Below are 57,079 nucleotides of genomic sequence, written 5' to 3'. Positions count from 1 at the left end.
GATGTACGTCTGGTATCTGCGCAACACGTATCTCGAGAACAAGCTGCGCGTGCCGGGTGCGCTGACCACCTGCGGCGAGCCGATCGATCTGTCGAAGATCGACGTGCCGACCTTCATTTACGGTTCGCGCGAAGACCATATCGTGCCGTGGCAAACCGCGTATGCATCGGCGCCGCTGCTCACCGGGCCGCTGAAGTTCGTGCTCGGCGCGTCGGGCCATATCGCCGGCGTGATCAATCCGCCCGCGAAGAAGAAGCGCAGCTTCTGGAAGCTCGAGACCGACGCGAAGACGCTGCCCGCGAGCGCGGACGAATGGTTCGACGCGGCGACCGAAGTGCCCGGCAGCTGGTGGCCCGAATGGACGGAGTGGCTCGATCAGTACGGCGGCAAGAAAGTGAAGCCGCACGCCACGCAGGGCTCCGACGAATTCCCGGTCATCGAGCCGGCGCCGGGTCGCTACGTGCGGCAACGGGAGTAGGTTTCACGCGCGGGCTCGACGCGCGCGTCCGACCTTGCTGTCGGCGTCGGCATGGTGCGCGGTCGGCCGGTGCATAGGTGTTTGGCAGGAGAATGAGCGTCTGGTTGATGAAGGCGTGAGAGCAACGCAAGTTGCAACGCGATTTTTAACGTAACGGGCTGCGGCGCAATTAGGCCGGGATGCCCGGAGGATATGGAAATGACTGATGTTGTGATCGTATCGGCCGCTCGTACTGCAGTGGGCAAGTTTGGTGGGTCGCTGGCCAAGATTGCCGCGCCTGAACTCGGCGCGGTCGCGCTGCGCGCCGTACTCGAACGGGCTGGCGTGAAGCCGGAACAGGTGAGCGAAGTTATTCTGGGCCAGGTGCTGACGGCGGGCTCCGGTCAGAACCCTGCGCGTCAGGCGCTGATCAAGGCGGGTTTGCCGTCGGCCGTGCCAGGCATGACGATCAACAAGGTCTGCGGCTCCGGTCTGAAGGCCGTGATGCTCGCGGCCAACGCGATCATCGCCGGTGACGCGGACATCGTCGTGGCAGGCGGCCAGGAAAACATGAGCGCCGCCCCGCACGTGCTGCCGGGTTCGCGCGACGGTTTCCGCATGGGCGACGCAAAGCTGATCGACTCGATGATCGTCGACGGCCTGTGGGACGTCTACAACCAGTACCACATGGGCGTGACGGCAGAGAACGTCGCGAAGGAATACGGCATCACGCGCGAACAGCAGGACGCGTTCGCGGCGCTGTCGCAGAACAAGGCCGAAGCCGCGCAGAAGGCGGGACGCTTCAACGACGAAATCGTGCCGGTCGAGATTCCGCAACGCAAGGGCGAGCCGCTGCGCTTCGCCACCGACGAATTCGTGCGTCACGGCGTAACGGCCGAATCGCTCGCGGGCCTGAAGCCGGCGTTTTCGAAGGAAGGCTCGGTGACGGCGGCGAACGCATCGGGTCTGAACGACGGCGCGGCCGCGGTGCTGGTGATGTCGCTGAAAAAAGCGGAAGCGCTAGGCCTTACGCCGCTCGCGCGCATCAAGGCGTACGCGAACGCGGGTGTCGATCCGAAGGTGATGGGCATGGGCCCGGTGCCGGCTTCGCGCCGCTGCCTCGAGCGCGCGGGCTGGACCCCGGCCGACCTCGACCTGATGGAAATCAACGAAGCGTTTGCCGCGCAGGCGCTCGCCGTGCATAAACAGATGGGCTGGGACACGTCGAAGATCAACGTGAACGGCGGCGCGATTGCGATCGGCCACCCGATCGGCGCATCCGGCTGCCGGATTCTCGTCACGCTGCTGCACGAAATGCAGAAGCGCGATGCGAAGAAGGGTCTCGCCTCGCTGTGTATCGGCGGCGGCATGGGTGTCGCGCTCGCGGTCGAGCGCATTTAAAGTACGCTGGATACGCCGCGCGCCTTCGCGACCGTTCGCGCGCGGCCTTCGCCGGTACAGGCATCTGGCCGCACTGCACGCCAACTGGCGGTGCGGCGCGCGGCAACAAATGACTCGTGCCGGCAGTACGCGTTGCCAGACGGTCGCCCGGCGGCAACGTGAACCCAGCATCAGGCGAGGCACGAGGCCGCCGGCAGGCGCCTCGACAACGATAACGGAGTGTGATTTATGACACAGCGAATTGCGTACGTAACGGGCGGCATGGGCGGTATCGGCACAAGCATCTGCCAGCGTCTGCACAAGGAAGGCTACAAGGTGATCGCGGGCTGCGGCCCGAATTCGCCGCGCCGTGCGAAGTGGCTCGACGAGCAGAAGGCACTCGGCTACGACTTCGTCGCCTCCGAGGGCAACGTCGGCGACTGGGAATCGACCAAGGCCGCATTCGACAAGGTCAAGGCCGAAGTCGGCGAGATCGACATTCTGGTCAACAATGCGGGCATCACGCGCGACGTCGTGTTCCGCAAGATGACGCACGAAGACTGGACGGCGGTGATCGACACCAACCTCACCAGCCTGTTCAACGTCACCAAGCAGGTGATCGACGGCATGGTCGAGCGTGGCTTTGGCCGCGTGATCAACATTTCGTCGGTGAACGGCCAGAAGGGCCAGTTCGGCCAGACCAATTACTCGACCGCGAAGGCCGGTATTCACGGCTTCACGATGTCGCTCGCGCAGGAAGTCGCGACCAAGGGCGTGACGGTCAACACCGTGTCGCCGGGTTACATCGGCACCGACATGGTCAAGGCGATCCGCCCGGACGTGCTGGAAAAAATCGTCGCGACGATTCCGGTGCGCCGCCTCGGTCAGCCGGACGAAATCGGCTCGATCGTCGCGTGGCTCGCGTCGGAAGAATCGGGCTTCGCCACCGGCGCCGATTTTTCGCTGAATGGCGGCTTGCATATGGGCTGAGCCATCGGCGCGCCGGACCGGAAGGCGGCGCGCTTCGGCTCAGATGGTTTCGCCGGCGTCCCGGCTGCGCAATGAATCCTATTGCACAGCCCGGACGCCGTTTCCGCGTTTGCTTAACTCGAGCTTAAAGGCGTTACATGACTACTACTACAAAGAAAACGGCCGAACGACTGATCAAGAAATATCCGAATCGTCGGCTCTACGACACCGAGACGAGTACCTACATCACGCTCACCGATGTGAAGCAGCTCGTGCTCGATCAGGAAGACTTCAAGGTGATCGATGCCAAAAGCAACGAGGACCTGACGCGCTCGATCCTGCTGCAGATCATTCTCGAAGAGGAGAGCGGCGGGCTGCCGATGTTCTCGTCGTCGATGCTGTCGCAGATCATCCGGTTCTACGGTCATGCGATGCAGGGCATGATGGGCACGTACCTGGAAAAGAACATCCAGGCCTTCATCGACATTCAGGCGAAGCTCGCCGATCAGTCGAAGAATCTCTATGAAGGCAAGGCGATGAACCCCGAAGTCTGGTCGCAGTTCATGAACATGCAGGCGCCGATGATGCAGGGCATGATGACCAGCTATATCGAGCAATCGAAGAACATGTTCGTGCAAATGCAGGAGCAGATGCAGAACCAGGCGAAGACGATGTTCGCCACGTTCCCGTTCACGCCGGGCGGCGCGGTCAACGCGAGCAACGCGACCAATGCACCGGCTACGCCGCAGGGGAATCCGGAGCCGGAGAAGAAGTGAGCGAATGAGTGACGGCGAGGTCTGCTCGGGTTGACGAGGGCTTTCGGGGTAGCCAGCGAACGCGAAGCCGACCTTCATCGTTGTAGCGTGACCACGCGATTCGCGTACTGGCTGAGCCGGGGACTGGTCGTCGGCATATCGTTGACATTCAGCACCGTTGCCAATCCCCCCGCATCGCTCGCGGGAGTGCGCAGCCGCCGACGCGCTACAATGGCGGCCCGCGCGTGCGGGACGCTTTCCCTCGGAACCGGATTCCGGCTGCGGCTCAATGCCCGTTGCGTCCACCGCCGGCACATCGCCGCTTGCGCCGTTACCGCGCCGTTACCGTTTTCCTTCCGCTGGACCCGCCCTATGTTTCAAACCGTCTCCCTGATCGCGTCGGTGTCTTCCGTTTCGAAGACCGTACGGATCGTTCGTCGCTGATCCGCCGTTCACCCACATCTCCATGAGCCGGCTGTTTCTCGCCCCAATGGAAGGGCTTGCGGACTACGTGCTGCGCGACGTGCTGACGAGCCCGGGCGCTTTCGACGGCTGCGTATCCGAGTTCATCCGCATCACGGGCTCGCTGCTGCCGACGCGCGTCTACGAGCGCGAGGCGCCCGAAATCCTGCACGCGAGCGTGACCGCCGGCGGCACGCCGATGGTGATCCAGCTGCTCGGCAGCGATCCCGAATGGATGGCGCGCAATGCCGCGCATGCGGCTACGCTGTCGCCGTACGGTATCGACCTCAACTTCGGCTGTCCCGCCAAAGTCGTCAATCAGCATGGCGGCGGCGCGATGCTGCTGGCGAACCCGAAGTTGCTGAACCAGATCGTGTCGGCCGTGCGCGCCGCGGTGCCGGCCGATATCGCGGTCACGGCAAAAATGCGCCTCGGCGTATCCGACACATCGCGGGCGATCGAATGCGCGCAGGCGCTCGCGGACGGCGGCGCGGCCTCGCTCGTCGTGCATGCGCGCACCCGCGACGACCGCTACCGGCCGCCGGCCCACTGGGAGTGGATCGCGCGCATCGACGACGCAGTCGACGTGCCGGTCATCGCGAACGGCGAAGTCTGGACGGTGGCGGACTGGCAGCGCTGCCGGTCGATCAGCGGTTGCGCGGACGTGATGATCGGGCGCGGCGCAGTATCGGACCCGTTCCTCGCGCAGCGAATCCGCGGGTTCATCGACCCGTGTCCGTCGCCCGACGAATGGCAGCACGTGCTCGGTTCGATCGTCGGCTACATGCACAAGCTGCGGTCACACGGCTCGCTGACCCACGAGCATGGCCGGGTGAAGAAGTGGCTCAGCTATCTGCAACGGACCTGGCCGCAAGCGGCAGAGCTGCATGCGGCGATCCGGCGAGTGCAGGATTCTGACGAAATTCTTACGGTAATCGGCGAGGCGCTCGCGGCCGGAGGCGCGCCGATGCCGGCGCCGTTGCCGAACAACGACGACCTTTTCAGCGCCGAAAACCGTGCGCTGGCTCAACCCGAGCGGGCCGAACTCATCCCCGTTTGAAGACTAGAATTCAAAGACTTACGAGCGGTGGCGGTGGCGAACCGCTACAATTCAGGGTTTAACGTCTTCAAGCGGTTCCCCATGTCTTCCACCCCCTCGAACGTTCCGGCCGCGCCGGGCGCCACGCCGAAAGTCGGCTTCGTTTCCCTCGGCTGCCCCAAGGCCCTCGTCGATTCCGAGCAGATCATCACCCAGCTGCGCGCCGAAGGCTACGAAATCTCCGGCACCTATGACGGTGCGGACCTCGTGGTCGTCAACACCTGCGGCTTCATCGACGAAGCCGTGCAGGAAAGCCTCGACGCGATCGGCGAAGCGCTCAACGAAAACGGCAAGGTGATCGTTACCGGCTGCCTCGGCGCGAAGAAGAGCGCGAGCGGTTCGGGGCTGATCGAGGAAGTGCATCCGAAGGTGCTCGCCGTGACCGGCCCGCACGCGGTCGGCGAGGTGATGCAGGCGGTGCACAGCCATCTGCCGAAGCCGCACGATCCGTTCGTCGATCTGGTGCCCGCCGCGGGCGTCAAGCTCACGCCGCGCCACTACGCGTACCTGAAGATCTCCGAAGGCTGCAATCACCGCTGCACGTTCTGCATCATCCCGTCGATGCGCGGCGACCTCGTGTCGCGCCCGGTCGCCGAGGTGATGCTCGAAGCGGAGAACCTGTTCAAGTCGGGCGTGAAGGAACTGCTGGTGATTTCGCAGGACACCAGCGCCTACGGCGTCGACGTCAAATACCGTACCGGTTTCTGGAACGGCAAGCCGATCAAGACGCGCATGACCGATCTGGTCGCCGCGCTCGGTGAGCTTGCCGCGCAATACGGCGCGTGGGTGCGTCTGCATTACGTGTATCCGTATCCGAGCGTCGACGAAGTGATTCCGATGATGGCCGAGGGTCCGTTCAAGGGCCACGTGCTGCCGTATCTCGACGTGCCGTTCCAGCACGCGCATCCGGAAGTGCTCAAGCGCATGAAGCGCCCGGCCAACGCCGAGAAGGTGATGGAGCGCGTGAAGGCATGGCGCGAAATCTGCCCGGATCTGACCATTCGCAGCACGTTCATCGCCGGCTTCCCGGGCGAGACCGAAGAGCAGTTCGAAACGCTGCTCGATTTCATCCGCGAGGCGGAGCTCGATCGCGTCGGCTGCTTTGCGTATTCGCCGGTCGAAGGAGCGAGCGCGAACGAGCTCGACGGCGCGCTGCCCGACGAAGTGCGTGAGGAGCGTCGCGCGCGCTTCATGGAAGTGGCCGAGCAGGTGTCGGCGAAGCGCATCGCGAAGAAGGTCGGCAAGACGCTGAAAGTACTGGTCGACGAAATCAACGCGGACGGCGGCATCGGCCGCACCGCCGCGGATGCGCCGGAGATCGACGGCGTCGTCTACATCGCGCCGTCCACCAAGGCGTCCAAGCGCTACAAGGTCGGCGATTTCGTGTCGGTCAGGATCACCGGTGCCGATGGCCACGATCTGTGGGGCGAGGTCTAGGCAATGACGCTCAGCGCGGCCGCACGGCCTGAAGCTCAAACACCGGAGATCCTCGCGCTCGGCGAGGCGATGATCGAATTCAACCAGTCGGCGAAGGATCAGCCGAACTACCTGCAAGGCTTCGGCGGCGACACGTCGAACTTCTGCATCGCGGCCTCGCGGCAAGGCGCGAAGACCGGCTTCGTGTCGGCGGTCGGCGCCGATCATTTCGGCCGCCTGCTCGTCGATCTGTGGGAGCGCGAGCAGGTGGATACATCGTTCGTGCGGGTCGATGCGCAAGCACCGACCGGCGTCTATTTCGTGTCCCACGGCCCCAACGGCCACGCGTTCGACTATCTGCGCGCGGGCTCGGCGGCGAGCCGCTACGCGCCGGCCGATCTGCCGCGCGACGCGCTCGCGGCGGCGCAGGTCATCCATCTGTCGGGCATCAGTCTCGCGATCAGCGTCAGCGCCTGCGACGCCGCGCTCGAAGCGATCGCGCATGCGCGCGCGAATGGCGTGCGCGTGAGCTTCGACACCAATCTGCGTCTGAAGCTGTGGCCGCTCGCGCGGGCGCGCGCGGTGATGCTCGAGGCGATCCGCCAGACCGACATCTGCCTGCCCAGCTGGGACGACGTCACCGAACTGACCGGGCTGACCGGCCGCGACGAGATCGTCGATTTTCTGCTGGCGCATGGGCCGAGCGTGGTCGCGCTGAAGCTCGGCAAGGACGGCTCGTATATCGCGACACCGAACGAGCGGCGCGTCGTACCCGGCCACGTCGTCAATGCGGTCGATGCGACCGGCGCCGGCGACTGCTTCGGCGGCGCATTCATCGCGCGCATCGTCGCGGGCGACGATCCATTTGCCGCCGCGCGCTACGCGAACGTCGCAGCCGCGTTGTCGACGCAAGGCTATGGCGCGGTCGCGCCGATTCCGTCGCGCGAGAGCGTCGAGCGGCTGCTGGCGGGCTAACCATTACTTGAGCCGCGCGCGGCGCAGCATGGCGCGCGTTGGCGCCATCATCCAGACAAACTGGAGAGACAACAGGAGGGGCAAGCGATGCAACGGGACGTAGTGGTGGTAAGCGGCGTACGCACGGCAATCGGCACCTTCGGCGGCAGCCTGAAGGATTTCGCACCGACCGATCTCGGCGCGCGTGTGGTGCGCGAAGTGCTCGAGCGCGCGAGCGTGTCGGGCGACGAAGTCGGGCACGTCGTGTTCGGCAACGTGGTGCACACCGAGCCGAAAGACATGTATCTCGCGCGCGTCGCGGCGATCAACGGCGGGGTCGCGCAGCATACGCCCGCGCTGACGGTGAACCGGCTGTGCGGCTCGGGCTTGCAGGCCATCGTGTCGGCCGCGCAAAGCGTGCTGCTCGGCGACGCCGATATCGCGATCGGCGGCGGCGCGGAAAACATGAGCCGCGCGCCGTACTCGATGCCGGCCGCGCGCTTCGGTCAGCGCATGGGCGACGCGCGTCTGGTCGACATGATGGTCGGCGCGCTCAACGATCCGTTCCAGTCGATCCACATGGGCGTGACCGCAGAGAACGTCGCGCGCAAGTACGACATCTCACGCGACGCGCAGGACGCGCTCGCGCTCGAGTCGCATCGCCGCGCGGCCCACGCAATCACGAGCGGCTACTTCAAGGAACAGATTCTGCCGATCACGATCCCGTCGAAGAAGGGCGACGTCGTATTCGACACCGACGAGCACGCGCGGCTGAACGCGACGGCGGAAGACTTCGCGAAGCTGAAGCCGGTGTTCGCGAAGGAGAACGGCACGGTGACGGCGGGCAACGCGTCGGGCATCAACGACGCGGCCGCGGCCGTCGTGCTGATGGAGCGCAGCGTCGCCGAGCGGCGCGGCGTGAAGCCGTTGGCGCGGCTCGTGTCGTACGCGCATGCGGGCGTCGATCCGGCGTACATGGGCATCGGACCGGTGCCGGCGAGCCGCAAGGCGCTCGAACGCGCGGGTCTGACGGTCGCCGATCTCGACGTGATCGAGGCCAACGAGGCATTCGCCGCGCAGGCCTGCGCGGTCAGCAAGGAGCTCGGCTTCGATCCGGCCAAGGTCAATCCGAATGGCTCGGGCATTTCACTCGGCCATCCGATCGGCGCGACCGGCGCGCTGATCACCGTGAAGGCGCTGTACGAGCTGCAGCGCATCGGCGGGCGCTATGCGCTCGTCACGATGTGCATCGGCGGCGGCCAGGGCATCGCGGCGGTTTTCGAGCGTCTGTGAGCGCACGGCAGACCGGCGCGGCATAGGCAGCAAGCAGGAACCAGCAACAAGGACGGACAGGATGCAGGAAGCGAAAGTGACGAAGGGCTCGGCAATGCGCGCGTTGCGACGGCATGCCGGCGTAGCGGCGAGCGCCGCCGCGCTGTTGTGCGCCGGCACGGTTCTGTGGATGCCGTCGCAGGCCTGGGCGGAAAGCGATGCGGTCAAGGAGCTGGCCGCGCCGCCGCCGATCCAGCTGCCGCTGAAACCGAGCCCCGAGTTCGCGAAGTTTCCGCGCTACGTGGGCACACTCGGCACGCGGCCGATCGTGCTGCGGCTTGGGCCCAAGACCGACGATCCATCCGGCGTGCACGGCGAGTATCAGTACACCGATAGCGGCGAGGTGATCCTGATCGCCGGCGATCGCGACGGCGATACGCTCGAAGTCGAGGAATCGAACGACGGCACGCATATCACCGGCAACTGGGTCGGCAAGTTCGCGGCGGACGGCTCGCTCGAAGGCGACCGCATGAACGTCGACGATTCGAACCCGCAGCAGTTCAACCTGAAGCCGCTGGCGGCGGGGCAGGCGGTGCCGGCGGCCGGTTCGGCCGGTGCCGCCGCGGCGGCGAAGGCTGCAACCCCAACGCCGCAACCGGCCGCGACCAACGGCGCAACGCCGGCACCCGCTGCCGGCGGACACCCGGTGGGCGGCGTCAGCAACCTGCAAACGGGCGACTGATGCGCACGCACGCCGCGCATCGGCAATCGCGCGGCGCGATCGTCGCTTCAGGCCCGCTTCACTGAGATTTTCATCGAACCTCACATGACTGAATCCAAATTCAAACACGGCCTGCAAACCCGTATCGTGCGTGCCGAGGACGACATCACGCCGGGCTTCGAATCGTTCTCGACACCGGTCACGCGTGCGTCGACGGTGGTGTTCCCCGACCTCGCCGCGATGCGCGCGCTCGACTGGAAGAACGACGCGCAATGGCGCTACGGCCTGCATGCGACGCCGACGCAGATCGCGCTCGCGCAGCGCCTCGCCGCGATCGAGGGCGGCAACCATGCGCTGCTGCAGCCGTCGGGGCTGTCGTCGATCTCGAACGTCTACTTCGGTCTCGTGAAGGCCGGCGACGACGTGCTGATTCCCGACAACGTCTATTCACCCAACCGCGACCACGGCGACTGGCTCGCGCGCGACTTCGGCGTCACGGCGCGCTACTACGATCCGCTGATCGGCGCGGGCATCGCCGATCTGATCCAGCCGAACACGCGCCTCATCTGGATCGAGGCGCCCGGCTCGGTGACGATGGAAGTGCCCGACGTGCCGGCCATCACGGCGGCGGCGCGCGCGCGCAAGGTCGTTACCGCGATCGACAACACGTGGTCCGCGGGCCTCGCGTTCCGGCCGTTCGACCACGGCGTCGACATCTCGGTGCAGGCGCTGACCAAATACCAGTCGGGCGGCGGCGACGTGCTGATGGGGGCGACGATCACGGTCGACCGCGACGTGCATGTGAAGCTAAAGGCGGCGCGCATGCGCATGGGCATCGGGGTGTCCTCGGACGACTGCTCGTTGATCCTGCGCAGCCTGCCGAGCATGCAGCTGCGTTTCGCGCAGCACGATCGCGCGGCGCTGTCGCTCGCGGCGTGGTTGAAGCGCCGGCCGGAAATCGTCGCGGTGCTGCATCCGGCGTTCGCCGACTGTCCGGGACACGAAGTGTACAAGCGCGATTTCAGCGGCGCGGGCGGACTGTTCTCGGTCGTGTTCGACGAGCGATACAGCGCGGCGCAGATCGACACGTTCTGCGAATCGCTCGAACTGTTTTCGCTCGGCTGGAGCTGGGGCGGCGCGCATAGCCTCGCGATGCCGTACGACATCGCGTCGATGCGCACCGCGGCGCAATGGCCGCACCGGGGCACGCTGGTGCGGTTCTATATCGGTCTCGAGGACGAGGCGGATCTGCGCGCGGATATCGAGCAGAGCCTGGCGACGCTCGCTTAACGCGCGTAAGCCCTGTTCGATTCGGTGGTTCGAGAAGCCCGCCGGGATGCGTTCCCGGCGGGCTTTTTCTTTGCCCGAAGTATCAAGCAAACCTGACCGTTTGGCCGAATGTTCGATGCCGCTTCGCGACGCTACGATCGTGTCATTGCCGAATAACGTTGCCGCGCTTTTGGAGGGGCCTGGATGAATCTTTTCTTCTGGCTGTTGCTGAATCTGACGGTGCCGATTGCCGGGCCGATCTTGACGCTTGCGCTCGTCGCGCCCGCGTATGGCTGGCGCGTTGCTAGGGCGATGATCGCGGCGTCGGTGCAAGACGGCCAACTGTTCTGGTGTGCGATCGGAGTGTGCGCCGCCGCGATCTACGAGGCAGTGACGGCATTGGAGCAGGGCAGCGAGGCGACGTCGATGCTTGTGCTGGGGATCGTTGTGTTTTGCGGGTTGGCATTCACCTGTTCCATCGCAGTGATGGTGTGCTTGCTCAACGCGCGGCAAGACAGCTTCGCCACCGCTATTGATGCCAGGCAGACCGAACCCATGGTTGGCGCGATATCACGGGGAGCGCTACGCACGTCGATTTTCACGATTTGCCTCGCGGCGTTTCGATCCACGGCCCTGCACATTTGCCTGAATTAGTTTTATTGGATAGTGCAGCTCTTATACTTGTTCCGTCTTGTGGAGGAGCTTATGAAGCAATTCATCCTGTCGTTGGAAATAGGCAAGAATCACGACCGCATCATGAAGGGCTTGCTGATCTTTAATATCCTGATTGCCATCTGCACGGTGCCCGTGTTCCTGTTGGCCATTTTCAACAAATAGCGCCGCGGTTCGCTAGCGCGTCGGTCGTCATGCCGACGCGATAGCGGACCCCTCGAGCATCAGCCTCAAACCAACCGCAGCAAGCCGTCCAGTCCAACGAAATTGAACGACACGCTGGCTGCTTCCCGCACCACCGGCTTCGCACGGAACGCCACGGAAAGTCCCGCTTCGGCCATCATTTTCAGGTCGTTCGAGCCGTCGCCCATCGCAATCGCGCGCGACGGTTCGATGCCAAGCGTCGCGCAGGTTTCGCGCAGCGTGCGCGCTTTCACGTCGGCATTGACGATCTCGCCAATCACGTTGCCCGTCAGCTTGCCGTCAACAATTTCAAGCGTGTTCGCATGCGTGAAATCGAGGCCGAGGCGCGCCTTCAGCTTCGCGGTGAAGAACGTGAAGCCGCCCGACACGAGCAGCGTTTTCAGGCCCGCCTGTTTCGCGCCGGCCAGCATGCGTTCGGCGCCCGGCGACAACTGCAGCCGCTCTTCGTACACGCGCTCGAGCGCGCCGGCGTCGAGCCCTTTCAGCAGTGCGACGCGACGCGTCAAGCTCTCGTTGAAGTCTTTGATCTCGCCGCGCATCGCTGCCTCGGTAATCGCCGCGACTTCGGCTTTGAGCCCGCAGAAATCGGCGATCTCGTCGATGCACTCGATCGTGATCAGCGTCGAATCCATGTCCATCGCAACGAGGCCGAAGTCGCGCAACTGGCGGCCGGCTTCGACAAACGCGTAATCGAGTTGATGCGTGTAGCAATACGCTTCGACGTCGGCACGTTGCGCGAGATTCGCGTCGGCGATGCGAATCGCGTTCTCGTCGATGAGGGCGGCGTGCGAGCCGCGCGCGAGCGCGACGAGCGTTTTGTGGTGGTCGGCGGAAAGGGGGGCGACGCTTTGAATGACGAGGTTCATGGACGACCAGTGACGCGGGAAGAAAGAGGCGCGTGGTGCGCGGAAAATCCCGCTATTGTATCGGTTCTGTGCGCCGCGCCATCGCAGGCGGCCTGAGCGGGCGGGTTTGCCGTGCGCTCTGGCAGCGCGCGGTTCATACTGACGCATCGAAGCGTGTGGTGCAGTCGTCGCGTTGGCTGAAGCCGGCGTCCGGCGCATCGCCACAATGGAACAGGCCGGGAACAGGCCGAACCAATACGGTCACACGAACCCACCACCCCCAACGGGCGCAACAAGACGTCCCACGGAGACAACGCATGACCCCGGCATCCACCAGCGACGCATCCTCTCTTGTCCGCGACTTCGATCTGCGTCATCTAAGTCCGGCGTTCTACGCCGATCCCTATCCGGTCTATCACGCACTGCGCAGCTACGAGCCGATCAGGCGCATGCCGGACGGGTCGCTGTTTCTGACGCGCTTTCGCGACGTGCAGGCGGTCTACCGCGACCCGAAGACCTTCAGTTCCGACAAGACCGTCGAGTTCCGGCCGAAATACGGCGACTCGCCGCTGTACGCGCATCACACCACGAGCCTCGTGTTCAACGATCCGCCGCGCCACACGCGTGTGCGCAAGCTGATCGCCGGCGCGCTGACCGCGCGCGCGATCGCGGCGATGGAGCCCGCGCTGATCCGGCTCGTCGACGGCCTGCTCGATGCGGCCGCGCACCGCGGGCGTATCGATCTGATCGGGCAGTTCGCGTCGGCGATTCCGGTCGAGGTGATCGGTAATCTGCTCGACGTGCCGCACGACGAGCGCGCGCCGCTGCGCGACTGGTCGCTCGCGATCCTCGGCGCGCTCGAGCCGTCGCTCACCGACGCGCAGTTGGAGCGCGGCAATCGCGCGGTCAGCGAATTCGTCGACTACCTGCGCGGCCTCGTCACACGACGCCGCCGCGAACCGGGCGATCCGCAGCACGACGTGCTGACTCGGCTGATTCAGGGGGAGGGGCCGGACGAGCAGCTATCGGAAGCCGAACTGCTGCAGAACTGCATTTTCATCCTGAACGCCGGGCATGAAACGACCACCAACCTGATCGGCAACGGCCTCGTCACGCTGAGCGAATGGCCCGGCGAGCGTGCCGCGCTGCTGCGCGAGCCCGAGTTGATCGGCAGCGCGGTCGAGGAGTGTTTGCGCTTCGAGAGTTCGAACCAGCTCGGCAACCGCATGACCACCGTCGACACCGAGATCGGCGGCGTCGCGGTCGCGCGCGGCACGCCGGTCACGTTGTGCATCGGCGCGGCCAATCGCGATCCGGAGCAGTTCGCCGATCCGGACCGCTTCGACATCCGCCGCGATCCGAACCGGCATCTTTCGTTCGGCTTCGGGATTCATCAGTGCGCGGGCTTGTCGCTGGCGCGGCTGGAGGCGCGGATTGCGATCGGGCGCTTCGTGCAGCGCTTCCCGGCGTATCGCGTCGATGGCGAGCCGACGCGGGGCGGGCGCGTGCGGTTTCGCGGCTTTGCATCGGTGCCGGTCGTGCTCGAGCCTTGATGCGACCTCCGCGTAGACCGCGTGCACAAAGCAAGCCGTAGGTTTTGCCGACGCGTCGCAATACTTACAGCCCGTGATGGCACGCCGCCGGACCGATCAGCCGATGCTTTACACATGGCAGCAGCATCATGCGCGCTGAAAACACGGGCACGCTTGCTGCTTCGCTGGATATCTCAGGGCGAGGGGACAGGGGAGCGCGATGGCACACATGATCTGGAAAGGCGCAATCAGTTTCGGGCTCGTCCATGTACCGGTGCAACTCTATCCGGCGACGCAGTCGGAGAAGGTCGGCTTCAATCTGCTCGACAAGCGCACGATCGACCCGATCGGCTACAAGCAGATCAACAAGCGCACCGGCAAGGACGTGAGCCGCGACAACATCGTGCGCGGCTTCGAGTACGAGAAGGACCACTACGTCGTGATGTCGGACGACGAAATCCGCTCGGCGAACCCCGAATCGACGCAGACGGTCGAGATCCTCGCGTTCGTCGACGCGCCCGACATCTCCTTTCTCTATCTCGATACACCGTATTTCCTGACGCCGGACCGCAAGGGCGAAAAGGTCTATGCGCTATTGCGCGAGGCGATGAAGGCAGCGGGCAAGATCGGCGTCGCGAGTGTCGTGCTGCACAACAAGCAGCATCTGGCGGCGCTGATTCCGCTCGGTCCGATGCTCGCGCTGAATACGCTGCGCTGGGCCAACGAGGTGCGCGGTCTCGACGAATTCAAGGTGCCCCCTGAAGGCATGAAGGCCGCCGGCGTGTCGGCGAAAGAGCTCGACATGGCGAAAAAGCTGATCGACGACATGAGCGAGACGTGGGACCCGATGCAGTATCACGATACGTTTCGCGACGACATCATGGCGTTGGTCGAGCGCAAGGTCCGGGCGGGCAAGACCGAGGAGGTCACCGAAGTCGAAACGCCGCACGGGTCGCGCAAATCCGCCGACATTCTCGATCTGTCCGATCTGCTCAAACGCAGCCTCGGCCAGGGCAAGGGCAAGCAGGCGGCCACACACCGCCAGCGCACCGCCGACGAGGACGAGCACAAGGCCGATCGCGAAGCCGAGTCCGATGCAGCGGCGAGCGCCCCCGCGCGTAAAAAGGCTCGCGCTGCAGGCACGGCGCGCAGTCGCAGCGGCAGCAGCGGCAGCAGCGGCCGCGCCGCAACCAGAACCACGGCAACACCGCGCAAACGGCGCGCGGCGGCTTGAGTGCACGCACGACCCGCCTATCGCACTCAACGCACACACAAACGCGCACACAACGCACCGGAGTCATCGCCGTGAACGAACGACTCGACCTCTATCATCGCAAGCGCCGCTTCGAGGACACACCGGAGCCGGCCGGTGCGGCGACCCGCAAGCGCGCCGCGGCCAGGACCGGCAGGAGCGCGAGCCGCGCCGCGCCGGCCACGCTGTCCTACGTGATCCAGGAGCACGACGCGCGGCGTCTGCACTACGACTTCCGGCTCGAACTGAACGGCGCGCTGCTGTCGTGGGCGATTCCGAAGGGACCGAGCCTCGACCCGTCGGTCAAGCGGCTCGCGGTGCACGTCGAGGACCATCCGCTCGAATACGGTACGTTCGAGGGCGAGATTCCGCCCGGCAACTACGGCGCCGGTACCGTGATCGTGTGGGATCGCGGCACATGGGAGCCGGCCGGCGGCGCGGCCGAAGCCGCGCGGTCGTACGCGGCCGGCAAGCTCAAGTTTCATCTGCACGGCCAGAAGCTGCACGGCGGCTGGACGCTCGTTCGCAGCCATATGCCCGGCAGCGGCGACAAGGAGCAATGGCTGCTGATCAAGGAGCGCGACGAAGCAGCGCGCGACGAAAGCGACTATGACGTACTGAAAGAGCTGCCCGGTAGCGTGCTGACCGACGGGGCTTCGAAAGGCAGGAAAGCGAAACAATCGAATGTGCACACGCAAGCGCCGAGCGACGGCAAAGCCACGAGCGCAGGCAAGCCGGCGACATCCGCATCGTCGCGCCGCGCCGCCGATCCCAAACGCCCCGACATCGTCTCGACGCGCAGCGCGCAGTCGCTACGCGAACTCGCGGCATCACCATCGATAGAAGGCGCGGTCAAAGCCGCGTTGCCCGCGAGCCTGACACCGGAGCTGGCGACGCTCGTCGACACCGCGCCGCCAGGCGAGAACTGGCTATACGAAATCAAGTTCGACGGCTACCGCGTGCTCGCGCGCATCGACCACGCATCGACAGCGAAGGGCCGTGCCGTCAGCGTTTTCACCCGCAACGGCAACGACTGGACCACCAGGTTCAGCAAGCAGATCGAGGCCTTCGCGGGCCTCGATCTGCAAAGCGCATGGCTCGACGGCGAAGCGGTCGTGCTCGATGAACGCGATGTGCCGAGCTTCCAGTTGCTGCAAAACGCGTTCGATGCGCATCGCCCGCAGGACATCGTGGTCTATCTGTTCGATCTGCCGTTCCTGAACGGCTACGACCTGCGCGGCGTACCGCTCGAACAGCGCCGCGCGATCTTGCGCGCGCTGCTCGAAGGCGTCGACGATCGGGTGCTGCGCTTTTCGAACGATTTCGATTTCAGTGCCGACGAACTGCTCAAGAGCGCGTGCGAGATGGGACTCGAAGGCATCATCGGCAAGCGGCGTGACAGCAGCTATGCGTCAGGCCGCTCGCCGTTGTGGATCAAGCTGAAATGCCGGCGCCGCCAGGAGTTCGTGATCGGCGGCTACTCCGAGCCGGCCGGTAGCCGCGCGGCGTTCGGCGCGCTGCTGCTCGGCGTCTACGACGGCGACGGCCGTCTGCAGTACGCGGGGCGTGTCGGCACCGGCTTCGACGCCGCGCTGCTGCGCTCGGTCAAACAGGCGCTCGACGCGCACGCGAGCAAGCACATGCCGTTCGCGAGCGCGCCGCGCGAGCGCAGCCGCACGCCCGTCCATTGGGTCGAGCCGGTGCTCGTCGCCGAATGCGACTTCGCCGAATGGACGAGCGACGGCATCGTGCGTCAGGCGTCGTTCGTCAGCCTGCGCGACGACAAACCGGCGCGCCAGATCGTCAGGGAAACCGCCCGACAAGGAGCCGACGTGCAACAGCAAACCGAAACCGCCGCGGACGATGCGCGGCAAACGGGCGTGCCGAAAAAGCGCGCGGCGAGGAAGACCGCCGGCACCGCGAGGACTGCCGCTGCGGACAGCGCGCCCGCCCGTACCACGGCGACACGCGCGCGCGCACAGAGCGAAATTGCCGGCGTGCGCATCTCGCATCCCGATCGCGTGATCGACAGGAGCAGCGGCGCCAGCAAGCTCGAACTGGTGCAGTACTACGAATCAATCGCCGATTGGATGCTGCCGCATCTGCGCGAGCGGCCGGTCGCGCTGGTGCGCGCGCCCGACGATATCGGCGGCGAGTTGTTCTTCCAGAAGCACAGCCAGAAGCTGTCAATTCCGCACGTCACGCAGCACGAGGGACTCGATCCCGGCCATCCGCCGCTGATCACGGTCGACACGCTCGCCGCGCTGGTCGGCTGCGCGCAGATGGGTACCGTCGAATTTCACACCTGGAATGCGGTCGCGTCGAATATCGAAAAGCCCGATCGCATGGTGTTCGACCTCGACCCGGACCCGTCGCTCGGCTGGGATCGCATGATCGAGGCCGCGCAACTGACCCGCTCGCTGCTCGACGAACTGGGCCTGAAGTCGTTCTGCAAGACGAGCGGCGGCAAGGGCTTGCACGTGGTCGTGCCGCTCGCGAAGCAGGCCGGCTGGGACGAAGTGAAGGATTTCTCGCAGGCGGTCGCGCAGCATATGGCGGCGACGCTGCCGAAGTACTTCAGCGCAAAGATGGGCGCGCAGAATCGCAAGAAGAAGATTTTCATCGACTATCTGCGCAACAACCGCGGCTCGAGCACGGTGGCTGCATTCTCGGCGCGCGCGCGGCCGGGGCTCGGCGTATCGGTGCCGCTCGCGTGGGACGAACTGGACAGCACGACGAGCGGCGATCAATGGAACATCCGCAACCTCCACGAGCGCGTGGACGGCCTCAAAAACGACCCGTGGGCCGACTATGCGAAGACGCGTCAGCGCCTCACCGCCGCGATGAAAAAACGGCTGGGCGTCGCGTGATGAGCGCTCGTTCACATCGCTGGATTCAACCCGCGAATTCACCGTGCGCTCCCGGCGCGCGAACGCGATTCGCGAAGGAGTAATCGAATGAAAACCCTGCCGCAATCAACAGATGGCGACCGGCAAGCGAAGCCGCCAGCCGACCCGCATACAAGCAAGCACCCGAAGACATTGCAGGAAGCTGGGGCGCCGCTGCCGCATGAAACCGATCAGCATCCGGAGTCGCAGCACGAGGACGCGCCGCGCCATGTCGGCAAGCAGGCGCATGAGGATCTCGAGCATGGACTGCAGGATACCGACCGCCGCGGCGGCGACGAGTATCAGCAGCGCACGCAGAACGACTCGCATACCGATGTGAACTCGGATCGCAAGCAGCGCGGTGCGAAGGGCGGCAAGCGCTGACGCCGCGTACCCAGGCGTGGCGCCTACGCGCCCGCCCTTGCATCCGGCTCACGATCCCAATACGGCGGATCGCCGAAATGCGCGGCAACGAAGTCGATGAACGCGAGCGTCTTCGGCGGCACGAACGCGCGGCTCGGGTACACGGCCCAGATCGCGACGTCGTCAGCGAGCGGATAGCTGTCGAGCACACTGACGAGTTCGCCGCTGCGCAGATAAGGCGCCACGTCCCACGTCGATTTCAGCGCGATGCCGAAGCCCGCGAGCAGCGCGTCGCGAATCACCTCGCCGTTGTCGGTGACGAGCCGCCCGCTCACGCGCACGTCGAGCGGGCCGGCCGGCGTCAGGAAGCGCCAGTCGCGCTGCTCCGACAGGATCACGCACTCGTGCCGCGCGAGATCCGGTGGATGATGCGGCGTGCCGCGCGCGGCCAGATACGCGGGGGACGCGCACAGCACGCGGCGGTTGACCGCGAGCCGTCGCGCGACCAGCGACGAATCCTTCAGCGCGCCGACGCGAATCGCGACATCGATGCCCGCGTCGACCAGATCGACCAGCTGGTCAGTCAGGCGCAGATCGACGCTCACGCCCGGATAGCGGCGCAGAAACTCGCTGATCACCGGCGACACATGCTGGCGCCCGAACGAAGACGGCATCGACACGCGTAGCCGTCCCTGCGGCTCGGCCAGCGCGCGGCCGACCGATGCGCGCGCGGCGGCGGCCGCGTCGAGCAGCGCCTCGGCGCGCGTCATGAACACTTCACCGTCCTGGGTGAGGCTGATGCGGCGCGTGGTCCGATGCAATAAACGCGCGCCGAGCAGCTTTTCGAGCTGGGCGATCCGCGCGCTCGCGACCGCCGCCGACAACCCGAACTCGCGCCCCGCCGCCGACACGTTGGCGAGCAGCGCGGCGCGCACGAATAGCGCGACGTCGAGCAGATCGAGCCGTTCGCGCTCGCTGGGCACGGACTGGCCGGTCGGGTCCGGACGGTTCATTATTCTGAAAAACCAAAAAATGTTTCAGTGATTATGTATCTTTTATCAGAATAAGAAACATCCTACGATATGTCTGATGGATTCGACGATCATGACGGGCGACGGAACACCACCGCGCACGGGCCGGCGGTCCTTTCTCCGCAGCAAGAACCTGTGCATCAACCGAACGAACAAGGAGCAATCATGAAAGCCGTCGGACTCTACCGTTATCTGCCGATCGATCACGCCGAAGCGCTCGTCGACGTCGAGGTCCCGAAACCCGAAGCGAGCGGCCGCGATCTGCTGGTCAAGGTCGAAGCCATCTCCGTGAACCCGGTCGACACCAAGGTGCGTGCGCCTAAAGACACCGTCGAGAAGAGCCCGCGCGTGCTCGGCTGGGATGCGTCCGGGACGGTCGTCGCGACCGGCCCCGAGGTCACGCTGTTCAAGGTCGGCGATCCGGTGTTCTATGCGGGCAGCATCACGCGGCCGGGCGCCAACAGCGAGTTTCATCTGGTCGACGAACGGATCGTCGGACACAAGCCGGCGTCGCTCGATTTCACGCACGCGGCCGCGTTGCCGCTGACCGCGATCACTGCGTGGGAAGCCTTGTTCGATCGCCTCGGCGTATCGCCGCAGGGCGCCGACGCAGGCCGCACGGTGCTGATTTTCGGCGGCGCGGGCGGGGTCGGCTCGATCGGCATCCAGCTCGCGAAGCAGCTCGGCAAGCTGAAGGTGATCGCGACCGCGTCGCGGCCCGAATCGGCGAAATGGGCACGGGAGCTCGGCGCGGATCACGTCGTCGATCACTTCGGCGATCTGCCCGCGCAGACGAAGCAGATCGGCATCGAGCAGGTCGACTACGTGTTGATCTTCAACGATACCGACCGCAATTTCCCGGCAGCCGCGCAACTGATCAAACCGCAAGGCAGCATCTGCACGATCGTCGAGAACAGCGCCGCGGTGCCGGTCGAATTGCTGAAGGCAAAGAGCGCCGCGTTTCACTGGGAGTTCATGTTCACGCGCTCGATGTTCGGCACGCCCGACATGATCGAGCAGCACAAGTTGCTGACCGAGGTCGCGCGGCTCGTCGATGCGGGTACGTTGCGCACCACGCTTGGAGAGGACCTCGGGCGCATCAACGCGGAGAATCTGCGTCGTGCGCATGGGTTGCTCGAAGCGGGACGCGCGATCGGCAAGCTGGTACTGACCGGCTTCTGAGACGAAATCGACGCGCAGAACGCGTGTCGCCGCAAGCGGGTTAACACCCGAGCCGACACGACACGCGCGCTGGCGCGCTTGGCGTTAGACTGACGACGCAGCATGCCAAAACGGTTGCGTGTCTTGCGGCGAGGCAAGCCGGTATGAACCGGCCGGTCCCCGGCAGTGCGCGAACAGTGCACGGGCAGTCTCGTCGACGCAGGCGCGCAGCGGCACAACAACGAGGTGACAGTATGAGCTTCAGCTTCAAACTCTCCGCCGTTTCCGTTGTCGCTTCTCTCGCCTGCGCGCTCGTGCCGGCTGCTCGCGCAGCCACGCCGATCACGGTGACCAACCAGGCCGCGCTCGACGGTCCGATCCGCTACACCGTTCGGGTCACGTCGAAGCAGTTCGGCAATTCCCAGGAGACCCGCACGATCCGCTCAGGCGAATCGGACGACTTCACGTGGAAGACCGTGCCGCCCGGTGGTCCGGTGGCCGCCTCCGACGCGTGCCCGGACTACGCGTCGCTGCCGATCGACGAGAATGGCGCGATGATCCGCCAGACCCAGATCCGCTTTGCGCCGGTGGTGGCGAGCGACGGCACCGCAACCGTGCAGCTGAGCTTCCAGGCGCAGACGCCGCATGGCGTGAAGGCCGTGACGAGCGGCGGCAAGACGGTCCAGTGTCCCAATGCCGTGCGCATGAGCCAGATCGTGCGTTTCACGATGCCGGTCAATGGCACCACGAAAACGCTGAAGCTGAGCGACGGCACCGAGGTCGCTGTCACCGCGAAGCGTTGAAGGGGTGAGCACGCGGCGTGATGGCCGCGTGCGACCCGTTGCACCACTCGCCAGCGCACTATCCTTTGCGTGCCTCACGCTCGACGAGCCGCGCCGGCAAGAACTGATGCTCGGCCGAAAAGAGCCGTCGGTAGGTGAGCAGCACAGCGCCCACGGTCCCCAGCGCCGAGGCCGCAGCGATCAGAAACATGATGACGATCTGATAGCGCACCGCCTGCAATGGCGATTGCCCGGCCAGCACCTGACCGGTCATCATGCCCGGCAAACTGACCACGCCGACCACCGCCATCTGGTTCAACGTCGGCATCATGCCCGCGCGCACCGCCTGGCGCGCCGGCGCCTGCGCGGCCTCCCAGCGTGTCGCGCCGAGCGCGAGCGCCATGTCGACGCGGTCGCGTCGCGCCGTCAACTCCTCGGTCATCCGCTCGATGCCGAGCGATACACCGGTCAGCGTGTTGCCGAGGATCATGCCGAGAATCGGAATCGCATATTGCGGCTCGTACCACGGATGAATCCGGATCACGACGAACAAGCCCACCGCGGCCACGAGCCACGAGCTGACCCAGATCGACAGCACGCTGTCCACGCGTTGTCCGGCATAGGTGCGGCTGCCGCGCTGCGCGCCGGCGAAACCGGCGATCAGCGTCATCACGATCATCAGCGGCAGCACCACGTACCAGCGAGCGAAACTGAACACCCAGCCGAGCACGTAGCCGATCGCGAGCAACTGGACGACGGTGCGCACCGCCGCCCATGCGAGCTTGCGCTCGAGATCGAGCTTCAGCGCGACCGATACCGCGCCATTCACGACGATCAGCAGCGTCGCGATCGCGACGTCCCACAAGCTCAGATTCTGCAGGCTCATTGACGGGGCTCCCGCTGCAGATCCGCGGGATCGCGTGGGTCGGTGTCGCGCAGCGCGGGAGTGTCTTCGGTCAGCACACCGGCGCGCATCGTCAGGTGGCGGTTGCTCATGCGTGCCGCCTGCTCGAGATCGTGCGACACCCACATCGACGCGTGAGCTTGGGGCGCGGCATCGAACCACGCCTGCACGAGCGCTTCGATCGCTCGCGACGACGCCGGGTCGAGCGATGCGGTCGGCTCGTCGAGCAACAGCACTTCGGGCGCGAGTTGCAGCACGCGGATCAGTGCGGCGATCTGCGCTTCGCCGCCCGACAGCTCGCTTGCCCGCTTGCCGAGAAAGTCCTCGCCGCGGCCCGCCTGCATCGCAAGCCTGGCCGCGCGTGCGCGATCGAAGCGCACGTCGCGATACGCGTGCAGCTCGAAGGGATAGCGCAGATTGTCTTCGACGCTGCCGTCGATCAGCGCGGGCCGCTGCCGGATATACGCGACGCCGCGCCGGTAGCGCGGAATCGCCGCGCGCTCGACTGGCGCGCCATGCCACAGGATGCGTCCCGCATCGATCGGATCGAGCAGCGCGAGCGCGCGCAGAAACACGCTCTTGCCGGAGCCGGACGGTCCGGTAATCGCGGCGCGCTCGCCGGCGCGCAGCGCGAAGGTGGTCGGCTGCAACAGCGTCTGGCCACGCTGCGCATCGCGCCGCACGATGCCGTCGGCGAGGACGAAGGGAACATCGGTCATGGTTGGAACGTCGTGGGGAGGGTGCGACGGCGTCAATGCGCCGGTCGGTTTGTCGGCAAAGCGTGCGCCATGATAAAACGACGAGGCACGACAACGCACGACAGGCGCGGCGATTCATCGTTTCGCGCCAGGCATGATAACTGCTGCACGGTGCACAACGTAGAACAACACGCGGAGCTTTTCAATGGCAGGGTCGAGCAGCATAGGACGACGGGTAGGAAAAATCTTCGCATGGCTGCTAGCGACGCTCATCATCCTGATCGTCGCGCTCGTCATCTTCATCCTGAGCTTCGACTGGAACCGCGCGCGGCCTTACATCGACGACAAGGTCAGCCAGGCCATCGGCCGGCCGTTCGTGATCAACGGCGACCTGAAGGTGGGTTGGCGTCATGCGGTCGGCGAAACCGGCTGGCGCGGCTGGGTGCCCTGGCCGCGCTTTTCGGCGGCCAACATCACGATCGGCAATCCCGACTGGACTAAACAGCCGCAGTTCGCGACGCTCGACGAAATCGACTTCGAGGTCGAGGTCCTGCCGCTGCTCGCGCACGACATCGTGATTCCGGCGATCAACTTCGTGAATCCGTCGGTCGATCTCGAACGGCTCGTCGACGGGCGCAATAACTGGACCTTCAAGCTGGCGTCGTCGGGCGGACCGTCCGAGTGGAAGCTCGTTCTGCACGATATCGCGTTCGCCAGGGGCAATATCGCGCTGTCGGATCAGCAGAAGAAGGTCGAGCTGCAGATGGCCGTCGATACACTAGGACAGCCGATCCCGATCGGCGACGCGCTGAAGCAGCAGGAGGCGGCCTCGCGCAGCGCGTCGGCGCAGGCGATCGGCCGCGCCGGCGCGAGCAAGCTCGCCGCGCAGGCCGAGGCGCAGGCGGCCTCGGAGGCGAAGGCGGCTTCAGAGGCGGCGGCTTCTGCAACGGCGGCGCAGGTCGCATCGGGCGCGTCCGCAGCTTCAGGCGCGCTCGCCACGAGCGGCGGAGCCGCGCCAGCTGAAGCCGCCAGCGAGAGCGCCAGCGCGGCCGCGACCGGTTCGGGCGCGAGCGGCACTGCAGGCACGGCGCGTGCGACGCCGCTCTATGCGATCGCCTGGACCGTCAAGGGCACCTATAACCGCACCCCGGTGTCGGGCAGCGGCAAGCTCGGCGGCGTACTCGCGCTGCAGGACGCGAACCGTCCATTCCCGGTGCAGGCCGACGTCAAAGCCGGCGACCTGCATATCGCCTTCGTCGGCACGATCACCGATCCGGCGCATCTCGCGGCGCTCGATCTGCGTCTCTGGCTGCAGGGCAACAGCATGGCGCGCCTGTATTCGCTGACCGGCGTGACCTTGCCCGAAACCCCGCCATACGCGACCGAGGGTCATCTGATCGGCCGCTTCAAGTCGAGCGGCAACGTGTTCACGTATGAAAACTTCACAGGGCGGGTCGGCGGCAGCGATCTCAACGGGTCGTTGACGTATACCGCGCGCGAGCCGCGGCCTTTGCTGCAGGGCGAACTCGATTCGCATGTGCTGCAGTTCGCGGATCTCGCGCCGGTGATCGGCGCCGATTCGAACGCGAGCAAGGCGAAGCGCGGCGACGCGACTGCGCAGCCGGGCGATCGCGTGCTGCCGGTCGAGGAGTTCCGCACCGACCGCTGGAAGGCGATCGACGCCGACGTCAAGTTCACCGGCCAGCGCATCGTCAAGAACTCGAACCTGCCGATCACGGATCTGTACACGCACGTCGTGATGACCGATGGCGTGCTGTCGCTCGTGCCGCTGAAGTTCGGCGTCGCGGGCGGCTCGCTCGCGTCCGACATTCATCTCGATGGCGCCTCGGCACCGTTGAAAGGACGCTTCGCGATGTCGGCGCGGCATCTGAAGCTGAAGCAGCTGTTCCCGAACTTCAAGACGATGCAGAACGCGCTCGGCGAGATCAACGGCGATGCGTCGTTGTCCGCGACCGGCAATTCGCCGGCGGCGCTCGCGGCGAGCTCGAACGGCGAGGTGAAGGCGCTCGTGACCGACGGCACCGTCAGCCGTTTGCTGATGGAGGCGGCTGGGCTCAACGTCGCGAACGTCGTCTATGAAAAGCTGTTCGGCAATCGCGACGTGAAGATCAACTGCGCGGCCGCCGATTTCGTCGCGACCGACGGCGTTCTCGAAGCGCGCGTGTTCGCGCTCGATACCGACGACGCGGTGATCAATATCGACGGTCACATCAATCTGCGCGACGAAACGATGGACCTCGGCGTGCATCCGCATACGAAGGGCTTCCGGGTCTTTTCGCTGCGCTCGCCGCTGTACGTGAAGGGCACGTTCAAGCATCCGCACGTTGGTGTCAATGCGGCCGCGCTCGCATTGCGCGGCGGCGCAGCGGTGGGACTCGGGCTAATCAATCCGTTCGCGGCGCTGATCCCGCTGCTCGCGCCGAGCAACAACAAACCGCTGCCGTGCGGAGAATTGCTCGCGCAGGTGCGGCAGATGCCGAAGGCGCCCCCGCCCGGCGTCAAGCAACCGCCGAAGGCGCCGATATCGCTCGACGGCGCGCCGGTCAACAAGTCCTCGGGCGGCGCGTCGTCGCCGGCCGCGGCGGATCGCAAGCCGGCGACGCTGTCGCCGGCGAGCGCGGCCGAATACAAGGGCAGCTGAGGTTGCCGGGTCGGCCTGCGAACTGGTTGAATGGGAGCGTCGGCGGCGGCCTGTGCGTGGTCTGCTTGTCGCTGACCAGCGTGCCGCCCGCGCGCAAGCGTGCCGATGATGCAAGCGCGAAATGAATGACATGAAGCCGCGCGCGGAACTGCGCGCTGTTGCCGTCGAAGCGAGCGTTTGAATGAAGCGAAGAGGAAGGCGGCGCCGCTCTGAAGACAACGCCAGCGATGCGTGACGACAACAGCTGTCGAAACTGCGGATGAATGACGACGGAACGACCCGTCAGTAACCCTGAACTTCAGGGCATCTGATCTGCGCTATCGGAGCGAGCGCGGTGTTGCATCACCTGACGCATCCTGGCGACGCACGCCGCGGCGGGTACCGATCCGCGTCGCGCCGAACTCCGTCAGAATCTTGCCGCGCGCACGGCTCGCGAACACGAGGAAGCCGAAGCCGTCGGCCTCGTACCAGTAACCGCCGTTCTCGAGACCATCGAGCGGCTGCTCCAGCGCGTTGGTAATGGATTCGATGCAGCGACGCCGCAATTCGGCCGGCGCCGGGTAGGGTGGCTGCGCGCCGCGCACACTGCATAGAAGCACGTCGAGTCCGGGCAGCACGTGTGCATAGAGCACCGGTTCGTCCTGCGCGCGAGCCCGCGCGATCTTGGTGTCGAGTTGACTGAACGGCTTGAAATGCCGCAGAACCGCGAGGAACGACTCGTCGCCGTCCACCTTCGCGCGTCTACGCTTTTTCGGGAAGGACATAAAAATTCGCCTGAAAAAGAATTGCAAGAAACGCTGCGTCCTCATGCGACCACTCCCGGCTTTCGCGCGCCGCACGTCGATCTTTTATAGCATACGACAAGGCCGGATTCACGATGATTCGACGCTATCGCATCGCCCCATCACCTCCCGCACGAATCATGCCGAACCGCCTCGCCGCGCGCATTCGCATCCCAGCACACCTTGTCTCCATCATAGACGCAGGCGGAGCGGAAAAAACATCCCATCCCAATAAAAAAGTCATTTTTGTGTGGTCGAGCGCTTGCTAGGGGCGCCGTTGAAATATCTCCGATTCACGTCGATAATGGCCCGTCCGGCCGCGCTGCGCCCGCCTACGGGGCGCGACGGGTGTGCGCGAGCCCGCCGTTCGAGTGACAGCCTGAATCACAGCCTGAACGCCCTGACGGAACCATGAAACTATTCACCAAAGGTTTGCTGCTGATCGCGGTACCGAGCGTGGTCGAACTCGCGCTGCTCGGGGTCGTCTTCGACACCCAGGAGCGGACCGCGCAGGCCGCGCGATGGGTCGACAACAGCAAGCAGATCCTCTACGAGTCGTCGGCCATCGTCGATCCGCTGCTGCGTCAGGCCGCGCGTGTGCGCACGGCGATGGTGACGGGCGATGCATCGCTGATCGACCGCCAGGCGGTGTGGGTCGACCTGAACGATCGGCTTGCGAAGCTCGATACGCTGGTCGCCGAAACGCCGGCTCAGGCCGAGCGCGTGCGCAGCATGCGGCGCGCGATCGACGCGTATCGCGAGCAGAGTGTCGCGATCTCGCAGGCGCTGCACGAGGGGCGCAGTCTACGCCCGTATATCGCGCTCGAAACCGGCGAGTTGCCCGAGCAGGTCGCCGTGTTCCGCGATGAGTTGGCCCAGTTCGGCGCGGCGGCGTCGGAGCTCGACGTCGAGCGCTCGACTGCGCTCGGCGAGCGGCGCGAGCTTCAGCAGCGCGCGCTGATCGCCGCGGTGTTCGGCTCGATGCTGATCTGGGCAGCCACTGCTTTCGTGTTCGCGCGCGGCATCGGCCAACGCCTCGAAGTGTTGACCGATAACGCCGAGCGCCTCGGCAGCGGCCGGCCGCTCGCCGCACCGTTGTCGGGCAGCGATGAGATCGCCGCGCTCGACAATGTGCTGCATCAAACCGATACGCGTCTGCGCGAGGCGGAAGCCGGGCAGGAGGCACTGAAGACGGAACTGGAAGCACGCGCTCTTGAACTGGCGGCCGTCAATGAGGAATTGCGCCAGGAAACGCAGGATAACGAGATGTTCATCTACAGCGTGTCGCACGATCTGCGCTCGCCGCTCGTCAATCTGCAGGGTTTTTCGAAGGAGTTGCACGTGTCGTGCGACGAACTCGACGGCCTCGTCGGGCAGGCTCGCCTGCCCGAGAACGAAGCGCGCCGCATGACGCAGATCCTCGATGGCGACGTGCGCGAGTCGTTGCACTATTTGCGCACCGCGGTCGCGCGCGCGGCGACGATCATCGACGCGCTGCTGCGCATCTCGCGCGCGGGACGACTCGAATACCAGTGGCAGCGGGTCAGCGTCGGGCGCGCGGTGGCAAAGGTCGTCGATGGGCTGCAAGGCACGATCGACCAGCGCGCCGCGAGCATCACCGTGCGCGAGCTGCCGCCCGCATGGGGCGATCCGGCGGCGGTCGAGCAGATCTTCAGTAACCTGATTGGCAATGCGCTGACTTTCCTCGATCCGGCGCGTCGCGGGCGCATCGAGATCGGCGCGCTCGCGCCCGAACCCGTCGACGAAAGCGAGCCGCGCGCGGTCCGGATGCGCACCTATTACGTCCGCGATAATGGACTCGGCATTCCGGCCGCATATCTGTCGAAGGTGTTTCGCGCGTTCCAGCGTCTGCACGGGGACGTCGCGAGCGGCGAGGGGATCGGCCTCGCCGTGGTGCGTCGCACGGTCGAGCGGCACGGCGGGCGCGTCTGGGTCGAATCGGCCGAAGGCGCCGGATCGACCTTTTTCGTGGTGCTGCCCGAGCAGCCGGTGCGCTTCTGAGCACCGCGCATGCCGGCGCGGGCACTGCCGCCGCCAGCTTCCCGGCGGCCTGGATCGCGCATCGTTAGCACGGAGAGCCTATGAATCACGCGCAAACGGTCAGCATCGTTCTGATCGAAGACGACGACGGCCACGCGACGCTCGTCGAGCGTAATCTGCGCCGCGCCGGCATTTCGAACGGCTTCGTGCGCTTTCGCGACGGCCAGCAGGCGCTCGATTACTTCTTCGGCCCCGCGCCTGCGCAGCCGCTGACCGACGCCAACGGCCATCCCTATCCGCCGCGCGAGAATCTGGCGAATTTCGTCGTGCTGCTCGATCTGAAGATGCCGCGCGTCGACGGCTTCGAGGTGCTGCGGCGTCTGAAGGAAGCCCCCGAGACCGCCGCCGTGCCCGTGATCGTGCTGACTACGACCGACGATCCGCGCGAAATCGCGCGCTGCTACGAGCTCGGTTGCAACGTGTATATCTGCAAGCCGGTCGAATACGATGCGTTCATCGAGGCCGTGCGCCGGCTCGGCTTTTTCCTGCAAGTGGTCAAGCTGCCGCCGGGGCATCGTCTCTCGCCGGCCTGAAGCTGTCCGAAAGCCGTTCATGACAACATAAGCACTGACCTCAGCCAGAGAGCCCCTGCATGACCGAAGAAGTGTCCACGCCGCACGCCGCGTATGTGCTCGTCGTCGATGACGACGAGGGGATCTTGCGGCTCGCGCGCAAGTCGCTCGAACGCGCCGGCTGCCGGGTGGCGATTTGCGCCGGTGTCGAGGCGGCCCGCGAGCGCCTCGCGAGCGGCGGCCCCGACCTGCTGGTGCTCGACTATCAGCTGAGCGGGCCGGAGACCGGGCTCGATTTCTTCCGGCGTCTGCGCGCGGAGGGCGTGCGCATTCCGGCGATCCTCGTGACCGGCTTCACCGACGAGTCGCGCGTGATCGAAGCGCTGCGCGCGGGCGTGTCCGACGTGGTGCCGAAGTCGGGCGACTATCTCGACTATCTGCCGGAGGCCGTGGAGCGCGTGCTGTCGCAGGTGCGGCTGCAACGCGCGTCCGACGAAGCGCTGCTGCTGCGCGATCGCGAGCAGCATTACCGCACGCTGTCGGAGGCGTTGCCGCATCTGGTGCTGACCTGCGACGCGGCCGGCGATTGCGACTTTCTGTCGAAGCAGTGGTACGACTACACCGGCTTGCCTGAACACGCGTCGCACGGTCTCGCGTGGCTCGACGCCGTGCATCCCGACGATCGCGAGCAGATCCGGCAAAGCTGGCTGAAGGCCGTCGCGAGCCGCAGCGGCGACTATCGGCACGAAATGCGGATTCGCCGCCACGACGGCGAGCACCGCTGGTTCGACGTGCGCGTGGTCGCGATGCGCGACGCCGAGGGCAACGTCAGCAAATGGTTCGGCAGCTGCACCGACATCCACTCGCAGCGCGAGGCGATCGAGGAGCGCGAACGGCTGCTCGAGTCCGAGCAGGCCGCGCGTCAGGCCGCCGAAGAAGCGAATCGCGCGAAGGACCGCTTTCTCGCGATGCTGTCCCACGAATTGCGCACGCCGCTCACGCCGGTGCTCGCGGGCGCGAGCGTGCTCGAGATGATCCCCGAGCTGCCCGAACAGGCGCGCGCGAGCGTGCGCATGATCCGCCGCAACGTCGAGCTGGAAGCGCGGCTGATCGACGATCTGCTCGATCTGACGCGCGTCGCGAACGGCAAGCTGCGACTGTCGCTGGAGACCGTCGACGTGCACGACGTGATCGACAGCGTGCTCGAACTCTTTCGCAGCGAAATCCAGGTCAAGCAGCAGGACGTGCATGTCGACAAGCACGCGACGCATCACTACGTGCTCGCCGATCGCGCGCGCCTGCAACAGATGCTATGGAACCTGATTCGCAACGCCGCGAAGTTCACGCCTGACGGCGGCTATATCTATGTGCGCACGCGCGACGAACGCATGCACGTGCAGATCTCGGTCGAAGATACCGGCATCGGCATCGAGCCGGAGCAGATCGGCAAGCTGTTCAATGCGTTCGAGCAGGGCGACCAGAACATGACGCGGCAGTTCGGCGGGCTGGGCCTCGGTCTCGCGATCACGAAGGCGTTGACCGACGTGCACGGCGGCACCGTGACCGCGCAGAGTCCCGGTCCGCATTGTGGCGCGACCTTCACGATCACGCTGCCGACCGCGGCCGCGCCGGCCGCCGCGCAGCCGGTCGTCGTGCCGAGCAGCGTGCTGCCGGCGAGCTCGCTGACGGTGCTGCTGATCGAGGATCACGCCGATACCGCCGACGTGATGGCCCAATTGATGCACACGCTGGGCCATCAGGTGACGGTGGTCGGGCGCATCGACGATGCGCTTGCGGCGACGCAGTTGCAGACGTTCGATCTGATCGTCAGCGATGTCGGTTTGCCCGATGGCACCGGCCTCGATTTCGTCAAGGCGTTTCGCAAGTATTCCGACGCGCCGGCCGTCGCGTTGACCGGTTTCGGCACCGACGAGGACGTGCGCCGGTGTTTGAGCGCGGGCTTTACGTCGCATCTGACGAAGCCTGTCAATTTCGGCCAGCTCGAAGCGATGATCGAAAGCGCGGCGCAATTGAAGGCGCGAAAGGATAAGTAAGGCTCGATAACATGCCGCATTGAGAATGGCGGAAAAAGACAAAGGCCTGTTGCGACGTGGATCGCAACAGGCCTTTTTTATTTCACCGGCTCAGGTATTTGAACCCGAGCTTCATTTAACAATTAACGCTGCGGACTCTTCAGCGAATCGCGGATCTCGCGCAGCAGCAGCACGTCTTCCGGCGGGGGCGGCGGTTCCGCCGGCGCGGCTTGCGGTTCCTTGCGCAGTTTGTTGATGAACTTGACCATCAGAAAGATGATGAACGCGAGGATGATGAAGTTGATCGTCGCGGTAATGAACGAACCGTAGCCGAACACCGCCACGCCGGCCGTCTGCAGGTCTTTATATGATTCGGGATTGCCTTTGTAGCTTGCCGGAATATGGCCGAGGCGAACGAACAGATTGGAGAAGTCGAGGCCGCCGGTAGCGACTCCGACAACCGGCATGATCAGGTCCTTAACCACGGAATTGACAATGGTGGAAAAGGCGCCGCCGATAATCACACCGACCGCCAGATCCATTACATTGCCTTTGAGGGCAAATTCTTTAAATTCCTGGACCATGCTCATAGAAACACCTCCCCTGAAATGAATAGCCGAATAATACCAATCTGAAGCGGACAGGCTAGTGCTTTAGCCGCATTGCAACAGGTGCATTCGTTGCACGCGGCTAATGAGGAAACTGTGACTCGCTATGACGCGCGCGTTCCAGATGCGCGGCAAAACTGACCGGGTCGATATTGGTGCCGCACAGCAGCACGCCCACGCGCTTGCCCTGCAACTGATCGCGCAGCGGTCCGAGCAGTGCGGCGGTGGCGGCCGCGCAAGCGGGCTCGACCGCGAGCTTCAGCTGATTGAACAGGATCAGCATCGCCTCGCGCATCTGATCGTCGGATACCGTGACGAGCCGATCGATATGGCGGCGGCACAACTCGTAGCTGTATTGCTCGGAATGCGGCGACATCAGCGAATCGGCGATGCTGTGCATATGGCCCATTCTGATCGTATGGTTGGCGGCAAAACTCTTGCTCATCACGTCCGAGCCTTCGGGTTCGACGCCATACACGTGCACGTTCGGATTTGCGAGCCGCAGCGCAGTGGACACTCCGGCCGCGAGTCCGCCGCCGCCGATCGGCACGATCACCGCTTCGAGGTCGGGCGTTTGCGTCGCCCATTCGTAACCGAGCGTCGCCGAGCCGAGCACCGTGCGATAGCCGTTGAACGGATGCACGAAATAGCGGCCTTCCTCGGCCTCGACGCGGCGCACCAGTTCGAACGCTTCGGCGAGATCTTCCGCATAGATAATGTCGGCGCCGTATTCGCGGCACAACGCGACGCGTGCCGGATTCGCCGTGCTGAACAGCACGACCTTCGCGCTGACGCCGAGTCGCATCGCCGCATAGGCGACCGCCACCGCGTGATTGCCGCCCGACACGCAGGTGACGCCCGCGCTCTTTTGCGCGTCGTCGAGCGCGAGCAGGTTCGTGAAGGCACCACGCGCCTTGAAGCTGCCGCCCACCTGCAAGAGTTCGAACTTGAAATTGACGACGGTGCCCTGCAGCGACGAGAAGTCGAGCCGGTCGAACACCGGTGTGCGCGCGACCCACGGCACCAACGTAAAGTGCTGCGCGGCGATGTCGTCGAGCGTGGGGATCGGCTCGCCGTCGATCGTGTGATCCGTGTGCTGCGGCATGGCGCTGGACATGGCGGTCGCTCCGGAGTCGTCGATGTCGCTGAGACCCGTGGCGCGGCGCGCAGGTTCATTGCGATTGCGCGCCGCTGCAACGAAACGGGCTAAGCGGCCTCGACCGACATGCTGTGGATGAACTTGCGCAAGAAGCGCTCGCACGCGACGAGCTGCCCGAGCTCGACGAATTCGTTTGCTTTGTGCGCCTGCTGGATATCGCCGGGGCCGCAGACGATGCTCGGAATCCCCGCGTTCGAAAAGAGCCCGGCCTCGGTGCCGTACGCGACCTTGCGCTTGTCCTGGTCGGCTGTGAGCGCGCGTACGAGCTGCGTGATCGCGGCCTGTTCAGACGAATCGAGTCCGGGTGCCGCGGCGATCTTCGTGATCTCGATCGCGGCCGACGGATGCTCGCGCAGCATTTTCGGCAGCAGCGTGTCGCGCGCGTAAGTGTCGATGCGCGCGAAGATCTGCTCGGGATCGAGCGTCGGCAGATTGCGGAATTCGAACTGGAACTGGCATTCGGCCGGCACCGTGTTGATCGCGTTGCCGCCGGTGATCGTGCTGGTCTGCGCGGTGCTGAACGGCACGTCGTACAGTTCGTCGAACGGGCCTTGCGCGCGGAACTGGTCGGCCATGTCGCGGATGTAGCAGATCAGGCGCGCCGCGTACTCGATCGCGTTCAAGCCCTTCGGCGTCAGCGACGAATGCGCGGCCTGGCCGCGCACGCAGCACTGATACGCGTTGATGCCCTTGTGCGCGATGATCGGGCGCATGCTGGTCGGCTCGCCGACGATACAGCCGTCCGGCTTCACGCCGCGCTTCATCAGATCGGCGATCAGAAGCGGCGCGCCGACGCAGCCGACTTCTTCGTCGTACGACAGCGCGAAGTGGATCGGCTTCGCGAGCTTCGCGCGCTGCATGTCGGGCACGAGCGCGAGCGCCGCGCCGATGAAGCCCTTCATGTCGCAGCTGCCACGGCCGTAGAGCTTGTCGCCGCGAATCTCGGGCTTGAACGGATCGCTGTCCCATTGCTGGCCGTCCACCGGCACGACGTCCGTGTGGCCCGACAGCACGACGCCGCCGTTCGTTTCGCCGTCGTGCGCGGGAATCGTCGCGAACAGGTTCGCCCATTGGCCGCCCTTGCCGTGCGTCAGTGTCGCGTCGATACCGGCCGCGCGCAGCTCGTCGCGCACGGTTTCGATCAGGCCGAGATTGGGATTGCGGCTCACCGTATCCATCGACACGAGACGGGTGACCCAGGGCAGAGATAGCGGAGAAGCGGGAGATGCGGAGGAGGCGGACGACTGCGACGAGTGCGCTGTTTCAGCGACGTGAGACATGACTTGACTCCAGCATTTTGTATCTATCGATCATATCCCAAATCGCATTTTCGTAAGGGCTTCCAAAAACCCGAGGCCGCGTTGGCGCAGCGCAGCATCGATGCAGAAAACGGGGGACGTCCCCCCGTTTTCTGCAGTTCCCCGGACCCTTCGCGCGCGGCGATCGGCGCTCAGCGCGCGGGCGCCGGCGCGGTGCCGCGGCTCGGCGAACCGAGCGCGCGCAAGGTCTCCTTGACGGTCGCGACACGCACCGCGAGATCCGGGCTGCGCGTTTCGATGCGCAGCTTGTCCTGACCCGCGAGCTTGATGTGCTTGTGCTTCTGCACCATCTCGATGATCCGCATCGCGTCGACCGGCGGGTTCGGGATGAACTGCAGGCCGATTACCGCTTCGCCCGCATCGATCTTCGAAATGCCGAGCGGCTTCGCCGCGAGCCGCAGCCGATGCGTTTCCACCAGCGCATGCGCCTGCGGCGGGAGCTTGCCGAAGCGGTCGATCAGCTCTTCCTGGATGCCGTCAATCGAGTCGTTGTGTTCGCAGTTCGCGAGTCGCTTGTACAGCGACAGACGCTCCTGCACGTCGCCGCAATAGTCCGACGGCAGGATCGCCGGCGAATGCAGGTTGATCTCGGTGGTCGCGGCGAGCGGCGCGGTGAGGTCCGGCTCCTTGCCGTTCTTGAGGGCCTTCACCGCGTCGTTGAGCATGTCGGTATAGAGCTGGAAGCCGATCTCCTGAATCTCGCCCGACTGCTTGTCGCCGAGCACCTCGCCGGTGCCGCGAATCTCGAGGTCGTGCATCGCGAGATAGAAGCCCGAGCCGAGTTCCTCCATCTGCTGGATCGCTTCGAGTCGCCGCTGCGCCTGCTTGGTGAGCCCTTGCGGATCGTGCACGAGCAGATACGAGTACGCCTGATGATGCGAGCGTCCGACGCGGCCGCGCAGCTGATGCAATTGCGCGAGACCGAACTTGTCGGAGCGATGGATCAGGATCGTGTTCGCGCTCGGCACGTCGATGCCGGTTTCGATGATCGTCGTGCACAGCAGCACGTTCGCGCGTTGGGCGACGAAGTCGCGCATCACGCGCTCCAGTTCGCGCTCGTGCATCTGTCCGTGCGCGACCGCGATGCGCGCTTCGGGCACCAGCGCTTCGAGCATCTGCCGGCGATTCTCGATCGTCTCGACTTCGTTGTGCAGGAAGTAGACCTGGCCGCCGCGCTTCAGCTCGCGCAGCATCGCTTCGCGAATCACGCCGTCTTCCTCGCGCCGCACGAAGGTCTTGATCGCGAGGCGCTTTTGCGGCGCGGTCGCGATCACCGAGAAATCGCGCAGACCTTCGAGCGCCATGCCGAGCGTACGCGGGATCGGCGTCGCGGTCAGCGTCAGCACGTCGACTTCGGCGCGCAGCGCCTTCAACGCTTCCTTCTGACGCACGCCGAAGCGGTGCTCCTCGTCGATGATCACGAGCCCGAGCCGCTTGAACTGCACATCGGACGACAGCAGCTTGTGCGTGCCGATCACGATGTCGACCGAGCCTTCGTTGATCTGCTGGATCGCCGCGTTGACTTCCTTGGTCGACTTGAAGCGCGACAACTCGGCGATGCGCACCGGCCAGTCGGAGAAGCGGTCGCTGAAGGTCTGCGTGTGCTGTTCGGCGAGCAGCGTGGTCGGCGACAGCAGCGCGACCTGCTTGCCGCCCATCACCGCGATGAACGCGGCACGCAATGCGACCTCGGTCTTGCCGAAGCCGACGTCGCCGCACACCAGCCGGTCCATCGGCTTGCCGCTCGTCATGTCGCCGATCACGGCCGCGATCGCGGCGGCCTGGTCCGGCGTTTCCTCGAAGCCGAAGCTCTCGGCGAACTTCACGTAGTCCTTCGGTTCGAGCGCGAACGCGTGGCCTTCGCGGGCGGCCCGGCGCGCGTACAGATTGAGCAGCTCGGCGGCGGTGTCGCGGATCTGCTGCGCGGCCTTGCGCTTGGCCTTTTCCCACTGACCCGAGCCGAGCGAATGCAGTGGCGCGCTTTCCGGATCGGCGCCGCTATAGCGCGAGATCACGTGCAATTGCGCGACCGGCACGTAGAGCTTGCTGTCGCCCGCATATTCGAGGTGCAGGAACTCGGTTTCGCCTTCGCCGAGGTCCATCGTCACGAGACCCATGTAGCGGCCGATACCGTGCTGCGAATGCACGACCGGGTCGCCGACCTTCAACTCGGACAGATCGCGCACCATCGAATCGACGTTGCTCGCCTGTTCCTGGCGGCGGCGTCCCGCGCGGCGCGCGAGCGGCCCGTACAACTCGGTCTCGGTGATGATCGCGATGCCGTCGCCGGGCACTGCGAAGCCGTTCGCAAGCGGTGCGACGCCGAGCGAGAAGCGCGCGTCGCTCCTGAGCCAGTCGGCGAAGCTGTCGGCCGAGGCGGGCTTCAGCTGGTTGTCGGCGAGCAGTTGCAGCAGCGTCTCGCGGCGGCCCGCCGATTCGGCGGCGAACAGCACGCGGTTCGGCGTCGTGCTCAGATAGGCGCGCAGCGCCGAGACGGGGTCGTCGGCGTGACGGTCGATCGCGAGGTTCGGCAGCGCGAGCGACCACGCGCCGTCACCGTTCGTGGGCAGCACGAGGCGCGCGAACGGCTTGGCGAACGTGAAAAAATCTTCATCCGACAGGAACAGCTTCTGCGGTTCGAGAATCGGCCGGTCGCGGTCGTGCGACAGGAAGTTGAAGCGCTGCTTCGTGTCGTTGCTGAAGCGCCGGATCGCCGCGTCCAGATCGCCGACGAACGCGAGTTGTGAACCGTCGGGCAGGTAATGGAAGAGGGTGGCCGTCTCCTCGAAGAACAGCGGCAGATAGTATTCGATGCCCGCCGACGGCACGCCGTTGCCGATGTCTTTATAGATCGACGCGCGGCTCGGATCGCCCTCGAAGGTCTCGCGCCAGCGGCTGCGGAATGCGGTGCGGGCGGCTTCGTCGAACGGGAATTCGCGGCCCGGCAGCAGACGCACGTCCTTGACCGGGTAGAGGCTGCGCTGCGTGTCGGGGTCGAACGCGCGGATCGAGTCGACCTGGTCGTCGAACAGGTCGATCCGGTAGGGCAGCGGCGAGCCCATCGGGAACAGGTCGAGCAGCGAGCCGCGCACGCAATATTCGCCGGGACGCACGACCTGGCTCACGTGCTCGTAACCGGCGAGCGTCAGTTGCGCCTTCAGCTTCGCCTCGTCGAGCCGCTCGCCCTGCGAGAACGAGAACGTGTAGGCGGCCAGGAACGACGCGGGCGGCATCCGGTACAGGGCCGTGGTGGCCGGCACCAGCAGGATGTCGCAGCGGCCTTCGCCGAGGTCGTGCAGCGTCGCGAGACGCTCGGACACGAGGTCCTGGTGCGGCGAAAAGGTGTCGTAAGGCAGCGTCTCCCAGTCGGGCAGCAGGCGCACGCGCGCGTCGGGCGCGAAGAAGCCGATTTCCTGCGACAGCCGCTGCGCGTCGACCGCGCTTTCGCAGACCACCGCGAAGAGCGGCATCTTCTCGCGATACGCGAGATGGTAGCGGGCGATCAGCAGCGCGTCGGACGAACCGCGCGTGCCGTCGAAGGCGAAACGCTGGCCGGCCTTGACGAGCGCGACGGGCGAGGAGGACTGCGAGGATGCGGCGATGTCTGGCATAAGGGAGAAAAAGGGCGGCTCGGAGCTCACACGACGGCCAAGTTTACGCGTGTCCGGGCGTGGATGCGAAGGACCTATTATAAAATCCGTCCTTTACTTTGACCTGGCGGCATCCGCACTCGTGACTTCCCGTCTCTTCGCCCTGATCCCGTGCGCGGGCACCGGCAGCCGTTCCGGTGCCGCGATGCCCAAGCAATACCGCACCGTCGCCGGCCGCGACATGCTGCATTACTCGCTCGCCGCGTTCGACGCGTGCAGCGAATTCACGCAGACGCTCGTCGTGATCGCGCCCGACGACCAGCACTTCGACGCGCGCCGCTTCGGCAATCTGCGTTTCGCGGTGCGGCGCGTGGGCGGTGCGTCGCGCCAGGCGTCGGTGCTCAACGGTCTGCATGCGCTCGCCGAGTTCGGCGCCCACGACGACGACTGGGTGCTCGTGCACGACGCGGCGCGCCCGGGCATCACGCCGGCGCTGATCCGCACGCTGATCGCTTCGCTGAAGGACGACGCGGTCGGCGGCATCATGGCGTTGCCGGTTGCCGATACGTTGAAGCGGATCGACCGCGCTTCCCACGACGGCCGGATCGCCCGCACCGAGGCGCGCGACGGCTTGTGGCAGGCGCAGACGCCGCAGATGTTCCGCATCGGCATGCTGCGCGAGGCGATCCTGCGCGCGCAGGCCGACGGCCACGATCTGACCGACGAGGCGAGCGCGATCGAATGGTCGGGGCATGCGCCGAAGCTCGTGCAAGGCAGCCTGCGCAACTTCAAGGTCACGTATCCGGAAGATTTCGATCTGGCCGAGGCGATTCTGAGCCGCGCTGCCGGTTCGTGATGCTTCGCCTCTGGTTGGACACCAACAAGATTTAGACAGGCTTTGATGAAGCTATAAAAGCTTCAGCACTTGAGGATGTGACGCACATGGATTTCAGAATTGGGCAAGGCTACGACGTGCATGCGCTGGTGCCGGGACGCGCGTTGATCATCGGCGGTGTGACGATTCCGTACGAGCGCGGACTGCTCGGTCACTCGGACGCTGACGTGCTGCTGCACGCGATCACCGACGCGCTGTTCGGCGCGGCAGCGTTGGGCGACATCGGCCGCCATTTCTCGGATACCGACGCGAAGTTCGCCGGCGCCGACAGTCGCGTGCTGCTGCGTGAATGCGTGGCGCGCGTGAAGGCGGCGGGCTTTGCGATCGGCAACGTCGATAGCAGCGTGATCGCGCAGGCGCCGAAGCTCGCGCCGCATATCGAAGGGATGCGCGCCAATATCGCGGCGGACCTCGGTCTGCCGATCGAGCGCGTGAACGTCAAGGCGAAGACGAACGAGAAGCTCGGCTATCTGGGCCGCGGCGAGGGCATCGAGGCGCAGGCCGCGGTGTTGCTGGTCAGGAGCTGAGCGGGTTTTGGCTGTTTTGCCGGGGCGATCGACGGTGCCGCTTACAGCGTCGCGCCGCCGATCGCCCGATTGCTCGGACACAGCTCTTCCGTTTGCAGGCCGTCGAGGATGCGCAGCACTTCTGCGGGACTACGGCCCACGTATAGATTGTTGACCGCCACGTGCTGGATCGTGTTGTCCGGATCGACGATAAAGGTCGCGCGCAGCGCGACGCCCGCTTCAAGATCGCGCACGCCCAACTGGTCGATCAGCTCGCCTTTCACGTCGCCGAACGAATAGTGGTTGAGCCTGTCGAGCTCCTTATACTCGCGGCGCCACGCGAGCTTCACGTATTCATTGTCGACGCTGCCGCCGAGCAGCACCGCCTCGCGGTTCTCGAACTCCTTGACGAGCTTGCTGAAATCGACGATTTCCGTCGGGCAGACCAGTGAGAAATCCTTCGGATAGAAGTAGATGATTTTCCACTTGCCAGGAAACGACTGATCGGTGATGTATTCGAACGCCGAGACGCCGTGTTCTTCGGGATGGTTGAAGCCCGGCTTGGCGGCAATGACGGTGAACGCTTCGAGTTTATCGCCAACGGTTTTCATGCAAAGCCTCCTTCGGAAGTCGCAAACAGCGGCGTGTTTCGCATAGCGTCGGCGCGCCGTGCCGCGCGCCGACGGTTCACGCGCTTTTCGCGAGCGGAAACTCGATCGTCACTTCAAGCCCCGGTCCGGGCGAGCGGTTGCGCAGACGCAGCGCGCCGCGATAGCGCGCGACGAGCCGCTGCACGATCGCCATGCCGAGGCCGGTGCCGTTGGCCTGGGTGCGCGCCGAATTCACTCGATAGAACGGCCGCGTGACGAGCGCGAGCTGGTCTTCGGGAATGCCGGGACCTTCGTCGACCACCGACAGTTCGACACGCGAATGCGACACGCGCGTTTCGAGAATCACGTGCGGCACACCGTCGCCGTCGCTCAGGCCATATTTGCGCGCGTTCTCGAGCAGATTGCCGACCACGCGCCGCATGTCGGTTTCATCGGCTTCGATCACCGCCGACGGCGCGAGCCGCGTGATCAGCCGCATGCTGTCCTCGCTTTGCATGCGCGCGGCAAGCTCGCTCGCGATCACCGAGAGATCTACCGGTTCCGGCACGCGCTGCACCGGACGCGCGTAGTCGAGGAAGCGGCCGATGATCATGTCCATCTGCTCGATGTCGTCGACCATCGCATCCTTGGTGGCCTGGTCGGACGGGCTCATTTCGGTTTCGAGCCGCAGTCGTGCGAGCGGCGTGCGCAGATCGTGCGAAATGCCCGCGAGCATCAGCGCGCGGTCCGCCTCGAGCTGTTCGAGGTCGCGCACCATCTGGTTGAAGCTGCGATTGGTTTCGGCGGCGACGCCCATGCCGCGTTCGGGCAACGCCTCGGGCGATTGCCCCGAGCCGACCCGGCGCGCGGCCATCGCGAGACGCGCGAACGGCCGGTTCACCAGACTCGTGATGAACGCCGCGCCGAACAGCGACAGCGCGAGCGCGAACACGCCCCAGCCGGCCCATTGCAGGCCGGTCGCGTTGTCGAGCTGATCGCGGTCGAGGGCGACCCAGTAATCGTCGTCGTCGATCTTGAAGCTGATCCATACGCCGTTGATGTCGTTCACGCTCTGCGCGATCACGGTGTCGTCGCCGAGTCGGCCGCGGATGTCGTGCTCGATCAGGCGATTCAGCGATTCGTCGGGCTGGAGTTTGTATTTGTCGGTAGCTTCGCGCGGGTACACGCGCACCCCTTCATTGCTCTCCAGATCCTGCAGCAGCGCGCGCCGCAGGTCGGGATCGGAATAGAGGAGCGCGGTGCGCGTGAGCTTGACGATCGCGACGAGTTGCAGAGCCACGCGCTGCGCGCGCGGCTCCCGCTCGATCACGCGAAAGCTCTGGAACCACGCGGCGAGACTGACTGCGATCAACAGCGCGATCAGCAGAAAAGTCCGCCAGAAAAGGCCGCCGAACGCGAGCGTCAGGAGGCGCCGGTCGATCCGCATGGGCCCTTCTTATGTGAAGTCAAAGACAGAAACGATTTTGCATGGGACCAGAGTAGACGCTAAAGCGGCAACTCTGGTCGACCGTGAAGTGGAGCGCAAACTCAGGCTGCACCGTCAGGGATGAACACGTAGCCGAGGCCCCACACGGTCTGAATGAAGCGCGGGCTGCCCGGATCCGGTTCGATCAGCTTGCGCAGCCGCGAGATCTGCACGTCGAGGCTGCGATCGAAGACTTCGTATTCGCGGCCGCGTGCGAGCTCCATCAGCTTTTCGCGCGACAACGGCTGACGCGGATGACGCGCGAACACCTTCAGCACCGAGAACTCGCCTGTGGTGAGCGGAATTTCCTGGCCGGCCTTGGTCAGCGTGCGGGTGGCGAGATTCAGCGCGAACTCGCCGAACTCGAACACCTCGGTGGTCTCGGACGGCGCGCCCGGCAATTCGGACGGCGACTGACGACGCAGCACCGCGTGAATCCGCGCGACCAGTTCGCGCGGATTGAACGGCTTGGGCAGGTAGTCGTCGGCACCCATCTCGAGGCCGACGATGCGATCGACATCCTCACCCTTGGCCGTCAGCATGATGATCGGCGTGCGGTCGTTGCTGCCGCGCAGACGTCGGCAGATCGACAGGCCGTCCTCACCGGGCAGCATCAGATCGAGCACCAGCAGATCGAAACGCTCGCGCACCCAGAGCTTGTTCATTGACGGCGCATTTTCGGCGACATAGACGTTGAAGCCCTGTTCACCGAGGTAGCGGCGCAGAAGATCGCGCAGGCGTGGATCGTCGTCGACGACGAGGATTTTCGAAGGGTTTTTGGTTTCCATGGTCGGCATCTTAGCGCGATTAGAAAGTGGTGCGCGGTTACACCATTTCTGGGGTTACAGTCGGTTACAAAATTTACCCGCAGTGTGGCATGACGTAAAGTATGCGCGTTTAGACTCCTTTACTGAATGCGGCTGTTCGGTGGATACTTCACTCGACAAAACTCTCGTACCCGGCTGTTACCGGGGTTTGTATACGTATCTGAGGTAGCCGGTTGCCGCGCCACGAAGGGAACAACATGAAGGGAGGGGTTTGGCCAAATGTGCGCCTAAGCGTGATTGCACTGGCAGTTGCCGGTACGCTCGCAGGCACACTGGGCCCAACGCTCGCCCATGCGCAGCCCTCCGCCGACAGAGCGGCGAGCGAGCATGCGCCCCATTCGGGCAATAGCAAGGCCAGCCACCACAACCCGAGCGTGGATCACCCTGCCTCTGACGTGATGCTGCGTACCGCGGTTCCCCCCGATCTCGATCAGCGTCGCCGCGACGGACATATGACACCCGAAGAACGTCGGCTGTTGCGGCAGCATATCGAAGACGCCGTGCGCGAGTTGTACAAGCGTTGATCCCAGTGCGCATCGTCGCCTGAAAAATCCTGTTGCATCTTCAGCGTCAACTTCCTGATCCGCTGCTCCGTTGAGTCGGCAGCACCAGCGCGTGTTCGTGCGCGTCTCGTGTGCATCTTCGTGCATATGGGCGCCTCGGCTCGCGATGTCACGCAAAACGGATCGGCGATGACGAAACTACTTCGACATGTGAATGGTGAGCTTCGGCTTGGCGTGGCGGCTGCGTTGAGCTACGCGTCATCTGCTGCGCTCGCGCAGCAACGCCCGGCGCATGCCGCGCACGGTGGTCATCGCGCGGCCGCGCCAGCGCCTGCGGCACCCCTTGCCACGGACGACCAACAAAGCCTGCTCGACATCGACGACGCACGCTTTTTCCTGACCCGCATCGGCTTTGCGCCCGATAACGCCGAGCTCGCGCAATATGCGGGACTGACGCGCGCGCAGGCGGTCGACAAGACACTCGCGAACGCGCGCAGCGAAGCCGTGTCGCCGCCTCCCGATTGGGTGTTCGAGCCGATTCCAACGCGTGCCGAGCGCAGCGCATGGACAGCGGATCAGCGTCGCGAGCAACAAAAGCTGCTCGGACAGCGTTACGAACTATTACGAGCATGGTGGGTGCGCGAGATGCTGAACACGCCTTCGGCGCTCACCGAACGCATGACGCTTTTCTGGCATAACCACTTCACGTCGGGGCAGGACAAGGTCCAATATCCGCAACTGATGGCGCGGCAAAATCTGCTGTTGCGCCGGCATGCGCTCGGCAATTTCGGCGAGTTGCTGCACGCCGTCGCGAAAGATCCCGCGATGCTGCTGTACCTCGATGGCGCGAGCAATCGCAAGGGCAAGCCCAACGAAAATTTCGCGCGCGAAGTGATGGAACTGTTCACGCTCGGCGAGGGGCGCTATACGCAGCGCGACGTCGCCGAAGCCGCGCGCGCCTACACCGGCTGGAGTCTCGATCCCGATACGCAGGCGTACGTGTGGCGCGCGAACCAGCACGACGACGGCGAGAAAACCGTGCTCGGCCGAAGCGGCGAGTTCGATGGCGACCAGCTGCTCGATATCCTGCTCGCGCGGCCCGAGACCGCGACGTTCGTCACGACGAAGCTCTGGCGCGAGTTCATCTCCGACACGCCGGACCCGGCGCGCGTCGAGCCGATCGCCTCGCAGTTTCGCGCGAGCGGCTATGACATCAAGGTAGCGCTGCGCGGGCTCTTCCTCAGCGATGCATTCTGGAGCGACGACAATCGCGGCGTGCTGGTGAAGTCGCCGGTCGAATTCGTGATCGGCGCGCTGCGCGCATTCGATGTCGGCTACGACGACACCGCGTCGTTCGCCGCGCAGATTCGCGCGCTCGGCGAGAACCTGTTCTATCCGCCGAACGTCAAAGGATGGCCGGGCGGCGCGTCGTGGATCAATAGCTCGACACTGCTCGCGCGCAAGCAATTCGTCGAGCAGTTGTTTCGCGCGACCGAAAGCGCGGGGGCGCCCGGCATGAGCCGTGCGGCCAGCGCGAAGGGCGCCACGAGCGGCGCGCGGCCCGCGCTCGTCGCGAGTCAGGCCGGCCCGCCGCTGCAGCGCGTCATGGTACGCACCGGCCAGGGTGGCGTACGCTTTGACATCGCGAATTGGCTCGCGCATTACAACGCTTCGCCGGCTGCGAAACCGGGGCTGTCGGCCGAATTGCAGTTGCAGCACGCGGTGCTGCCGTTCACGCCGGTCGATGCGATCGCCACCGATTCGACCGCGAGCGCGTACCTCGAAGCCTTGCTGATGGACCCGGCTTACCAGTTGAAATAGTCCACGTAGTGGCAGTCGATGCAACCGGCGGCGGCACGACACGCGCCGGCATGATCACGACGAGGTGCAGCATGAAACGACGCAGCTTTCTTTCGATGGGCGCGGCCGCCGGCGCGTCGCTGTGGCTGCCTCGCGCGATCGGCGCGGGGGAGCCGATGGCTGCGCAGTGGCGGGATGCGTCGAATACGCCGGTTGTGCCGGTTGTACCGAGGGGAGGTTATGACAACCTGCTGATTCTCATCGAACTGAAAGGCGGCAACGACGGCTTGAACACCGTGATCCCGTTCGCCGATCCCGCCTACTACGCGCTGCGCAAAAACATTGGCATCAAACGCGAACAGATGATTCAGCTCGACGAGCGCACCGCGCTGCACCCGGCGTTGCAGCCGCTGATGCCGTTGTGGCGCAGCCGGCAGCTTGCGATCGTGCAAGGCGTCAGCTATGCGCAGCCGAACCTGTCGCACTTCCGCTCGATCGAGATCTGGGATACCGCGTCGCGCTCCGATCAGTATCTGCGTGACGGCTGGCTGACCAGGGCGTTCGCGATGAGGCCGGTGCCCGCCGGTTTCGCGGCCGACGGCGTCGTGATCGGGAGTGCCGAAATGGGACCGCTCGCAAACGGCGCGCGCGCGATCGCGCTGGTCAATCCCGCGCAGTTCGTCAGAGCCTCGCGACTTGCGACGCCGGTGTCCTTGCATGAGCGCAATCCGGCGCTCGCGCATATTCTGGACGTCGAAAACGACATCGTGAAAGCGGCTGATCGTCTGCGTCCGACGCAAGCACAGCCTCAACTGAAGACCGCGTTTCCGGGCGGCGCGTTCGGCAGCTCGATCAAAACGGCGATGCAGGTGCTGGCCGCTTCGGACACCCTGAAGGTGGGCGCCGCCGGCCGCACGACTTCAGAGCAACCGGTCAGCGGGCAGGGCGTGGCGGTGATCCGGCTAACGCTGAACGGCTTCGATACGCACCAGAACCAGCCGGGACAGCAGGCCGCATTGCTCAAACAGTTCGCGGAAGGCATGGTGGCGATGCAGGCCGCGCTCGTCGAGTTGGGCCGGTGGAACGATACGCTCGTGATGACGTATGCGGAGTTCGGCCGCCGTCCGCGCGAGAATCAGAGCAACGGCACCGACCATGGCACGGTGGCGCCGCACTTCGTGACGGGCGGCCGCGTGCAGGGCGGCTTGTATGGCGTGCCGCCGCTGCTTGCGCGGCTCGATGGGAATGGCAACCTGCCGGTCGGCGTCGATTTTCACCAGCTCTATGCGACGGTGCTCGGACCGTGGTGGGGGCTGGACGCATCGGCGATCCTGCAGCAGCGGTTCGAGCCGTTGCCGTTGCTGCGGGCGTGAGCGGCTGGGCGCTTGCGTGCTTGGGCATTGCCAGCCATCCAGGCGCCAAACTCGCGTTCGGTGTCGTACGGCGTCATCGACGCCGCCTCTCAACGCGGCCGTCCTTTAATGCACCGTGCTTACTTCGCGCGCCACGCGATCCAGAGCTTGCGGATTGGCGTCAGCGCGATGCGTTGATGCAGCACGTGATAACCGTCGCGCTCGATTTCATCGAGCAATGCCAACGCGAGCGCCGCGAGCGCGAGCAACGTGCGCTGGGCGCGTCGCGCGCTGGCAGGCACCGCGGCTAGCGCGGTCTGCACCGCGTCGCGCGCGCGGTGTGTCTCGAAGCGCATCAGCTCGGTGAACGCGTCGGTGTATTTGCGGTTGATCAGATCGGCGGCGGTGACGTTGTAGCGCTGCATCTCGTCGATCGGGACGTAGATACGGCCGTGGCGCGCATCGTTACCCGTTTCGGCGACGAACTGCGCGAGCATCAGCGCCTCGCCGAGCGGTGCGGCCCACTCCGACGCTTGCGCGGCAGCGTCGGCCGATCCGGTCGTCGCGGCGCGCGACACCAGCGACGCGAAATTGCCGCCGACACCACGCACATAGCGCCGCAGGTTCGGATAGTCGAGATAGCGTGCCTGGTCGAGATCCATCTCGAAGCCCGCAAGCAGTTCCTGCAGAGCCGGATACTCGGCTTGCGCGTCGGGCAGATGCGCCGCGAGCGCCTTGGACACCGGATGCGACGGCGAGCCCGCGGCGAGCGCGGCGATTTCTTTCTGCCACCACGCGAGCTTCGTGCGGCCGACCGCGGGATCGCTTGTCTCCTTGACCGTTTCCTCGAACTCGCGACGCAATGCGAAGAGCGCGGTCAACAGCGGCTGACTGGCTGCGCGGGCCTGGCGAAGCGCATAGTAGGTGCTCGATCCTGGGGGCGCCGCTTTCTGCTGGCAATAGTCGTCGAAATTCACGGGATGAGAGTGTGGGGAAGGACTGGCGAGAAGAGCGCCGGCGTGCGTCGCGGCGCCCGTCTCGACGAGCCGAAAATTGTAGCATCGGCGCCGCGCACGCAGATACCGCCGGGTGCAGACAAGCGCGAATCAATCGGTTAGAATCTCGCGCTTACGCTTTCGGGCGCGTGTTTCGCGCGGCTGGTGGCGCACAGGACAATCGGGCGCGACGCATCGCGTCGTACCCGGCTGCGAGGGTGGCGAAATTGGTAGACGCACCAGGTTTAGGTCCTGACGCCCGCAAGGGTGTAGGGGTTCGAGTCCCCTCCCTCGCACCATTTATTCGTAGTCAAGAAAAACCCCGTCAAGTCTTTGGACCGACGGGGTTTTTCTTTTATGCGCGGTTTCCGGAAGGCCGCCGTGTTGCTCCGCGGCCTTTCATCGCGAGCGCGTGACTCAGGCGCCCGGTGTTCCCGGCACTTCCTGCGAGCCCGGCAATTCCGCTTGCGCGGCGCCTTCGAGGAAACGGCGCGTCGACTCGAACGCCTGCAGCATCTGGTCCGGCCACGGCGTTTGCAGCATCACCGCCTGATGATTTTCGAATGCCGACGACAGCAGTTTCGCCAGTTCCGGCGAACGAAGATGACGCAATACGACGCTGAGCGCGATCGCGGTCGCCTGGCTCGCGCCGGCGGTCTGCAGTTCGGACGCGGTGAGTGCCGCGAGCTGTTTGTTGATGTCCACTGAAACGTCCCTGGATGAGAAAGCGGGGTGACGGCGCGTAGGCCAATGCTCAATTTTGACATGCACCGCCCGATGCCGTGAAACGGCTCCTCTCAGGCATGGCCGGTTCGGCGCGCGACATCACTCCCGCGCGTTCATCGCGCTGATCACCTTGTCGAGCGCCGCGCCGAACGCGGCCTTTTCTTCTTCGTCGAGGCAGTCGAACATATCGCCGTTCCACTTGCGCGCGATCGGCATCACCTTGCGATACAGCGCGCGGCCTTCCTGCGTCAGCGAGACCAGCACGACGCGACCGTCCATGGCGCTCGCCTCGCGCTGCACGAGTCCTTGCCGGATCAGCGCTTCGGCTGCGCGACTTGCCTGGCTTTTGTCGAGATTGGCATGGCGTGCCAGATCCATGATCGAGAACGGTCCAAACGATCCCACCGCCGCGATCACCCGCGCTTCAGGCAGCGTCACGTCGAGCTTCGCCGCGTAGCGCGCGCTGATGCCGCGCTCGGCCAGTTTGTTCAGCACATGCAGACGATACGTGAGGAACTGCTCGAGCCCGGCTTTGGCAGAGTCCTTCATGGTCACCCCGTGATGAGTGGAACGGTCGTGGCGCTGTGATTGTTGCGGCAGCCGTTTCGCGGGTCAACGCACGCCGTATTTCAGGCGCGTCAACTGCTCGGCCTCGTTGGCGAGCAGGCGCGCCGCGTCGCGAATCGCGACGTCGAGCGTGATCGGCCCCGGTGCCGGAGAAAAGCAGCCGCTGAAGTATTCGGCAAGACGCGGCAGCGCGGCGGAGTCGACCGCGCCGGACAGCAGCGTGGCGGGCACGCCCGCGGCTCGCGCATGCGCGCACGCGATGAACGGCGCCTTGCCGTGCAGCGTCTGCACGTCGGAGCGGCCTTCGCCGGTGATCAACCAGTCGGCGCCCGCGAGCGCGGCATCGAGACCGATTTGCCGCGCGACGGTTTCCGCGCCCGGCTCGAACTGCGCGCCGAGCATGTGCAATGCGAAGCCGAGGCCGCCCGCCGCGCCCGCACCCGGCAGGTCTCGCGCGGTGCGGCCGAGCGCGGCTTCGAGCAGATCGGCAAAGCGCGCGAGCGCCGCGTCGATCGGTGCGACCTGTTCGGGCTTCACGCCTTTTTGCGGACCGAAGATCGCGGTCGCGCCGTGCTCGCCGGTCAGCGGATTGTCGACGTCCGACATGCCGACGAACTGCGTATCGGCAAGCCGCGCGTCGAGCAGCGATGCATCGACTCGCGCCACGCGCGCAAGCTGCTCGGGCGTGCCTTCGAGCGCGTTGCCTTGCGCGTCGAACAGTTGCAGGCCGAGACCCGCCAGCAGGCCGGCGCCGCCGTCGTTGGTACTGCTGCCGCCCAGCGCGACGAAGAAGCGCCGCACGCCGGCGTCGAGCAGCGCGCGAATCGCTTCGCCCATGCCGCGCGTGCTGCGCGCCTCGACCGGTACGCCCATGCCGACGGGGTCCGTAATGCCGACGATTTCCGCCGTTTCGATGATTGCGCTGCCGTCCGCGAGCAGGGCCGTCAGCGCTTCGCGCGTTGGGCCGGCTGCACCGCGCACGCTAAGCGTGCGGCGCTCGCCGCCGCTCGTGAGCATGGCGTCGAGCGTGCCTTCGCCGCCATCGGCCATCGGACAGATGCGCACGCTGGCGTCGGGGCGTGCGCGCTGGATGCCCGTTGCTATCGCCTGCGCGACCTGTTCGGCGCTGAGCGAGCCTTTGAATGAATCGGGAGCGATGACGACGACAGGCGAGGGCGACGAATTCGGCATGGTGTCTCTGATAGGTTTGAGTCGTTGTAAGCGGTTGCTGGAGCGGAAGAAGCGACCGGCTGCGGGCGACCGGCTGCGGGCGACCGGCTGCGGGCGGTGGCCCGACCGAGTGCGTTAGCTTATCAGCATGGGGGCGCCGGCTGAATATGTCGAACGGCATAGGGGGGATCGCCGCCACGAAGCGTTGGCTGCGGCCGCTTGCGAGCATCCGCGCGAGCTTTGTATTGCATGACGAAACAGCGGCGAATTACGCACGCCGCAAACCAGATGGCGATGCCAGCGGCAACTCGCGCCCGCTGTGTCGAAACTACCCGAAAATGGCCCTCAAAACGCCCGGAATGCAGGGAAAACTCGATGCAATCATCGAATCCCGGTTAGCGCGCAAATAGTTTGCTAAAATATTCGGCTCTTTGGACTCAACCGTGTTGCCGGCGGCCTGCTAGCCCGCGGCGCAGGCGCCTGGATCGATGTACGCAGCGATGCAATCGGCGCTAATCGATGCGAAGCGACATCGACAGGCGGCACGGAGAAGATAACTGATTCGCTCGAATAATTTTAGGACGATTGAAGCCATGGCTAACGTTGTTGAAAACCTCGGCAAGCTCGAACGCCGCGTGACGATTTCCCTGCCGAAGGATGCCGTGCAGAAGGAAGTGGATTCGCGTATCCGTCAACTCGCGAAGAACGTGCGCATGCCGGGTTTCCGCCCGGGCAAGGTGCCGCTCAAGATGGTGACGCAACAGTATTCGGGCCAGGTGGAAGCCGAAGTGCTGAGCGACAAGGTCGGCAAGGAATTCTTCGACATCAGCCGCGCCGAGAACCTGCGTGTCGCAGGCCAGCCGAGCTTCGCGCCGAAGGCCGACGCCGTCGAAGGCAGCTACGCGTTCGACGCGACTTTCGAGGTGTACCCGGAAGTGAAGCTGGGCGATGTCGCCGCGGCTGAAATCGAGCGCACCACGACCAGCATCAGCGAAGCGGAAATCGACCGCACGCTGGACATCCTGCGCAAGCAGCGCGTGCACTTCCACGCTCGCGGCGAAGCCGGCGAGCACGGCGACGGTGGCGCGGACACGGCTGCCAAAGACGGCGACCGCGTGACGGTCGACTTCGTCGGCAAGCTCGACGGTGAAGCATTCCAGGGCGGTAGCGCCGAAGACTTCGGCTTCGTCCTCGGCGAAGGCCGCATGCTGCCGGAATTCGAAAAAGCGGCGCTCGGCCTGAAGGTCGGCGAAGCGAAGGAATTCGATCTGAAGTTCCCGGACGACTACCACGGCAAGGAAGTGGCGGGCAAGACGGCGCAATTCACGATCACGATGAAGAAGATCGAATGGCCGCATCTGCCGGAAGTCGACGCCGAATTCGCGAAATCGCTCGGCATCGAAGACGGCGATCTGACCAAGATGCGCGGCGAAATCAAGGACAACCTCGAGCGCGAAGCGAAGCGCCGCACGCAAGCCATCGTCAAGAACCAGGTGATGGACGCGCTGCTTAAGATCTCGGAACTCGACGTGCCGAACGCGCTGATCGAACAGGATCAGGAGCGCCTCGTCGCGATGGCTCGCCAGGATCTGGAGCAGCGTGGCGTGCCGAACGCGAAGGACGCGCCGATCCCGGCCGCGATGTTCAAGGAGCAGGCCGAGCGCCGCGTCAAGCTGGGCCTCGTGCTGGCCGAACTCGTGAAGGCGAACGAACTGCAGGCGAAGCCGGAGCAGATCCGTGCCGAAGTCGACGAATTCGCGAAAAGCTACGAAGACCCGAAGGAAGTCGTCCGCTGGTATTATTCGAACCAGCAACGTCTTGCTGAAATGGAAGCGTACGTCGTTGAAGCCAACGTCGTCGACTTCGTCCTCAGCAAGGCCAAGGTGACGGACAAGGAAGTGAGCTTCGAAGAACTGGCAAGCGCAACGGCGCAAGCGTAAGCGCCGCTGCAACGGCGTGCCGGCTGTCGGAGCGACCGACGGCCCGCACGCCGTTTTTTTGTGCCGTGAAAATGTGTGATGCGCCGGATCGGGGCGTGCAGTGCGCACAAAGACGGCACTTGAATACGGGGCTCGCCGCACCAACCTGTGTCCAGCAGCTAATATTCAGAATATTTCCAGACAAGGATCCATTGCATGACCTTTCGCGCCCAAATGCTGGACACGTTGACCTCCCAGTCGTCCCGGGATCTCGAAGCGCAGGCACTCGGTCTGGTGCCGATCGTCGTGGAAACGAGCGGCCGGGGCGAGCGCTCGTATGATATTTATTCGCGTCTGCTGAAGGAACGCATCGTGTTCCTCGTGGGCGAAGTGAACGACCAGACGGCCAATCTGGTGGTTGCGCAGATGCTGTTTCTCGAAAGCGAGAATCCGGACAAGGACATCTACTTTTACATCAACAGCCCGGGCGGCTCCGTGTCTGCGGGTATGGCGATCTACGATACGATGCAGTTCATCAAGCCGGACGTCTCGACGCTGTGTATGGGGCTCGCGGCGAGCATGGGCGCGTTCCTGCTCGCGGCCGGTGCGAAGGGCAAGCGTTTCGCGCTGCCGAATTCGCGCGTGATGATTCACCAGCCGCTCGGCGGCGCTCGGGGCCAGGCGTCGGACATCGAAATCCAGGCGCGTGAAATCCTGTACCTGAAGGATCGGCTGAACCATCTGCTCGCGCACCACACGGGTCAGCCTGTCGAGCGTATCGCGCGCGACACCGACCGCGACAATTTTATGTCCGGTGATGACGCGCAGGCGTACGGCCTCGTCGACCAGGTGGCGCACAAGCGTCCCTGATCTGGTACGGTTTTGCCCTGTTGTTTTGCCCGCGGTTGCGGCAAAACCGTCATCGGGTCGGTTGTGAATGTTCAACTTCCGTCCGGGCGTCTGCGGCAAACGCCGTTATCGTGCTCACTAGCCCTGCCGCGCCCAAACTACGTGGCGGGGTCAAACGGCGTATTATGTAATCCGGTGTCCGGAGGCTCACACATCTATGGCGGACAAGAAAGGTTCTAACAGCGAAAAGCTGTTGTATTGCTCGTTTTGCGGCAAGAGCCAGCATGAGGTCAAAAAACTGATCGCTGGCCCGTCGGTATTCATCTGCGATGAATGTATCGACCTATGCAACGAAATCATCCGCGACGAGGCCGCAGGCGCGGGCATCGAGGCGGGCTTGTCCAAGTCCGACCTGCCGACTCCACAGGAAATCCGCGAAATTCTCGACCAGTACGTGATCGGTCAGGAACGCGCGAAGAAAATCCTCGCAGTCGCGGTCTACAACCACTACAAGCGCCTCAAGCATCTCGACAAGAAGGACGAAATCGAGCTGTCGAAGAGCAACATCCTGCTGATCGGCCCGACCGGCTCCGGCAAGACGCTGCTCGCGCAGACGCTCGCGCGCCTTCTTAACGTGCCGTTCGTGATCGCCGACGCGACCACGCTGACGGAAGCCGGCTATGTCGGTGAAGACGTCGAGAACATCATTCAGAAGCTGCTGCAGAATTGTAATTACGAGGTGGACAAAGCCCAGCGTGGCATCGTCTACATCGACGAAATCGACAAGATCAGCCGCAAGTCCGACAACCCGTCCATTACGCGCGACGTGTCGGGCGAAGGCGTACAGCAAGCTCTGCTGAAGCTGGTGGAGGGCACGATGGCGTCGGTGCCGCCGCAAGGTGGCCGTAAGCATCCGAACCAGGACTTCATCCAGGTCGATACGACCAACATCCTGTTCATCTGCGGCGGCGCGTTCGACGGTCTCGAGAAGGTCATTGTCGATCGCACCGAGAAGACCGGGATCGGTTTCGGCGCGAGCGTGAAGAGCAAGCAGGACCGCGATGCCGGCGAAGTGCTTCGCGAGGTGGAGCCGGAAGATCTGATCAAGTTCGGCCTGATTCCGGAACTGATCGGCCGTCTGCCGGTGGTCGCCACGCTCGGCAAGCTCGACGAAGCGGCGCTGATGAAGATTCTCGTCGAACCGAAGAATGCGCTGGTCAAGCAGTATCACAAGCTCTTCAGCATGGAGCGCGTCGAGCTCGAAATCCGGCCCGCCGCGTTGCAGGCCGTGGCGCGCAAGGCGATCCGTCGCAAGACCGGGGCACGGGGTCTGCGTTCGATTCTGGAGCAGGCGTTGCTCGATGTAATGTACGACCTGCCGCAAATGAAAGGTGTCAGCAAGGTCATCATCGACGACAACGTTATCGACGGCGACGGCAAACCGCTGCTGATCTATGAAGACGCGCCGAAAGTCGCGGGTTCGAACTGATCGGCTTTCGGGTTCTGCAAAAAAGCCGTTCATGGCGACGTGAACGGCTTTTTCGTTTATCGTGTGGTCAGGCTGGTTGTTCTCAACTATGGAGTCACTGAACCTTCGGAGTCACTGAACTTTTCCCACACGCGGAGGCTTGCAATATTTTCTGCTGGCCTCACCTATCGAACGAACTGATTCCACTCATGGGGAAATGAAATGTCAGGAACCCAACTCCTCCCGCCGGAACGCATTACGCTGCCGCTGCTCCCGCTGCGCGACGTAGTCGTTTTCCCGCACATGGTGATTCCGCTCTTCGTAGGCCGCCCGAAGTCGATCAAGGCTCTCGAAGCAGCGATGGAAGGCGGCAAGCACATCATGCTCGTCGCCCAGAAAACGGCTGCGAAAGATGAGCCGACCGAAAAGGACATGTACGAAGTAGGGTGTATCGCCAACATCCTGCAGATGCTGAAACTGCCCGACGGTACCGTGAAGGTGCTCGTCGAAGGCTTGCAGCGCGCGAAGACGCTTTCCATCGAAGAACAGGAAACGCAGTTCTCGTGCGAAGTCATGCCGCTCGAACCCGACCACGCCGACAGCGCTGAAACCGAAGCGCTGCGTCGCGCGATCGTGTCGCAGTTCGACCAGTATGTGAAGCTGAACAAGAAAATCCCGCCGGAGATTCTGACGTCGCTGTCGGGTATCGACGAGGCCGGGCGTCTCGCCGACACGATCGCGGCGCATCTGCCGCTCAAGCTCGACCAGAAGCAGCACATCCTCGAGATGTTCCCGGTGATCGAACGGCTCGAGCATCTGCTCGCGCAACTCGAAGCCGAGATCGACATCCTGCAGGTCGAAAAGCGCATCCGTGGGCGCGTGAAGCGTCAGATGGAGAAGAGCCAGCGCGAGTACTACCTGAACGAACAGGTCAAGGCGATCCAGAAGGAGCTTGGCGAGGGCGAAGAAGGTGCGGATCTCGAGGAACTCGAGAAGCGCATCACGGCTGCCCGCATGCCGAAGGAAGCGAAGAAGAAGGCCGACGCCGAGCTGAAGAAGCTCAAGCTGATGTCGCCGATGTCGGCGGAAGCGACGGTCGTGCGCAACTACATCGACACGCTGATCGGCTTGCCGTGGCGCAAGAAGAGCAAGGTCAACAACGACCTGTCGAATGCGGAGCGCGTGCTCGACGAAGACCACTTTGGTCTCGAGAAGGTGAAGGAACGCATTCTCGAGTATCTCGCGGTCCAGCAACGTGTCGACAAGGTCAAGGCGCCGATCCTGTGCCTCGTTGGGCCTCCGGGTGTCGGTAAGACTTCGCTCGGCCAGTCGATCGCGCGCGCGACGAACCGCAAGTTCGTGCGCATGGCATTGGGCGGCGTGCGTGACGAAGCCGAGATTCGCGGCCACCGTCGTACGTACATCGGTTCGATGCCGGGCAAGATCCTGCAGAGCCTGACCAAGGTCGGCGTGCGCAATCCGCTCTTCCTGCTCGACGAAGTCGACAAGATGGGCCAGGATTTCCGCGGCGATCCGTCGTCGGCGCTGCTCGAAGTGCTCGATCCGGAACAGAACCATACGTTTGCCGATCACTACGTCGAAGTCGACTTCGATCTGTCGGACGTGATGTTCGTCGCGACGTCGAACTCGCTGAACATTCCGCCGCCGCTGCTCGACCGGATGGAAGTGATCCGTCTGTCCGGCTATACGGAAGACGAGAAGGTCAGCATCGCGCAGCGTTATCTGTTGCCGAAGCAGAAGAAGAACAACGGCCTCAAGGACGGCGAGGTCGATGTAACGGAATCTGCGATCCGCGACATCATTCGCTACTACACGCGTGAAGCGGGCGTGCGTTCGCTCGAGCGTGAAGTGTCGAAGATTTGCCGCAAGGTCGTGAAGATGCTTCTGCTGAAGAAGGCGGAAGGCGCGGTGAAGGTCGACGGCAGCAATCTCGACACCTTCCTCGGCGTGCGCAAGTACGACTTCGGTCTGGCGGCGAAGGAAAATCAGGTGGGCCAGGTTACGGGTCTCGCATGGACGGAAGTGGGCGGCGATCTGCTGACCATCGAAGCCGCGGTGATGCCGGGCAAGGGCAATGTGATCCGCACGGGTTCGCTCGGCGACGTGATGAAGGAATCCGTCGAAGCGGCGCGCTCGGTCGTGCGTTCGCGTTCGCGTCGTCTTGGCATCAAGGACGAAGCGTTCGAGAAGCAGGACATTCACATTCACGTGCCGGAAGGCGCGACGCCGAAAGATGGTCCTTCGGCTGGTATCGCGATGACGACGGCGCTGGTGTCCGTGCTGACCGGTATTCCGGTGCGCGCCGATGTCGCGATGACGGGCGAAATCACGTTGCGTGGTGAAGTCCTGCCGATCGGCGGCCTGAAGGAGAAACTGCTGGCGGCGCATCGCGGCGGCATCAAGCTGGTGCTGATTCCGGAAGAGAACGTCAAGGACTTGACGGAAATTCCGGACAACGTGAAGAACGCGATCGAGATCGTGCCGGTCCGCTGGATCGACAAGGTGCTCGAACTTGCGCTCGAACGTGTGCCGCAGGCGTTACCGGAAGAAGAACCGAAGCCCTCGGCGCCGGTTGGGGCTGAACCGGGCAAGGATGCCGCGACGGACGTCGTCAAGCACTGAGGTCGGAGCGCATATGAGAATGCGCTGACGCCAAAAGCATCCAGCAGCACTGTCGCTCGCTGAACCAGAAAACCCGCGGTCAAATCCGCGGGTTTTTTATTGCCCGTATGACCTTGTCATGCACCGAGCATGTTGCGCTCTTCGACGAAATTCCCACATTCCAGGCAGCGCATCATCCGCGCATCGTTGCGTCGCATCGCCAGTCTTTCCGCTGCAACATGCAGTGATGAAAGCACCCCTCTAAAACCACTCCGATCAGGCTCAACCCCGGTTGACACAAGGGTTTCGGCCGCTTCTAATGGGGCGGCCTGGCGTTCGCGTCGGCCGCGTGGCGGGAGGTGCTGGAAAGCACTGCCATGATTGCCAATAAACATTCACGGGGGTTTGGATGAACAAGACGGAATTGATCGATCACATCGCACAGCAAGCCGACATTTCAAAGGCTGCGGCCGGCCGTGCGCTCGATGCAGTCATCGCGGGTGTCAAAAACACGTTGAAGAAGGGTGATTCGGTCACGTTGGTCGGCTTTGGCACGTTCGCGGTCGGCAAGCGCACCGCGCGCACCGGACGCAATCCGCGCACGGGCGCAGCGATCAAAATCAAGGCAGCAAAGGTTCCTAAATTTAGGCCTGGCAAAGCTCTGAAGGATGCGCTAAACTAATGGGCTTGCTGGTTGAGGAATTGCTTAACCCGGTTGCATGAACGGTTCACGGGGAGAGCTTCCGCAAAGCAGGAAACACATCAGGCACTGAATCACGAAACGGGTGCTTAGCTCAGTTGGTAGAGCGGCGCCCTTACAAGGCGTAGGTCGGGAGTTCGAGCCTCTCAGCACCCACCAGTTTCAGATTCGGCGGCAGTGTTTTAAGCAGCGAACGTAGCAAAAGCGCAGTATAAGGAGTGGTAGTTCAGTCGGTTAGAATACCGGCCTGTCACGCCGGGGGTCGCGGGTTCGAGTCCCGTCCACTCCGCCA

At 64.5% G+C, this 57,079-nt stretch carries 49 protein-coding genes and 3 tRNA genes (1 of these 52 cut by a window edge); 36 read left to right on the top strand and 16 right to left on the bottom strand.

Annotation, left to right across the window (positions count from 1 at the left end):
- From phaC to EVC45_RS47585, 12 genes are all read left to right on the top strand, one after another.
- Window positions 1-478: the final stretch of a class I poly(R)-hydroxyalkanoic acid synthase gene (gene phaC / locus EVC45_RS07265; RefSeq protein ID WP_129957344.1), read on the top strand. 1,337 nt of this gene lie to the left of the window's left edge; 478 of the gene's 1,815 nt are visible here — the last part of the coding sequence; the start codon falls outside the window, past its left edge; it ends in the stop codon at window positions 476-478.
- A 198-nt stretch (window positions 479-676) separates the two neighbouring features.
- Window positions 677-1,858, top strand: coding sequence for an acetyl-CoA C-acetyltransferase (locus tag EVC45_RS07260; protein ID WP_129957343.1), 1,182 nt, complete (start codon window positions 677-679; stop codon window positions 1,856-1,858).
- A gap of 228 nt (window positions 1,859-2,086) precedes the next feature.
- Complete coding sequence (locus EVC45_RS07255; RefSeq protein WP_129957342.1) at window positions 2,087-2,827, top strand: 3-ketoacyl-ACP reductase; 741 nt, start codon at window positions 2,087-2,089, stop codon at window positions 2,825-2,827.
- A gap of 137 nt (window positions 2,828-2,964) precedes the next feature.
- Window positions 2,965-3,582: a polyhydroxyalkanoate synthesis repressor PhaR gene (gene phaR, locus EVC45_RS07250; RefSeq protein WP_129957341.1), complete on the top strand. Its 618-nt coding sequence runs from the start codon at window positions 2,965-2,967 to the stop codon at window positions 3,580-3,582.
- 445 nt (window positions 3,583-4,027) lie between these two features.
- Complete coding sequence (locus EVC45_RS07245) at window positions 4,028-5,083, top strand: tRNA-dihydrouridine synthase (protein ID WP_129957340.1); 1,056 nt, start codon at window positions 4,028-4,030, stop codon at window positions 5,081-5,083.
- An 81-nt stretch (window positions 5,084-5,164) separates the two neighbouring features.
- Window positions 5,165-6,559, top strand: a complete 1,395-nt coding sequence (gene rimO, locus EVC45_RS07240) for a 30S ribosomal protein S12 methylthiotransferase RimO (RefSeq protein ID WP_129957339.1) — start codon at window positions 5,165-5,167, stop codon at window positions 6,557-6,559.
- 3 nt (window positions 6,560-6,562) lie between these two features.
- Window positions 6,563-7,513, top strand: a complete 951-nt coding sequence (locus EVC45_RS07235; protein ID WP_129957338.1) for a sugar kinase — start codon at window positions 6,563-6,565, stop codon at window positions 7,511-7,513.
- Between the two features lie 87 nt (window positions 7,514-7,600).
- Complete coding sequence (bktB, locus tag EVC45_RS07230; RefSeq protein ID WP_129957337.1) at window positions 7,601-8,785, top strand: beta-ketothiolase BktB; 1,185 nt, start codon at window positions 7,601-7,603, stop codon at window positions 8,783-8,785.
- A 61-nt stretch (window positions 8,786-8,846) separates the two neighbouring features.
- Window positions 8,847-9,506, top strand: a complete 660-nt coding sequence (locus EVC45_RS07225) for a hypothetical protein (RefSeq protein ID WP_129957336.1) — start codon at window positions 8,847-8,849, stop codon at window positions 9,504-9,506.
- Between the two features lie 84 nt (window positions 9,507-9,590).
- Entirely contained in the window at window positions 9,591-10,775 is a 1,185-nt protein-coding gene (locus EVC45_RS07220) for a cystathionine beta-lyase (RefSeq protein ID WP_129957335.1), read from the top strand.
- Between the two features lie 183 nt (window positions 10,776-10,958).
- Complete coding sequence (locus EVC45_RS46605; protein WP_248295055.1) at window positions 10,959-11,408, top strand: hypothetical protein; 450 nt, start codon at window positions 10,959-10,961, stop codon at window positions 11,406-11,408.
- Between the two features lie 51 nt (window positions 11,409-11,459).
- A complete protein-coding gene (locus tag EVC45_RS47585) occupies window positions 11,460-11,591 on the top strand; it encodes a hypothetical protein (protein WP_306770764.1) in 132 nt (43 codons plus the stop codon).
- 65 nt (window positions 11,592-11,656) lie between these two features.
- On the opposite strand, the gene serB is transcribed toward EVC45_RS47585, so the two are convergent.
- On the bottom strand, window positions 11,657-12,496 hold the full coding sequence (serB, locus tag EVC45_RS07210) for a phosphoserine phosphatase SerB (protein ID WP_129957334.1): 840 nt from the start codon (window positions 12,494-12,496) through the stop codon (window positions 11,657-11,659).
- A gap of 296 nt (window positions 12,497-12,792) precedes the next feature.
- Between serB and EVC45_RS07205 the strand changes: the two genes are divergently transcribed.
- From EVC45_RS07205 to EVC45_RS07190, 4 genes are all read left to right on the top strand, one after another.
- On the top strand, window positions 12,793-14,028 hold the full coding sequence (locus EVC45_RS07205; RefSeq protein ID WP_129957333.1) for a cytochrome P450: 1,236 nt from the start codon (window positions 12,793-12,795) through the stop codon (window positions 14,026-14,028).
- A gap of 199 nt (window positions 14,029-14,227) precedes the next feature.
- The gene (locus EVC45_RS07200; protein ID WP_129957332.1) at window positions 14,228-15,241 is read left to right on the top strand and encodes a Ku protein; all 1,014 of its coding nucleotides are present in this window, start codon (window positions 14,228-14,230) and stop codon (window positions 15,239-15,241) included.
- 71 nt (window positions 15,242-15,312) lie between these two features.
- The gene (gene ligD, locus EVC45_RS07195; protein WP_129957331.1) at window positions 15,313-18,129 is read left to right on the top strand and encodes a DNA ligase D; all 2,817 of its coding nucleotides are present in this window, start codon (window positions 15,313-15,315) and stop codon (window positions 18,127-18,129) included.
- Between the two features lie 87 nt (window positions 18,130-18,216).
- A complete protein-coding gene (locus EVC45_RS07190) occupies window positions 18,217-18,531 on the top strand; it encodes a hypothetical protein (RefSeq protein ID WP_129957330.1) in 315 nt (104 codons plus the stop codon).
- 23 nt (window positions 18,532-18,554) lie between these two features.
- On the opposite strand, the gene EVC45_RS07185 is transcribed toward EVC45_RS07190, so the two are convergent.
- Complete coding sequence (locus tag EVC45_RS07185; RefSeq protein ID WP_129957329.1) at window positions 18,555-19,523, bottom strand: LysR family transcriptional regulator; 969 nt, start codon at window positions 19,521-19,523, stop codon at window positions 18,555-18,557.
- 183 nt (window positions 19,524-19,706) lie between these two features.
- Between EVC45_RS07185 and EVC45_RS07180 the strand changes: the two genes are divergently transcribed.
- Both EVC45_RS07180 and EVC45_RS07175 read left to right on the top strand, forming a co-directional pair.
- On the top strand, window positions 19,707-20,723 hold the full coding sequence (locus EVC45_RS07180; protein ID WP_129957328.1) for a zinc-binding alcohol dehydrogenase family protein: 1,017 nt from the start codon (window positions 19,707-19,709) through the stop codon (window positions 20,721-20,723).
- A 233-nt stretch (window positions 20,724-20,956) separates the two neighbouring features.
- Window positions 20,957-21,505 carry a DUF6013 family protein gene (locus EVC45_RS07175; protein ID WP_129957327.1) on the top strand — a complete coding sequence of 183 codons (549 nt, stop codon included), beginning with the start codon at window positions 20,957-20,959 and terminating at the stop codon, window positions 21,503-21,505.
- A gap of 58 nt (window positions 21,506-21,563) precedes the next feature.
- Here EVC45_RS07175 and fetB read toward each other — a convergent pair whose 3' ends face one another.
- Window positions 21,564-22,370 (bottom strand): iron export ABC transporter permease subunit FetB, encoded by an 807-nt coding sequence (gene fetB, locus EVC45_RS07170; protein ID WP_129957326.1) that lies wholly within the window; start codon window positions 22,368-22,370, stop codon window positions 21,564-21,566.
- Window positions 22,367-23,107: an ATP-binding cassette domain-containing protein gene (locus tag EVC45_RS07165; protein ID WP_129957325.1), complete on the bottom strand. Its 741-nt coding sequence runs from the start codon at window positions 23,105-23,107 to the stop codon at window positions 22,367-22,369. The genes fetB and EVC45_RS07165 overlap by 4 nt, the downstream gene beginning before the upstream one ends.
- Window positions 23,108-23,291: 184 nt before the next feature.
- Here EVC45_RS07165 and EVC45_RS07160 point away from each other — a divergent pair, with 184 nt between their 5' ends.
- Window positions 23,292-25,748: an AsmA family protein gene (locus tag EVC45_RS07160; RefSeq protein ID WP_129957324.1), complete on the top strand. Its 2,457-nt coding sequence runs from the start codon at window positions 23,292-23,294 to the stop codon at window positions 25,746-25,748.
- Between the two features lie 317 nt (window positions 25,749-26,065).
- On the opposite strand, the gene EVC45_RS07155 is transcribed toward EVC45_RS07160, so the two are convergent.
- Complete coding sequence (locus EVC45_RS07155; protein ID WP_129957323.1) at window positions 26,066-26,557, bottom strand: hypothetical protein; 492 nt, start codon at window positions 26,555-26,557, stop codon at window positions 26,066-26,068.
- Between the two features lie 384 nt (window positions 26,558-26,941).
- On the opposite strand from EVC45_RS07155, the gene EVC45_RS07150 reads away from it, so the two are divergent.
- The 3 genes from EVC45_RS07150 to EVC45_RS07140 all read left to right on the top strand — a co-directional run bounded on the left by EVC45_RS07150 (window position 26,942) and on the right by EVC45_RS07140 (window position 31,157).
- On the top strand, window positions 26,942-28,552 hold the full coding sequence (locus tag EVC45_RS07150) for an ATP-binding protein (RefSeq protein ID WP_129957322.1): 1,611 nt from the start codon (window positions 26,942-26,944) through the stop codon (window positions 28,550-28,552).
- A gap of 80 nt (window positions 28,553-28,632) precedes the next feature.
- Complete coding sequence (locus EVC45_RS07145; protein WP_129957321.1) at window positions 28,633-29,124, top strand: response regulator; 492 nt, start codon at window positions 28,633-28,635, stop codon at window positions 29,122-29,124.
- A gap of 59 nt (window positions 29,125-29,183) precedes the next feature.
- Window positions 29,184-31,157 carry a response regulator gene (locus EVC45_RS07140; RefSeq protein WP_129957320.1) on the top strand — a complete coding sequence of 658 codons (1,974 nt, stop codon included), beginning with the start codon at window positions 29,184-29,186 and terminating at the stop codon, window positions 31,155-31,157.
- 122 nt (window positions 31,158-31,279) lie between these two features.
- Here EVC45_RS07140 and mscL read toward each other — a convergent pair whose 3' ends face one another.
- The 4 genes from mscL to mfd form a co-directional block, all read right to left on the bottom strand.
- Entirely contained in the window at window positions 31,280-31,726 is a 447-nt protein-coding gene (gene mscL / locus EVC45_RS07135; protein WP_129957319.1) for a large conductance mechanosensitive channel protein MscL, read from the bottom strand.
- Window positions 31,727-31,826: 100 nt separating this feature from the next.
- A complete protein-coding gene (locus EVC45_RS07130; protein ID WP_129957318.1) occupies window positions 31,827-32,861 on the bottom strand; it encodes a threonine/serine dehydratase in 1,035 nt (344 codons plus the stop codon).
- 89 nt (window positions 32,862-32,950) lie between these two features.
- The gene (gene argE, locus EVC45_RS07125; RefSeq protein WP_129957317.1) at window positions 32,951-34,183 is read right to left on the bottom strand and encodes an acetylornithine deacetylase; all 1,233 of its coding nucleotides are present in this window, start codon (window positions 34,181-34,183) and stop codon (window positions 32,951-32,953) included.
- A 170-nt stretch (window positions 34,184-34,353) separates the two neighbouring features.
- Window positions 34,354-37,833, bottom strand: coding sequence for a transcription-repair coupling factor (mfd, locus tag EVC45_RS07120; RefSeq protein WP_129957316.1), 3,480 nt, complete (start codon window positions 37,831-37,833; stop codon window positions 34,354-34,356).
- Window positions 37,834-37,954: 121 nt separating this feature from the next.
- Here mfd and ispD point away from each other — a divergent pair, with 121 nt between their 5' ends.
- Window positions 37,955-38,668: a 2-C-methyl-D-erythritol 4-phosphate cytidylyltransferase gene (ispD, locus tag EVC45_RS07115; protein ID WP_129957315.1), complete on the top strand. Its 714-nt coding sequence runs from the start codon at window positions 37,955-37,957 to the stop codon at window positions 38,666-38,668.
- Between the two features lie 86 nt (window positions 38,669-38,754).
- The gene (gene ispF, locus EVC45_RS07110; protein WP_018432029.1) at window positions 38,755-39,234 is read left to right on the top strand and encodes a 2-C-methyl-D-erythritol 2,4-cyclodiphosphate synthase; all 480 of its coding nucleotides are present in this window, start codon (window positions 38,755-38,757) and stop codon (window positions 39,232-39,234) included.
- 41 nt (window positions 39,235-39,275) lie between these two features.
- Here ispF and EVC45_RS07105 read toward each other — a convergent pair whose 3' ends face one another.
- The 3 genes from EVC45_RS07105 to ompR all read right to left on the bottom strand — a co-directional run bounded on the left by EVC45_RS07105 (window position 39,276) and on the right by ompR (window position 42,086).
- The gene (locus tag EVC45_RS07105; protein WP_129957314.1) at window positions 39,276-39,824 is read right to left on the bottom strand and encodes a peroxiredoxin; all 549 of its coding nucleotides are present in this window, start codon (window positions 39,822-39,824) and stop codon (window positions 39,276-39,278) included.
- A 76-nt stretch (window positions 39,825-39,900) separates the two neighbouring features.
- Window positions 39,901-41,250 (bottom strand): ATP-binding protein, encoded by a 1,350-nt coding sequence (locus tag EVC45_RS07100; RefSeq protein WP_129957313.1) that lies wholly within the window; start codon window positions 41,248-41,250, stop codon window positions 39,901-39,903.
- Between the two features lie 101 nt (window positions 41,251-41,351).
- Window positions 41,352-42,086: a two-component system response regulator OmpR gene (gene ompR, locus EVC45_RS07095; RefSeq protein WP_006048917.1), complete on the bottom strand. Its 735-nt coding sequence runs from the start codon at window positions 42,084-42,086 to the stop codon at window positions 41,352-41,354.
- A gap of 227 nt (window positions 42,087-42,313) precedes the next feature.
- Between ompR and EVC45_RS07090 the strand changes: the two genes are divergently transcribed.
- The 3 genes from EVC45_RS07090 to EVC45_RS07080 all read left to right on the top strand — a co-directional run bounded on the left by EVC45_RS07090 (window position 42,314) and on the right by EVC45_RS07080 (window position 45,792).
- On the top strand, window positions 42,314-42,640 hold the full coding sequence (locus tag EVC45_RS07090; protein ID WP_129957312.1) for a hypothetical protein: 327 nt from the start codon (window positions 42,314-42,316) through the stop codon (window positions 42,638-42,640).
- A gap of 168 nt (window positions 42,641-42,808) precedes the next feature.
- Complete coding sequence (locus tag EVC45_RS07085) at window positions 42,809-44,440, top strand: DUF1800 family protein (protein WP_129957311.1); 1,632 nt, start codon at window positions 42,809-42,811, stop codon at window positions 44,438-44,440.
- 71 nt (window positions 44,441-44,511) lie between these two features.
- Window positions 44,512-45,792 (top strand): DUF1501 domain-containing protein, encoded by a 1,281-nt coding sequence (locus EVC45_RS07080; protein ID WP_129957310.1) that lies wholly within the window; start codon window positions 44,512-44,514, stop codon window positions 45,790-45,792.
- Window positions 45,793-45,911: 119 nt separating this feature from the next.
- On the opposite strand, the gene EVC45_RS07075 is transcribed toward EVC45_RS07080, so the two are convergent.
- Window positions 45,912-46,748, bottom strand: coding sequence for a squalene/phytoene synthase family protein (locus EVC45_RS07075; protein WP_129957309.1), 837 nt, complete (start codon window positions 46,746-46,748; stop codon window positions 45,912-45,914).
- Between the two features lie 230 nt (window positions 46,749-46,978).
- Between EVC45_RS07075 and EVC45_RS07070 the strand changes: the two genes are divergently transcribed.
- Window positions 46,979-47,065 (top strand) — tRNA-Leu (locus tag EVC45_RS07070).
- Between the two features lie 118 nt (window positions 47,066-47,183).
- Here EVC45_RS07070 and EVC45_RS07065 read toward each other — a convergent pair.
- From EVC45_RS07065 to EVC45_RS07055, 3 genes are all read right to left on the bottom strand, one after another.
- Window positions 47,184-47,471 carry a hypothetical protein gene (locus tag EVC45_RS07065; protein WP_129957308.1) on the bottom strand — a complete coding sequence of 96 codons (288 nt, stop codon included), beginning with the start codon at window positions 47,469-47,471 and terminating at the stop codon, window positions 47,184-47,186.
- Window positions 47,472-47,591: 120 nt separating this feature from the next.
- Complete coding sequence (locus tag EVC45_RS07060; RefSeq protein ID WP_129957307.1) at window positions 47,592-48,041, bottom strand: MarR family winged helix-turn-helix transcriptional regulator; 450 nt, start codon at window positions 48,039-48,041, stop codon at window positions 47,592-47,594.
- Between the two features lie 63 nt (window positions 48,042-48,104).
- On the bottom strand, window positions 48,105-49,250 hold the full coding sequence (locus EVC45_RS07055; RefSeq protein ID WP_129957306.1) for a glycerate kinase: 1,146 nt from the start codon (window positions 49,248-49,250) through the stop codon (window positions 48,105-48,107).
- A gap of 146 nt (window positions 49,251-49,396) precedes the next feature.
- Between EVC45_RS07055 and EVC45_RS07050 the strand changes: the two genes are divergently transcribed.
- The 8 genes from EVC45_RS07050 (at window position 49,397) to EVC45_RS07015 (ending at window position 57,079) form a co-directional block, all read left to right on the top strand.
- Entirely contained in the window at window positions 49,397-49,639 is a 243-nt protein-coding gene (locus EVC45_RS07050; protein ID WP_129957305.1) for a hypothetical protein, read from the top strand.
- A 183-nt stretch (window positions 49,640-49,822) separates the two neighbouring features.
- Entirely contained in the window at window positions 49,823-51,169 is a 1,347-nt protein-coding gene (gene tig / locus EVC45_RS07045; RefSeq protein ID WP_129957304.1) for a trigger factor, read from the top strand.
- 195 nt (window positions 51,170-51,364) lie between these two features.
- Entirely contained in the window at window positions 51,365-52,018 is a 654-nt protein-coding gene (gene clpP / locus EVC45_RS07040; protein ID WP_013089401.1) for an ATP-dependent Clp endopeptidase proteolytic subunit ClpP, read from the top strand.
- 196 nt (window positions 52,019-52,214) lie between these two features.
- Entirely contained in the window at window positions 52,215-53,486 is a 1,272-nt protein-coding gene (gene clpX / locus EVC45_RS07035; protein ID WP_013089402.1) for an ATP-dependent Clp protease ATP-binding subunit ClpX, read from the top strand.
- A 201-nt stretch (window positions 53,487-53,687) separates the two neighbouring features.
- The gene (gene lon / locus EVC45_RS07030) at window positions 53,688-56,108 is read left to right on the top strand and encodes an endopeptidase La (RefSeq protein WP_129957303.1); all 2,421 of its coding nucleotides are present in this window, start codon (window positions 53,688-53,690) and stop codon (window positions 56,106-56,108) included.
- A 388-nt stretch (window positions 56,109-56,496) separates the two neighbouring features.
- The gene (locus tag EVC45_RS07025; protein ID WP_129957302.1) at window positions 56,497-56,769 is read left to right on the top strand and encodes an HU family DNA-binding protein; all 273 of its coding nucleotides are present in this window, start codon (window positions 56,497-56,499) and stop codon (window positions 56,767-56,769) included.
- Between the two features lie 101 nt (window positions 56,770-56,870).
- A tRNA-Val gene (locus EVC45_RS07020) sits at window positions 56,871-56,946 on the top strand.
- Window positions 56,947-57,002: 56 nt separating this feature from the next.
- Window positions 57,003-57,079, top strand: a tRNA-Asp gene (locus EVC45_RS07015).

This window comes from Paraburkholderia sp. UYCP14C (assembly GCF_004197395.1).
Lineage (GTDB): Bacteria > Pseudomonadota > Gammaproteobacteria > Burkholderiales > Burkholderiaceae > Paraburkholderia.
This window is presented reverse-complemented; position numbering and strand designations above follow the sequence as displayed.

What these genes read in the sequence shown, in the direction of transcription:
- EVC45_RS07260 (WP_129957343.1), top strand. Translation starts at nt 677, where the DNA reads ATGACTGATGTTGTGATCGTATCGGCCGCTCGTACTGCAGTGGGCAAG.
- EVC45_RS07255 (WP_129957342.1), top strand. Translation starts at nt 2,087, where the DNA reads ATGACACAGCGAATTGCGTACGTAACGGGCGGCATGGGCGGTATCGGC.
- phaR (WP_129957341.1), top strand. Translation starts at nt 2,965, where the DNA reads ATGACTACTACTACAAAGAAAACGGCCGAACGACTGATCAAGAAATAT.
- EVC45_RS07245 (WP_129957340.1), top strand. Translation starts at nt 4,028, where the DNA reads ATGAGCCGGCTGTTTCTCGCCCCAATGGAAGGGCTTGCGGACTACGTG.
- rimO (WP_129957339.1), top strand. Translation starts at nt 5,165, where the DNA reads ATGTCTTCCACCCCCTCGAACGTTCCGGCCGCGCCGGGCGCCACGCCG.
- EVC45_RS07235 (WP_129957338.1), top strand. Translation starts at nt 6,563, where the DNA reads ATGACGCTCAGCGCGGCCGCACGGCCTGAAGCTCAAACACCGGAGATC.
- bktB (WP_129957337.1), top strand. Translation starts at nt 7,601, where the DNA reads ATGCAACGGGACGTAGTGGTGGTAAGCGGCGTACGCACGGCAATCGGC.
- EVC45_RS07225 (WP_129957336.1), top strand. Translation starts at nt 8,847, where the DNA reads ATGCAGGAAGCGAAAGTGACGAAGGGCTCGGCAATGCGCGCGTTGCGA.
- EVC45_RS07220 (WP_129957335.1), top strand. Translation starts at nt 9,591, where the DNA reads ATGACTGAATCCAAATTCAAACACGGCCTGCAAACCCGTATCGTGCGT.
- EVC45_RS46605 (WP_248295055.1), top strand. Translation starts at nt 10,959, where the DNA reads ATGAATCTTTTCTTCTGGCTGTTGCTGAATCTGACGGTGCCGATTGCC.
- EVC45_RS47585 (WP_306770764.1), top strand. Translation starts at nt 11,460, where the DNA reads ATGAAGCAATTCATCCTGTCGTTGGAAATAGGCAAGAATCACGACCGC.
- serB (WP_129957334.1), bottom strand. Translation starts at nt 12,496, where the DNA reads ATGAACCTCGTCATTCAAAGCGTCGCCCCCCTTTCCGCCGACCACCAC.
- EVC45_RS07205 (WP_129957333.1), top strand. Translation starts at nt 12,793, where the DNA reads ATGACCCCGGCATCCACCAGCGACGCATCCTCTCTTGTCCGCGACTTC.
- EVC45_RS07200 (WP_129957332.1), top strand. Translation starts at nt 14,228, where the DNA reads ATGGCACACATGATCTGGAAAGGCGCAATCAGTTTCGGGCTCGTCCAT.
- EVC45_RS07190 (WP_129957330.1), top strand. Translation starts at nt 18,217, where the DNA reads ATGAAAACCCTGCCGCAATCAACAGATGGCGACCGGCAAGCGAAGCCG.
- EVC45_RS07185 (WP_129957329.1), bottom strand. Translation starts at nt 19,523, where the DNA reads ATGAACCGTCCGGACCCGACCGGCCAGTCCGTGCCCAGCGAGCGCGAA.
- EVC45_RS07180 (WP_129957328.1), top strand. Translation starts at nt 19,707, where the DNA reads ATGAAAGCCGTCGGACTCTACCGTTATCTGCCGATCGATCACGCCGAA.
- EVC45_RS07175 (WP_129957327.1), top strand. Translation starts at nt 20,957, where the DNA reads ATGAGCTTCAGCTTCAAACTCTCCGCCGTTTCCGTTGTCGCTTCTCTC.
- fetB (WP_129957326.1), bottom strand. Translation starts at nt 22,370, where the DNA reads ATGAGCCTGCAGAATCTGAGCTTGTGGGACGTCGCGATCGCGACGCTG.
- EVC45_RS07165 (WP_129957325.1), bottom strand. Translation starts at nt 23,107, where the DNA reads ATGACCGATGTTCCCTTCGTCCTCGCCGACGGCATCGTGCGGCGCGAT.
- EVC45_RS07160 (WP_129957324.1), top strand. Translation starts at nt 23,292, where the DNA reads ATGGCAGGGTCGAGCAGCATAGGACGACGGGTAGGAAAAATCTTCGCA.
- EVC45_RS07155 (WP_129957323.1), bottom strand. Translation starts at nt 26,557, where the DNA reads ATGAGGACGCAGCGTTTCTTGCAATTCTTTTTCAGGCGAATTTTTATG.
- EVC45_RS07150 (WP_129957322.1), top strand. Translation starts at nt 26,942, where the DNA reads ATGAAACTATTCACCAAAGGTTTGCTGCTGATCGCGGTACCGAGCGTG.
- EVC45_RS07145 (WP_129957321.1), top strand. Translation starts at nt 28,633, where the DNA reads ATGAATCACGCGCAAACGGTCAGCATCGTTCTGATCGAAGACGACGAC.
- EVC45_RS07140 (WP_129957320.1), top strand. Translation starts at nt 29,184, where the DNA reads ATGACCGAAGAAGTGTCCACGCCGCACGCCGCGTATGTGCTCGTCGTC.
- mscL (WP_129957319.1), bottom strand. Translation starts at nt 31,726, where the DNA reads ATGAGCATGGTCCAGGAATTTAAAGAATTTGCCCTCAAAGGCAATGTA.
- EVC45_RS07130 (WP_129957318.1), bottom strand. Translation starts at nt 32,861, where the DNA reads ATGTCCAGCGCCATGCCGCAGCACACGGATCACACGATCGACGGCGAG.
- argE (WP_129957317.1), bottom strand. Translation starts at nt 34,183, where the DNA reads ATGTCTCACGTCGCTGAAACAGCGCACTCGTCGCAGTCGTCCGCCTCC.
- mfd (WP_129957316.1), bottom strand. Translation starts at nt 37,833, where the DNA reads ATGCCAGACATCGCCGCATCCTCGCAGTCCTCCTCGCCCGTCGCGCTC.
- ispF (WP_018432029.1), top strand. Translation starts at nt 38,755, where the DNA reads ATGGATTTCAGAATTGGGCAAGGCTACGACGTGCATGCGCTGGTGCCG.
- EVC45_RS07105 (WP_129957314.1), bottom strand. Translation starts at nt 39,824, where the DNA reads ATGAAAACCGTTGGCGATAAACTCGAAGCGTTCACCGTCATTGCCGCC.
- EVC45_RS07100 (WP_129957313.1), bottom strand. Translation starts at nt 41,250, where the DNA reads ATGCGGATCGACCGGCGCCTCCTGACGCTCGCGTTCGGCGGCCTTTTC.
- ompR (WP_006048917.1), bottom strand. Translation starts at nt 42,086, where the DNA reads ATGCCGACCATGGAAACCAAAAACCCTTCGAAAATCCTCGTCGTCGAC.
- EVC45_RS07090 (WP_129957312.1), top strand. Translation starts at nt 42,314, where the DNA reads ATGAAGGGAGGGGTTTGGCCAAATGTGCGCCTAAGCGTGATTGCACTG.
- EVC45_RS07085 (WP_129957311.1), top strand. Translation starts at nt 42,809, where the DNA reads ATGACGAAACTACTTCGACATGTGAATGGTGAGCTTCGGCTTGGCGTG.
- EVC45_RS07080 (WP_129957310.1), top strand. Translation starts at nt 44,512, where the DNA reads ATGAAACGACGCAGCTTTCTTTCGATGGGCGCGGCCGCCGGCGCGTCG.
- EVC45_RS07060 (WP_129957307.1), bottom strand. Translation starts at nt 48,041, where the DNA reads ATGAAGGACTCTGCCAAAGCCGGGCTCGAGCAGTTCCTCACGTATCGT.
- EVC45_RS07055 (WP_129957306.1), bottom strand. Translation starts at nt 49,250, where the DNA reads ATGCCGAATTCGTCGCCCTCGCCTGTCGTCGTCATCGCTCCCGATTCA.
- EVC45_RS07050 (WP_129957305.1), top strand. Translation starts at nt 49,397, where the DNA reads ATGTCGAACGGCATAGGGGGGATCGCCGCCACGAAGCGTTGGCTGCGG.
- tig (WP_129957304.1), top strand. Translation starts at nt 49,823, where the DNA reads ATGGCTAACGTTGTTGAAAACCTCGGCAAGCTCGAACGCCGCGTGACG.
- clpP (WP_013089401.1), top strand. Translation starts at nt 51,365, where the DNA reads ATGACCTTTCGCGCCCAAATGCTGGACACGTTGACCTCCCAGTCGTCC.
- clpX (WP_013089402.1), top strand. Translation starts at nt 52,215, where the DNA reads ATGGCGGACAAGAAAGGTTCTAACAGCGAAAAGCTGTTGTATTGCTCG.
- lon (WP_129957303.1), top strand. Translation starts at nt 53,688, where the DNA reads ATGTCAGGAACCCAACTCCTCCCGCCGGAACGCATTACGCTGCCGCTG.
- EVC45_RS07025 (WP_129957302.1), top strand. Translation starts at nt 56,497, where the DNA reads ATGAACAAGACGGAATTGATCGATCACATCGCACAGCAAGCCGACATT.